This window comes from Nesterenkonia sp. K-15-9-6 (assembly GCF_052656005.1).
The window spans coordinates 1-57,206 of sequence record NZ_JBQYEY010000014.1 but is presented as its reverse complement, the minus strand read 5'-3'; the positions used below and the strand labels follow the sequence as shown (position 1 = coordinate 57,206).

Annotated in this window: 50 protein-coding genes and 1 pseudogene (1 of these 51 running past the window's edge); 24 read left to right on the top strand and 27 right to left on the bottom strand. The window is 69.6% G+C overall.

Annotated features, from left to right (window positions below; translation table 11 throughout):
- Nucleotides 1–257, bottom strand: partial view of a dicarboxylate/amino acid:cation symporter gene (locus SD455_RS10265; protein WP_311026031.1) — the start only. The gene continues 1,189 nt to the left of window position 1, outside the view; only the first 257 of its 1,446 coding nucleotides appear in the window; the start codon lies at nt 255–257; its stop codon lies beyond the left edge, outside the window.
- Nucleotides 258–459: 202 nt separating this feature from the next.
- Nucleotides 460–1,326: a methylenetetrahydrofolate reductase gene (locus tag SD455_RS10260; RefSeq protein WP_445508039.1), complete on the bottom strand. Its 867-nt coding sequence runs from the start codon at nt 1,324–1,326 to the stop codon at nt 460–462.
- Nucleotides 1,327–1,426: 100 nt separating this feature from the next.
- Here SD455_RS10260 and SD455_RS10255 point away from each other — a divergent pair, with 100 nt between their 5' ends.
- Complete coding sequence (locus SD455_RS10255) at nt 1,427–3,583, top strand: thioredoxin domain-containing protein (protein ID WP_445508038.1); 2,157 nt, start codon at nt 1,427–1,429, stop codon at nt 3,581–3,583.
- Here the strand turns inward: SD455_RS10255 and trhA are convergent.
- The 4 genes from trhA to SD455_RS10235 form a co-directional block, all read right to left on the bottom strand.
- On the bottom strand, nt 3,561–4,190 hold the full coding sequence (gene trhA, locus SD455_RS10250; protein WP_070161640.1) for a PAQR family membrane homeostasis protein TrhA: 630 nt from the start codon (nt 4,188–4,190) through the stop codon (nt 3,561–3,563). The two genes, SD455_RS10255 and trhA, sit on opposite strands and share 23 nt — an antisense overlap.
- A gap of 188 nt (nt 4,191–4,378) precedes the next feature.
- Nucleotides 4,379–5,305: a lysostaphin resistance A-like protein gene (locus SD455_RS10245; RefSeq protein ID WP_445508037.1), complete on the bottom strand. Its 927-nt coding sequence runs from the start codon at nt 5,303–5,305 to the stop codon at nt 4,379–4,381.
- A complete protein-coding gene (locus SD455_RS10240; protein WP_445508036.1) occupies nt 5,292–5,690 on the bottom strand; it encodes an SdpI family protein in 399 nt (132 codons plus the stop codon). Before SD455_RS10240 ends, SD455_RS10245 begins: the two co-directional genes overlap by 14 nt.
- Nucleotides 5,691–5,766: 76 nt before the next feature.
- Nucleotides 5,767–7,572, bottom strand: a complete 1,806-nt coding sequence (locus tag SD455_RS10235) for an OmpA family protein (RefSeq protein WP_445508035.1) — start codon at nt 7,570–7,572, stop codon at nt 5,767–5,769.
- Between the two features lie 202 nt (nt 7,573–7,774).
- Here SD455_RS10235 and uppS point away from each other — a divergent pair.
- Both uppS and SD455_RS10225 read left to right on the top strand, forming a co-directional pair.
- Nucleotides 7,775–8,611 (top strand): annotated as a pseudogene (gene uppS / locus SD455_RS10230) (polyprenyl diphosphate synthase); the annotation flags it as partial.
- A gap of 393 nt (nt 8,612–9,004) precedes the next feature.
- Entirely contained in the window at nt 9,005–10,306 is a 1,302-nt protein-coding gene (locus SD455_RS10225; RefSeq protein ID WP_445508063.1) for a PhoH family protein, read from the top strand.
- A 24-nt stretch (nt 10,307–10,330) separates the two neighbouring features.
- On the opposite strand, the gene SD455_RS10220 is transcribed toward SD455_RS10225, so the two are convergent.
- The 3 genes from SD455_RS10220 to SD455_RS10210 form a co-directional block, all read right to left on the bottom strand.
- Nucleotides 10,331–11,041 carry a rhomboid family intramembrane serine protease gene (locus tag SD455_RS10220; protein WP_083277691.1) on the bottom strand — a complete coding sequence of 237 codons (711 nt, stop codon included), beginning with the start codon at nt 11,039–11,041 and terminating at the stop codon, nt 10,331–10,333.
- A 92-nt stretch (nt 11,042–11,133) separates the two neighbouring features.
- Nucleotides 11,134–12,516: a hypothetical protein gene (locus SD455_RS10215; RefSeq protein WP_445508034.1), complete on the bottom strand. Its 1,383-nt coding sequence runs from the start codon at nt 12,514–12,516 to the stop codon at nt 11,134–11,136.
- A 92-nt stretch (nt 12,517–12,608) separates the two neighbouring features.
- On the bottom strand, nt 12,609–13,340 hold the full coding sequence (locus tag SD455_RS10210) for a GAF and ANTAR domain-containing protein (protein ID WP_445508033.1): 732 nt from the start codon (nt 13,338–13,340) through the stop codon (nt 12,609–12,611).
- A gap of 203 nt (nt 13,341–13,543) precedes the next feature.
- Here SD455_RS10210 and SD455_RS10205 point away from each other — a divergent pair, with 203 nt between their 5' ends.
- From SD455_RS10205 to SD455_RS10195, 3 genes are all read left to right on the top strand, one after another.
- Nucleotides 13,544–14,236 (top strand): hypothetical protein, encoded by a 693-nt coding sequence (locus SD455_RS10205; protein WP_445508032.1) that lies wholly within the window; start codon nt 13,544–13,546, stop codon nt 14,234–14,236.
- A 70-nt stretch (nt 14,237–14,306) separates the two neighbouring features.
- The gene (locus SD455_RS10200; protein WP_237090101.1) at nt 14,307–14,822 is read left to right on the top strand and encodes a prepilin peptidase; all 516 of its coding nucleotides are present in this window, start codon (nt 14,307–14,309) and stop codon (nt 14,820–14,822) included.
- Nucleotides 14,823–14,841: 19 nt separating this feature from the next.
- On the top strand, nt 14,842–15,345 hold the full coding sequence (locus tag SD455_RS10195) for an NUDIX hydrolase (protein WP_070161620.1): 504 nt from the start codon (nt 14,842–14,844) through the stop codon (nt 15,343–15,345).
- Here SD455_RS10195 and SD455_RS10190 read toward each other — a convergent pair.
- The 5 genes from SD455_RS10190 to SD455_RS10170 form a co-directional block, all read right to left on the bottom strand.
- Nucleotides 15,335–16,708, bottom strand: a complete 1,374-nt coding sequence (locus SD455_RS10190; RefSeq protein ID WP_445508031.1) for an FAD-binding oxidoreductase — start codon at nt 16,706–16,708, stop codon at nt 15,335–15,337. The genes SD455_RS10195 and SD455_RS10190 overlap by 11 nt on opposite strands.
- Nucleotides 16,709–16,753: 45 nt before the next feature.
- On the bottom strand, nt 16,754–18,178 hold the full coding sequence (locus tag SD455_RS10185; RefSeq protein ID WP_070161618.1) for a class II fumarate hydratase: 1,425 nt from the start codon (nt 18,176–18,178) through the stop codon (nt 16,754–16,756).
- 72 nt (nt 18,179–18,250) lie between these two features.
- Entirely contained in the window at nt 18,251–18,883 is a 633-nt protein-coding gene (locus tag SD455_RS10180) for a carbonic anhydrase (RefSeq protein ID WP_445508030.1), read from the bottom strand.
- A 64-nt stretch (nt 18,884–18,947) separates the two neighbouring features.
- Nucleotides 18,948–19,619 carry a DUF4245 domain-containing protein gene (locus SD455_RS10175; RefSeq protein ID WP_445508029.1) on the bottom strand — a complete coding sequence of 224 codons (672 nt, stop codon included), beginning with the start codon at nt 19,617–19,619 and terminating at the stop codon, nt 18,948–18,950.
- Nucleotides 19,620–19,665: 46 nt separating this feature from the next.
- The gene (locus SD455_RS10170; protein WP_085437655.1) at nt 19,666–20,271 is read right to left on the bottom strand and encodes a GNAT family N-acetyltransferase; all 606 of its coding nucleotides are present in this window, start codon (nt 20,269–20,271) and stop codon (nt 19,666–19,668) included.
- Between the two features lie 32 nt (nt 20,272–20,303).
- On the opposite strand from SD455_RS10170, the gene SD455_RS10165 reads away from it, so the two are divergent.
- Nucleotides 20,304–21,050: a TVP38/TMEM64 family protein gene (locus tag SD455_RS10165; protein WP_445508028.1), complete on the top strand. Its 747-nt coding sequence runs from the start codon at nt 20,304–20,306 to the stop codon at nt 21,048–21,050.
- On the opposite strand, the gene SD455_RS10160 is transcribed toward SD455_RS10165, so the two are convergent.
- From SD455_RS10160 to SD455_RS10140, 5 genes are read right to left on the bottom strand one after another with little or no spacing between them, the layout of a single operon-like run.
- Nucleotides 21,006–21,923 (bottom strand): HpcH/HpaI aldolase/citrate lyase family protein, encoded by a 918-nt coding sequence (locus tag SD455_RS10160; RefSeq protein ID WP_445508027.1) that lies wholly within the window; start codon nt 21,921–21,923, stop codon nt 21,006–21,008. The genes SD455_RS10165 and SD455_RS10160 overlap by 45 nt on opposite strands.
- Nucleotides 21,920–22,441: a MaoC family dehydratase gene (locus SD455_RS10155; protein WP_445508026.1), complete on the bottom strand. Its 522-nt coding sequence runs from the start codon at nt 22,439–22,441 to the stop codon at nt 21,920–21,922. The genes SD455_RS10160 and SD455_RS10155 overlap by 4 nt, the downstream gene beginning before the upstream one ends.
- A complete protein-coding gene (locus SD455_RS10150) occupies nt 22,438–23,604 on the bottom strand; it encodes an acyl-CoA dehydrogenase family protein (RefSeq protein WP_311026077.1) in 1,167 nt (388 codons plus the stop codon). Before SD455_RS10150 ends, SD455_RS10155 begins: the two co-directional genes overlap by 4 nt.
- A 15-nt stretch (nt 23,605–23,619) precedes the next feature.
- Nucleotides 23,620–25,629, bottom strand: a complete 2,010-nt coding sequence (locus SD455_RS10145; protein WP_445508025.1) for an ATP-binding protein — start codon at nt 25,627–25,629, stop codon at nt 23,620–23,622.
- 9 nt (nt 25,630–25,638) lie between these two features.
- Entirely contained in the window at nt 25,639–27,267 is a 1,629-nt protein-coding gene (locus SD455_RS10140) for a carboxyl transferase domain-containing protein (protein WP_445508024.1), read from the bottom strand.
- 168 nt (nt 27,268–27,435) lie between these two features.
- Here SD455_RS10140 and SD455_RS10135 point away from each other — a divergent pair, with 168 nt between their 5' ends.
- From SD455_RS10135 to SD455_RS10110, 6 genes are all read left to right on the top strand, one after another.
- Nucleotides 27,436–28,092: a TetR/AcrR family transcriptional regulator gene (locus SD455_RS10135; RefSeq protein WP_445508023.1), complete on the top strand. Its 657-nt coding sequence runs from the start codon at nt 27,436–27,438 to the stop codon at nt 28,090–28,092.
- A 91-nt stretch (nt 28,093–28,183) separates the two neighbouring features.
- Nucleotides 28,184–29,887 carry an AMP-binding protein gene (locus tag SD455_RS10130; protein WP_445508022.1) on the top strand — a complete coding sequence of 568 codons (1,704 nt, stop codon included), beginning with the start codon at nt 28,184–28,186 and terminating at the stop codon, nt 29,885–29,887.
- Nucleotides 29,888–30,446: 559 nt separating this feature from the next.
- Nucleotides 30,447–31,508, top strand: a complete 1,062-nt coding sequence (gene glpX / locus SD455_RS10125; protein WP_445508021.1) for a class II fructose-bisphosphatase — start codon at nt 30,447–30,449, stop codon at nt 31,506–31,508.
- A 289-nt stretch (nt 31,509–31,797) separates the two neighbouring features.
- Nucleotides 31,798–32,697 carry a trypsin-like serine peptidase gene (locus SD455_RS10120; protein ID WP_445508020.1) on the top strand — a complete coding sequence of 300 codons (900 nt, stop codon included), beginning with the start codon at nt 31,798–31,800 and terminating at the stop codon, nt 32,695–32,697.
- Nucleotides 32,698–32,930: 233 nt separating this feature from the next.
- A complete protein-coding gene (locus SD455_RS10115) occupies nt 32,931–33,902 on the top strand; it encodes a trypsin-like serine peptidase (protein ID WP_445508019.1) in 972 nt (323 codons plus the stop codon).
- Nucleotides 33,903–33,948: 46 nt separating this feature from the next.
- Complete coding sequence (locus tag SD455_RS10110; protein ID WP_311026053.1) at nt 33,949–34,206, top strand: hypothetical protein; 258 nt, start codon at nt 33,949–33,951, stop codon at nt 34,204–34,206.
- On the opposite strand, the gene manA is transcribed toward SD455_RS10110, so the two are convergent.
- The 4 genes from manA to SD455_RS10090 form a co-directional block, all read right to left on the bottom strand.
- Nucleotides 34,152–35,384, bottom strand: a complete 1,233-nt coding sequence (gene manA, locus SD455_RS10105; RefSeq protein ID WP_445508018.1) for a mannose-6-phosphate isomerase, class I — start codon at nt 35,382–35,384, stop codon at nt 34,152–34,154. The two genes, SD455_RS10110 and manA, sit on opposite strands and share 55 nt — an antisense overlap.
- A gap of 117 nt (nt 35,385–35,501) precedes the next feature.
- On the bottom strand, nt 35,502–37,175 hold the full coding sequence (locus tag SD455_RS10100; protein ID WP_445508017.1) for an LCP family protein: 1,674 nt from the start codon (nt 37,173–37,175) through the stop codon (nt 35,502–35,504).
- 3 nt (nt 37,176–37,178) lie between these two features.
- Complete coding sequence (purE, locus tag SD455_RS10095) at nt 37,179–37,733, bottom strand: 5-(carboxyamino)imidazole ribonucleotide mutase (RefSeq protein WP_445508016.1); 555 nt, start codon at nt 37,731–37,733, stop codon at nt 37,179–37,181.
- 49 nt (nt 37,734–37,782) lie between these two features.
- The gene (locus SD455_RS10090; protein WP_445508062.1) at nt 37,783–38,946 is read right to left on the bottom strand and encodes a 5-(carboxyamino)imidazole ribonucleotide synthase; all 1,164 of its coding nucleotides are present in this window, start codon (nt 38,944–38,946) and stop codon (nt 37,783–37,785) included.
- A gap of 353 nt (nt 38,947–39,299) precedes the next feature.
- Between SD455_RS10090 and SD455_RS10085 the strand changes: the two genes are divergently transcribed.
- Nucleotides 39,300–39,866: a GtrA family protein gene (locus SD455_RS10085; protein ID WP_070159172.1), complete on the top strand. Its 567-nt coding sequence runs from the start codon at nt 39,300–39,302 to the stop codon at nt 39,864–39,866.
- Here SD455_RS10085 and SD455_RS10080 read toward each other — a convergent pair.
- Nucleotides 39,844–40,605: a TIGR03089 family protein gene (locus SD455_RS10080; protein WP_445508015.1), complete on the bottom strand. Its 762-nt coding sequence runs from the start codon at nt 40,603–40,605 to the stop codon at nt 39,844–39,846. The two genes, SD455_RS10085 and SD455_RS10080, sit on opposite strands and share 23 nt — an antisense overlap.
- A 227-nt stretch (nt 40,606–40,832) precedes the next feature.
- Here SD455_RS10080 and SD455_RS10075 point away from each other — a divergent pair, with 227 nt between their 5' ends.
- The 4 genes from SD455_RS10075 (at nt 40,833) to SD455_RS10060 (ending at nt 47,011) form a co-directional block, all read left to right on the top strand.
- Nucleotides 40,833–41,405: a WhiB family transcriptional regulator gene (locus SD455_RS10075; RefSeq protein WP_311026057.1), complete on the top strand. Its 573-nt coding sequence runs from the start codon at nt 40,833–40,835 to the stop codon at nt 41,403–41,405.
- 131 nt (nt 41,406–41,536) lie between these two features.
- Nucleotides 41,537–44,875, top strand: a complete 3,339-nt coding sequence (locus SD455_RS10070) for a hypothetical protein (protein ID WP_445508014.1) — start codon at nt 41,537–41,539, stop codon at nt 44,873–44,875.
- A complete protein-coding gene (locus SD455_RS10065) occupies nt 44,872–46,506 on the top strand; it encodes a DUF5719 family protein (protein WP_445508013.1) in 1,635 nt (544 codons plus the stop codon). The genes SD455_RS10070 and SD455_RS10065 overlap by 4 nt, the downstream gene beginning before the upstream one ends.
- A 73-nt stretch (nt 46,507–46,579) precedes the next feature.
- Complete coding sequence (locus SD455_RS10060) at nt 46,580–47,011, top strand: DUF3499 domain-containing protein (RefSeq protein ID WP_445508012.1); 432 nt, start codon at nt 46,580–46,582, stop codon at nt 47,009–47,011.
- A 321-nt stretch (nt 47,012–47,332) separates the two neighbouring features.
- On the opposite strand, the gene ahcY is transcribed toward SD455_RS10060, so the two are convergent.
- The 3 genes from ahcY to SD455_RS10045 all read right to left on the bottom strand — a co-directional run bounded on the left by ahcY (nt 47,333) and on the right by SD455_RS10045 (nt 49,912).
- A complete protein-coding gene (ahcY, locus tag SD455_RS10055; protein WP_445508011.1) occupies nt 47,333–48,808 on the bottom strand; it encodes an adenosylhomocysteinase in 1,476 nt (491 codons plus the stop codon).
- Nucleotides 48,805–49,014: a Trm112 family protein gene (locus SD455_RS10050; protein WP_070158562.1), complete on the bottom strand. Its 210-nt coding sequence runs from the start codon at nt 49,012–49,014 to the stop codon at nt 48,805–48,807. The genes ahcY and SD455_RS10050 overlap by 4 nt, the downstream gene beginning before the upstream one ends.
- Nucleotides 49,015–49,093: 79 nt before the next feature.
- Entirely contained in the window at nt 49,094–49,912 is an 819-nt protein-coding gene (locus SD455_RS10045; RefSeq protein ID WP_445508010.1) for an RDD family protein, read from the bottom strand.
- A 70-nt stretch (nt 49,913–49,982) separates the two neighbouring features.
- On the opposite strand from SD455_RS10045, the gene SD455_RS10040 reads away from it, so the two are divergent.
- The 6 genes from SD455_RS10040 to SD455_RS10015 all read left to right on the top strand — a co-directional run.
- On the top strand, nt 49,983–50,972 hold the full coding sequence (locus tag SD455_RS10040) for a stage II sporulation protein M (RefSeq protein ID WP_445508009.1): 990 nt from the start codon (nt 49,983–49,985) through the stop codon (nt 50,970–50,972).
- A 110-nt stretch (nt 50,973–51,082) separates the two neighbouring features.
- On the top strand, nt 51,083–52,447 hold the full coding sequence (locus SD455_RS10035) for a TIGR01906 family membrane protein (RefSeq protein WP_445508008.1): 1,365 nt from the start codon (nt 51,083–51,085) through the stop codon (nt 52,445–52,447).
- A 144-nt stretch (nt 52,448–52,591) separates the two neighbouring features.
- Nucleotides 52,592–53,044 (top strand): aspartate 1-decarboxylase, encoded by a 453-nt coding sequence (gene panD / locus SD455_RS10030; protein ID WP_445508007.1) that lies wholly within the window; start codon nt 52,592–52,594, stop codon nt 53,042–53,044.
- 276 nt (nt 53,045–53,320) lie between these two features.
- Nucleotides 53,321–54,559, top strand: a complete 1,239-nt coding sequence (gene wecC / locus SD455_RS10025) for a UDP-N-acetyl-D-mannosamine dehydrogenase (protein WP_445508006.1) — start codon at nt 53,321–53,323, stop codon at nt 54,557–54,559.
- A gap of 76 nt (nt 54,560–54,635) precedes the next feature.
- Complete coding sequence (locus tag SD455_RS10020; RefSeq protein WP_445508005.1) at nt 54,636–56,516, top strand: glycosyltransferase; 1,881 nt, start codon at nt 54,636–54,638, stop codon at nt 56,514–56,516.
- A 355-nt stretch (nt 56,517–56,871) separates the two neighbouring features.
- The coding region (locus SD455_RS10015) for a helix-turn-helix domain-containing protein (protein ID WP_445508004.1) at nt 56,872–57,206 on the top strand (335 nt) is incomplete at its 3' end.

Below are 57,206 nucleotides of genomic sequence, written 5' to 3'. Positions count from 1 at the left end.
ACCACGGCGGTGAACACCAGCGGCACGACGGCGGCGGTCAGCAGGGACACGTAGATGCCGCCGACCTCGGTGACGGTGGCCGTCAGCCAGTTCGGGTCCTCCTCGGTGCCGCCCATGCCGCGGGCGAGGAACCCGACGGCCAGCCCCAGGATGAGGGCGGCCAGGATCTGGTTGCCGAAGGACGTCATCCAGGCGGGCAGCCGCCTGGCCGGTGGCGAGTCGGACGTCGTCTCTGCGGACTGCGCAGGTGCAGACATGGGGGTGCTCCGTTCCAAGGTCGTTCCGGACTCCGGGTCCGGGGTGGTCTCACGTCAGGCGGCAGGCGTCTGCCGCGGCACGGAGGGAGGAACGGGGCGCTTGTCCGCACTATTCCGCGTATGTCGCCAGGTTACGGAGGCGTGGTGGCGGTCACGGGGACCGCTGAGGACCTCGGGGCGGACCGACGACGGAGGCGGCGCCTCAGCCCAGGCCGGCCTCGGCGAGGAGCCGGCGTCGCCAGGCCTCGGTGGCGGCGATCTCGTTGAAGGTGAACAGGTGGAATCCGGCGATGTGCGCCCGGCTCTCCGGCAGGCCGCGCACCAGGCCCCGCACGAGGCCGTCGGGGCTGTAGCCGGCGGGGGAGAAGAACCTCCACAGCATGGTGCGCTGCTTCTTCAGGAAGTTCGCGGACTGTCCCAGGCCCAGGGAGGCGGAGATCCTCATGAGCTTCTGCCGACTGACGGGCCCGGGCATCCCGGCGTAGACCGGCAGCTCCACGCCGTCGGTCCGCAGCTGGGCGCCCCAGCGGAGGAAGGCGTCGGCGTCGAAGCAGATCTGGGTGAGGATCCTGTGGGCGTAGGGGGCTTTGTCCCGCATGGCCTGACGCACCTGCTCGTCGGACAGGCCGGCGTGCCCCTCGGGGTATCCGCCGATGCCGAGGTCCTCGAACAGGTGCGTGCGGTCCTGGAGGGCTCGCAGGACGTCCAGGGCTTCGGTGAACACGCCGGCGGGCTGTCCGGCGTCGCCGGCGATGACGAACAGCCTGTCCACCCCGCCGGCCTCGAGGCGGGTGAGGATCTGGTCGAGCTCCTCGGGGCCGGTGATGAGCCGGGCCGCCAGATGCGGGGCCACGGTGTAGCCGGCCTGCCGCAGGGCGATCGACGTGGCGATGGTGGGTTCCAAACCCTTGCCGCCGGTGGCGGTGACGGTCAGCGGCACCTCGGTGGGCACATGGGCGCGGACCGTTCCCACGGTGGAGGAGAAGGGCATCACCTCGTAGCTGATGCCGGTGGCGAGCCGGGCGAGCACGGCGCGTTCGTCGTCGTTCCGGGTGAGGGGTCGCGCCATCGTCATCTCCTCGTGCGGGTCGGGCCTGGGGACCAGTATGGGGCCCGCGCCAGGTGGGCCGCCATCGACGCGGCCGCAGGCGCTGCGGGAGACTGGCGTCATGGGACATCGTCTGGCTCAGAGCCCTTCTCTGTACCTGCGTCAGCATGCCGAGAATCCGGTGGACTGGCACCCGTGGGGGCCGGAGCCCTTCGAGGAGGCCCGGCGTCGGGATGTGCCGGTGTTCCTCTCCATCGGCTATGCCGCCTGCCACTGGTGCCACGTGATGGCGGGGGAGTCCTTCGCGGACGAGGAGACCGCGGCGGTGCTGAACTCCCGTTTCGTGGCGGTGAAGGTGGACCGGGAGGAGCATCCGGACGTCGATGACGCCTATATGGCCGCCACCCAGACGCTGACCGGCCAGGGCGGGTGGCCGATGAGCGTGTTCACCCTGCCCGACGGGCGGGTCTTCCACGCCGGCACCTACTTCCCGCCGCTGCGGCGCGGCCGTGTGCCGGCCTTCCGGGAGGTGCTCGACGCCGTCCACGCGGCGTGGACGCAGCGACGTCAGGAGGTGGAGGACTCGGCGGAGAAGATCGCCCAGGCGCTCGGTGCGCAGCGGCGACAGCAGTCGCAGATCGCGCTCAGCCCGGTCCTGGGCGACGAGGACGCCGACGGCGGCACCGCGGCGAGCCTTGAGAGCGCCTCCGACGAGTGGGTCGAGGATGCCCTGGCGACGCTGGCCGGTGAGGAGGACACCGTCCACGGCGGTTTCGGCGCCGCGCCGAAGTTCCCGCCCTCACCGCTGCTGGGGTTCCTGCTGGAGGAGTCCTTCTGGCGTTCTCGCCTCACGCACGAGCAGGACGAGATCGCCGGAGAGCTGGCGGTGCGCACCCTGGAGGCGATGGGTCGCTCCGCCCTGTTCGATCAGCTCGACGGCGGCTTCGCCCGGTATGCCACCGACCGTGCCTGGATGGTGCCGCACTTCGAGAAGATGCTGGCGGACAACGCCCAGCTGCTGGGGCATCTGGCACGGCTGAGCGTGCACCCGGCCGCCTCCGCGGCGCAGCGGCGCCGTGCCGAGCATCGGGCGCGGGCCACCATCGGGTGGCTGCGTCGCCGCATGGTCACTGCCGAAGGCCTGCTGGCATCCTCACTGGACGCGGACACGGTCGATGAGCAGGGCCGCCACGTCGAAGGCGGCACGTACTTGTTCAGCGATGCCGAGATCGTCGACGCCGCCCGTACCGCCGGGCTGGGCATGGACCAGGCTCGCCGGCTGGCCACGCTGAGCCGCGGCGCCCCGCCGGAGGGCGGCCACGTGGACGTCACCACCGGCCGCACCCTGCACTTCTCCGCCCCACTGAGCGCGGAGGACCAGCAGGACTGGGAGGCGGTGGCCGCCGAACTGCTGCGGCGCCGGGATTCCCGACCCCAGCCGAGTCGGGACGAGAAAGTGGTGGCCTCCTGGAACGCGACGGCTGTCCGCTCCCTGGCCGAGGCCGCGATGCTGTGGGGCGAGGAGGAGCCGCTGCACCTCGCCGAGGAGCTGGCCGAGTCGCTGTGGGGCCTGTATGTCCAGCACGGGGGCAGCGGCGTCTCCGGCGTCGCCCGGGTCTCCTACGGGGGTTGCACCGACGGCCGCCCGGGCACGGTGGCGGATCATGCCGAGGTGGCCTCAGCCTGCTTCGCCCTGAGCTCCGCCACGGGCCGGCGGTCTTGGCTGGACCGCGGCGTCGCGGTGCTGCGGGCTACCTTGGCCTCCTTCACCCGCCAGGGGGAGCAGGGCTGGGAGGTGCTGGAGAACCTCGACGACGACGGACTGCTCACCGCCGCCCAGGCGGGCCCCAGCCTGGCCGGACCGTTGGACGGCCCCGAGCCGAGTGCGGTGGCCTGCCTGGCGGGCGCGCTGCAGACCGCCGAGGCCCTGGAGGTGCCGCTGGAGCTGCGGGCCACGGACCTGCTGCACCATGTGCGGCTGGTGGCGGCGAAGGCGCCGACGGTGGCGGGGGCGAGCCTGGTGGTGGCGCGCCGGGCCGCGCGGCGCTCGCCGGCGCTGCGGATGCTGGCCGCCGACGTCGAGGACGCCCGGCAGGTGCGCCGGACGGCCGCGCTGGCGGGGATCCCGGTGGAGCCGGTGGAGCTGCCTGCGGATGCGCCTGCCGGAGGGCTTCAGCTCAGCGTGTGTCTCAATGCGCCCTCGGCGATGGTGTGTCTTCCGCCGGTGGGGACCGTGGAGGAGGCGTTGGAGGCGATCAGCCCAGCAGGGCGAACATGATGGCGATGTAGTGGCAGATGAACCCGATGAGCGTGCAGGCGTGGAAGAGCTCGTGGAAGCCGAACCACTGCACGGAGATGTTGGGGCGCTTCAGCGCGTAGAACACGGCCCCGGTGATGTAGGCGGCGCCGCCGGCGCAGATGAGGATCGCGGCTACGAGGTCGGCGGCGAAGAAGTCTCCCAGGAAGACGAGCGCGGCGAGCCCGAGGATCACGTAGACGGGGGTGTAGAGCCAGCGGGGCGCCGACGTCCAGAACAGTCGGAAGGCCACGCCGCCCAGTGCTCCGACCCACACGCCGATCAGCAGGATGAGGTCCTTCGGGGCAGGCAGCAGCGCCAGGGTCAGGGGCGTGTATGTCCCGGCGATGATGAGCATGATGTTGGTGTGGTCCAGGCGTTTGAGCAGCAGCTTCGTGCGCGGGGACCAGCGGCCCAGGTGGTAGGTGGCGCTGACGGCGAAGAGCAGCAGCCCGGTGATCGCGTAGACCACGGAGGCGGCGCGCAGCGTCCCGGTGGGGGCCAGGGCGATGAGCACGATTCCGGCGGCCAGGGCGAGCGGGACCATGCCGGCGTGGAGCCAGCCGCGCATCTTCGGCTTCAGCGGCATCTCGGAGTCGAACAGGCGATCGACCGGTGCGACTCCGCCGCTGGGCTGCGCGCTGCCGGAGCCGTGTGCGCCGGCGGGCCGGTGGTGGTCGTCGACGCGTGCCCGGCGGGCGTCGAGGTCAGACTGCGGTGCCATGGAACCAGTCTAGTGACCCCAAGTGACCAATGGGTAACTTTGTGTCGAAGTGCTCATCTCGGCGCGCGAGCGGCGAACCGTCCGGACAGCACGACCACCACCACGACGACGGCGGGCAGGATCCAGCCGGTCCATCCCGTGATGGTGGCGTGCAGGGGGTCGAAGGTCGCATCCGCGGCGATGAAGATCACGTAGGTGGAGGCGGCCGCGTTGAGGGCGCTGTGGGCCAGGGCTGCGGGCCAGACCGAGCTGCTGCGCAGGCGCAGCCAGCCGAAGACGCCGCCCATCACTGTGCACAGGCCCACCATCGCCGCCAGCGCCAACCAGCCTGGGGTCCCCGGATAGTTGTAGCCCAGCAGGATCAGCGGGGCATGCCACAGCCCCCAGATCACTCCGGAGATCCCGATGGCGCCCCAGGGCCCGAAGCGCATCAGGCGGGGCAGCATCCAACCGCGCCACCCGATCTCTTCGCCCAGGGCGGGCAGCAGATTGATGATCAGGGCGGCGATGAGCACATTGACCACCTGAAGGGCCGCGAGCGTCTCGATCGGCAGCGGGAGCTCCTCGACCCCTACTTGCGCCAGCTGCTCCTCGGTGATCTGCGCGAAGCCGCTGAGCCCGGTGAAGTCGGCGGGGAAGATGCCGGCGAGGTGGCCGATCGGCAGGGCGGCCAGGCACAGGAGAATCGGCACCGTCAGCCCCAGGGCCAGGTGACCCACGAGCCTGCCTGCCGGGCGCAGCGGCACCAGGCCCAGTGCCCGGGCCTTGTGCTGCGGCTTCTCCACCAGGAAGACCACCACCAGAGCCGCCACTGTCGGAGTGAACATCATGGCCACTGCGACCAGTGTGAACCACGGGGAGGACAGCCCGTCACCGAGCCACAGCGGCAGCGCGACCAGCCAGGCCAGCCCGTAGGCGGCGGCGAGGAACATCGGCATCGGCATCCTCGTCACGTCGCGCTGAGTCTCAGGGATCTGCATGTGACTCCTCGTCGAGGCCCTCATGCATCAGGATGTGCTTGGCCGCACGGTCGGCCCGGAGCACCAAGCCTGCCATGACCGCCCCGAAGGCGGCGATGCAGGCTCCGGTGTACCACCCCTCCACGCCCGCCGGGAGCGGGCGTCCTGTGCTGTACAGCATGACGCCCACGGTCAGCGAGGCGGCGCTCGTGCCCACCGTGGCCCAGCTCCAGGGGAGCGCCGCCGCATGGGCGGTCTCCCAGGCCTTCTCTGATGCGGTCGTGGCCCAGGTGCGGATCCCGATGAGGTCGTTGCGCGGCCCGGAGCGGCCGGTGAAGCAGACGACGACGATTAGCAGCGAGCAGTGGAGGAGAGCAGCGGGGGCGATGAGTGCTGTTCCGTCCATAGGGCGATGCTACCGGGTGGGCTCCTGCGGTGACCTGGGATGACGTGGGCGGATGGGCATCGGCCCCCCCCGCCGATCAGTGCTCCGCTTCCACGGGGACGTCCACCGCCCGCCACGGCTGGGACCACGGGCGTTCGGCATGCTCGCTGCGCCCGGGGACATCGACGACCACCTCATCCTGGCCGGTCGTCGGCCACAGCACGGTGGCCACCGCCCAGGCGCCGACCTCGGCGTCGGCATCGTGGCCGAATCCCCGATCGCCGGCGATCACCCGCCAGGGGTCGCCGTGCTCGATGATGAACCCGTCCCTGTCGGAGCCTTCGACGTGCTCCGTGCTGCCGAGCTCCAGCGGGAACTGCCGCTCGTCCCCGACAAGAAGCGTCAGCGCGTCCACCTGATGTCCTGGGCTGTAGGGGTTGTCGTGCCCCTCGTGCATGCCCAGGTCCCCGAAGCTCAGTGCCCTGGCCAGCGGGCCGGCGTGCTCCTCGCCGTCGAAGGGTTCGGTCACCTCCACCCGCACACGGCCGACCAGCAGGTCGCCGGCGGGGCGGACCTCTTCCACGGTGACCTCCACCGCACCCCCGTGGGGGCCGCTGACAGTGATCGGCTCATCCGCGGTGCCCACCGGTCCGTCGGTGGGCGGGAGTTCGGTGACGTCGTCGTCGCCGCTCGTGTCGCCGTCGTCGGACTCCTCGGACGGGGAGTCGGCCGCGAGGCCAGGGGTGTAGTGCAGCTCCACCCGCCGGTTGAGGGCCCGACCCTGATCCGAGTCGTTGCTGGCCACCGGTTCGTGGAAGGCTCGGCCGTCGGTGCTGACGGTGAAGTCCTCCAGGTCGGTCAGCTCGCCGAGCCGCTGGTGCACCGCCTCGGCCCGATCCTCGGAGAGCTGCTGATTGTGCTCCAAGGAGCGTACGTCGTCGGTGTGACCGATGATCTCGAGCTCCCCGCCGTCAGCACGCTCGAGCTCTTCGGCGGTGGCCTGCAGGGCGGCGTCCGTGTCGTCGGTGAGCGTGTGCTCGTCGATGTCGAAGAGGATGTCGGAGTCCAGAGTGATCGTGGCCTCGTGGTCGGACTCGCGGATCTGGACGTCGCCGTCGGCGCGCTCCCGGTGGACCTGCAGGTCCCAGGTGGTCTCGTGGACCTCCACCAGCTCGCTCAGCGCATCCTGCACCGGAAGGTAGTCGGAGGTGTCCACCTCCTCGGCGTCGACGATCCCGACGTCTTCGATCAGCCCCAGGTAGGGCAGCAGCACAGCCGTGGCGTCGGTGCCGGGGTCGCGGTGGACCCCTGCCCAGCGGACCGGCCCGTCTCCGGCCCGAGCGCTGGCCTGTTCGACGTCCGCCAGGTGTTCCTCGGAGGTGCCGTCGGTCGCGTAGGCGGGGAAGGACAGCGTCATCGCCTCGGTGTCGACCACGCGCACCTCGTGAGGGTGCACGCCGTAGCGCTCCAGGTGGTACTCGCCGTCGGGGGACGTCACCTCATAGGTGATGAGTCCGTTGAGCAGTCCGTCCTCGTCCTCGCCGGTGGGGACACGGACGAAGGGGTGGACCACGACCCGCAGATCGACCTCCTCCATGGCGTCGAAGTTCCACACGGTCTGCTCCACCACCACCGGCTCCGTGAGGTCCGGCTCCTCGTCCTCCTCGTCGGCGTCGTCGGCGTCGTCAGGATCCTCGGTCGGTTCCTCGGTCGGTTCCGCGGTCGGTTCCGCGGTCGGCTCCTCGGTCGGCTCCGCTGGCGGCGGGGTGCTCTCGGGGCCGCAGCCCAGGGCCAGCAGGACGACGCCGACGACGGCGGCATGCCGCAGCGATCCGCCGCGGGACCGGGCAGACCTGGGCAGCGGTTTCTCACGGTCACGGGGGTGGTCACTGCGCTGTGCCATGGGGATCAGCTGCTTCCGTCTGGTCGCCAGTCGTGAGTTCACTATCGCAAATACTCCACGGGGTGTCAACGGATCAGCCGTACTGAGCGGTACCGTGGTGGAGCACGAGACGGCGCTGACCGATGGAGGCCGCATGGGGCTGAGGAATCTGGCCTACAGCATGTACGAGTCACGGCTCAGCCGCGCCCTGCCCAGGGACAGGATGCCTCAGCACATCGGAGTGGTGGTGGACGGCAATCGCCGCTGGGCCAAGCTGGCCGGCACGCCGACCGCCGACGGGCATCTCGCCGGGGCCAACAAGATCGTGGAGTTCATCGACTGGTGCGCCGATCTGGGGATCCCGACGGTGACTCTGTACATGCTCTCCACCGACAACATGAACCGTTCCGCCGACGAGCTCGACCAGCTCATGGAGATCATCGGCGACACGCTGGACCGTCTCGCCGAGAGTCGCCCCGGCGGCCGTCCGGTCAGGGTCCACCCGGTGGGGGCTCTGGAGATGCTGCCCGAGCCGCTGGCCGCCCGGCTGCGTCAGCTGGGCGAGCGCAACGCCGCGGCAGCGGAGCCGGTGTCGGAGGCCTCCGGAGGCAGGGGCGACGACACCGATGCCGGCACCGGCGCTGAGGCCGAGACTGTCACGACCCGCACCGGCAGCATCCGACGCATCGTGCGGCGGAGCCGGGAGCAGGCCCCGGTGGTGCACGTCAACGTCGCCGTCGGGTACGGGGGCCGACAGGAGATCGTGGATGCGGTCAAGGACCTGCTGCGTGATGCCGAGGCCGCGGGGCGGGGGCTCTCCGAGGTGGCTGAGGATCTGACGCCCGGATCCATCTCTCAGTGGCTGTATACCCGCGGACAGCCTGATCCGGAGCTGATCATCCGCACCTCGGGGGAGCAGCGGCTCAGCGGCTTCCTGATGTGGCAGTCCGCCTATTCCGAGTTCTACTTCTGCGAGGCCCTGTGGCCGGACTTTCGCCGCGTGGACTTCGTCCGCGCCCTGCGTGACTACGCCCAGCGACAGCGCCGGTTCGGCAGCTGAGGGCCCGGCCGTGACGACGCCGTCGCACAGCGTTCACCGAATCGTCATGTGACACTCCGCACAGCTGACGCGCTCAGGCCCCACCCAGCCCCTAGTCTGGGGACTGTCAGGTATCTGACCGGGAAGGCCCACACATATGCCGAGTGGCAGCAGGGGTCGGTCCGGCCCCTGGTGGGGGTCGAACCGCAGCCAACGTCCGACCATCGATGCGGGAACACCTGAGGTTCCGTCGACGTGGACGTCCACGCTCCTGGTGAGCGCCGTGGACGACCGCACGGCGGGGCCTCTTCTCGTTTCCGGACTGGAGTAACCGTGGCCGTCACCACTGAAGTCCCAGCACCTGCCGAGCACTCGGCCGACTCTGTCGCCCAGGAGGTCGCCCAGAAGTCCTATGTGCTCGACACCTCGGTCCTGATCTCGGACCCGAAGGCGATCCTGCGGTTCGCCGAGCATGAGGTGATCATCCCCGTCGTCGTGATCTCCGAGCTGGAGAGCAAACGTCATGACTCCGATCTGGGCTACTACGCCCGGTCCGCGCTGCGGCTCCTGGACGACCTGCGTGTCGCCCACGGGGCGCTGAACCAGGCGATTCCGCTCAACGAGGAGGGCGGGCACCTGATCGTGGAGCTCAACCACATCTCCCTGGACGTCCTGCCCCACGGGTTCCGCGGCACGGACAACGACTCCCGCATCCTCGCGGTGGCGAAGAGCTTCGCCGATGAGGGCCGGGACGTCACCGTGGTCTCCAAGGACCTGCCGATGCGGGTCAAGGCCTCGGCCATGGGGCTCGAGGCCGATGAGTATCGGAACGAATGGGTGACCGACTCGGGATGGACCGGGCTGGCGGAGATCGCCGCCACCGAGCAGCAGGTCTCCGAGCTCTACGCCGGGGAGCGGATCGACCTCGAAGAGGCCTCCGACCTCCCGGCGAACACCGGGCTGATCATCTCCTCCGGCAGCGGCTCGGCGCTGGGCCGTGTCAAGGCCTCGGCCCGTGAGCCGTTGGCGGACGAGCCGCGGGCCACGCATGTGGAGGTCGTCCGCGGGGACCAGGAGGTCTTCGGCCTCCACGGCCGTTCCGCCGAGCAGCGGTTGGCCATCGACATGCTCATGGACCCGGAGGTCGGGATCGTCTCAATGGGGGGTCGCGCGGGGACGGGGAAGTCCGCGCTGGCCCTGTGCGCCGGATTGGAGGCGGTTCTGGAGCGCCGCGAGCACAGGAAGATCATCGTGTTCCGGCCGCTCTACGCCGTCGGCGGCCAGGAGCTGGGCTACCTGCCCGGCACCGAGGCGGAGAAGATGAACCCCTGGGGCCAGGCCGTCTACGACACCCTCGGAGCGCTGGTCAGTGAGAACGTCCTCGAGGAGGTGACCCACCGGGGCATGCTGGAGGTGCTGCCACTGACCCACATCCGGGGGCGATCACTCCATGATGCCTGGGTGATCGTGGACGAGGCCCAGTCGCTGGAGAAGAACGTGCTGCTCACCGTGATGAGCCGCATGGGCCAGAACTCCAAGATCGTGCTGACCCACGACGTCGCCCAGCGCGACAACCTGCGGGTGGGCCGGCACGACGGCGTCGCCGCCGTCGTCGAGCTGCTGAAGGGCAACCCGCTGTTCGGCCACGTCACCCTCACTCGGTCGGAGCGCTCACGGATCGCCGCGCTGGTCACCGAGGTGTTGGAGACTCCCTGAGAGGCGAACCCTCCCTCATCCGGATCAGGCCCGGGCCGCACGGTCGGCTCGGGCCTGCTTCGTGAAGAAGAACGCCACGACGACGCCGGCGACCGCCCCGGCCAGGTGTCCTTCCCAGGACACCCCCTGGCCTGAGGTGATCGGGAGCATGCCCAGTATCAGGGAGATGCCCTGGAAGAACAGCACGAACAGGGCGCAGACGACGGCGAGCACTCGGCGGGTCATCAGCCCATAGGCCACCAGGAACGCGGCGAACCCGTAGATGACCCCGGAGGCGCCCACCTGCAGCGGTGTGATGCAGGCGTCGAAGCCGTCGGGGTGGTTGCAGATCCAGTTGCTCGCCGGGCGTCCGATCAGCCAGAGCAGGGAGCCGGAGATCAGCCAGATGCTGGTCATCACCAGCAGGAAACGCCGCACCAGCAGGGCGATGAGGCCGCCCAGCAGCAGCCAGGACATCGTGTTGCCCATGACATGTCCGAAGCCGCTGTGCAGCAGGGGAGTGAAGAGGATGCCGGAGAGCCCGTCCAGGGTCCGGGGCCGCAGCCCGAAACTGCGATTGAACCAGTCGCCGGCCGCGATGCTGATCAGCCAGACCGCCCACATCGCCAGTACCGGGACCACCACGGGCGCGAACGTGCGCACCAGGTGCCGCCGGGCGTCCTGCCACAGGGTGCCCCAAGAGTCGCGGCCCTGCGGCTCGCCCGCCGGTCCCCTCGACGCGGAGATGTCCCTCATGCTGCCTCGCTCCCTGAGCTCGCTGCCGGTCCCGTCACCGTCCTGACCTGGTCTCCATTGTAGGGAGCGAGGGTGACGGAAAGTCTCCTCGCTCAGCCCTCGGGCGTCGGTGCCGGCAGTTCCTCAAGTTCTCCTGGGTTCTCTGTCGCTGCTGCGGCAAGTTCTTCAGATGAGTACACCTCGTCGCCGCGGGCCTCGTCGGGTCGGGATCGGTACTGGGGTGCAGGCGGGGTCCATGTCCGTTGCCGTTGGTGGATCATCGCGTAGAACTCGTCGAGTGCCACCATGACCGAGTTGATGAAGGAATCCTTGCCCTTCGTGGTCTTCTGCAGGCCCAGGTGGCTCATGCGAGAGACGGTGAAGCTCGTGATCTCAGGGAAGTCAGCAGGGAGCGCCTCCTTGGGATCGTGTCGAAACTCCTCCAGGGGTGCCGCATGACGTCGGCGAGCTCCATGGGCTTCCACGACGACGTCTGACAGGTCGTCATCGAGCGGGCGGAGGAGCCAGTTGATCCTGGTGACGTTCCTGGCGTGTCCCGACGCCGGGAATGTCGTCGAGATGTGAACCTGTCGGGCTCTCAGGTCGCAACGGATGTCCACGTCGCTGATAGTCCCAGGAATACGGATCGTGGCGGAGAAACTAGCCTCATTCTCAAGCTCTGATGCCAGTTGGGCTGCCCGGGCGTTCGGATCGTCGCGCAGTTTCCGAGGCAGTCGCGGAGCGACGTCGACTCCCAGGCGCTGTCCGAGCTTGAGGCAGCTGTAGCGGATGAGTCCGTCGAAACGTGTGGCGACATCAAGTACCTCGGAATCGTTGCGACGGATGAGTCCTGTCTTCACACACTCCGTCACGCCGGTCCAGGAGGGGCCCATATCGGTGAACTCGAGTGCTCCGGAGTTCTCATGTTCGAGGTAACGGATGAGCTCGCCGAGAATCCACTGCTGTTCATTGTCTTCGATTCCACGGACTTCCCGCTCCATGATGGCGATAGAGATGAGTCGGACCCAGGAGAAATGGAAGACAGGAACAGCCCTGAGCTTTCTACCGTCGAGAGACAGCGGGTGTGCTCCCTGGATGGGCGGGATCTCGTTGGAGATGGTGATGACGGCGTCGAACCCGTTCTCCTTGGCCACTTCCATATAGCTTTCGACCTGGCCCTTCTCGAGAGGGTTCGCCTGGGTCTTGACCTCGACGAGAGCAGTCCAGACCGTCGTCCCCCGTGTGACGCGGATCAGTCCGTCGGGTCGCGGTGTCCGTTTGGACTTCTTGTCCTCGAAAGCGACTTCGACGAAACACTCGACGTTGGCGCGCACCCGGCCCAGCGGTGCTCCGCACTGCTTCAGCACGGCATGGGAGAAGCTGGGAACGATGCTCAACACAGCGAGCAAGGCTGAGGTGGCTCTGACTTCTTGATCGGTTGATCCCTTGATTCCGGATGTGGGAATCAGTCGTGCTTCACGCCATGCTTCGCCCATGATGGACCCCTCAGACAATTCAGTTCGTCTCACGGAGATAGTGATTCAGGGTACAGGCTTGACGACGTGGTGGACAGGGGTACGGAGGGCGCTCACGCGTCGAATGCTGTCCTGGGTTCAGACTGTCCCACGGAGGCCACCAGTTCGGCGGCGAGGTCCCGCAGCTTGACGTTGCGGTTGTTGGAAGCTTTCTGCAGGATCGTGAACGCTTCTTCGTGGCTGCACCGGTTCTGGGCCATGATCACGCCCACCGCCACGTCGATGACGGTCCTGGACTCCATCGCCCGGCGTCGATCGGCGGCCTCCTCGGCCTCTCGGGCGATCCTGACCGCCACGGACAAAGCTCGAGAGGCCAGCGCGGCGTGGTCACGGGCGCGCTCGACGTCTGCGTCTCCGAATCCGGACGGCTCCGGCGTGTAGAAGTTCATGGCCGCGGCCCCGGCCCCCTGCAAGGTGAGCGGCACGGCGAGGATGCTGCGGAGGCCCGTCTGACACACAGCCTCCATGTAGGCGGGCCAGCGGGTCTCGTAGCGGACGTCCGGGACCCGGATGAGGGTCTCAGTACGCTGAGCGTCGAGGCAGGGCCCTTCGTCGAAACCCGCCTGGGTCTCATCGAGCGTCTTCGCGTGAGGGCTGCTCCACCCCACCACCACATTGCGACGATCCCGCTTCAACAGGACTCCGCATTCGGTGGCTCCCGGGACACCGACTTCGACGGCGGACAGGCGCGCCAGGTCGTGGAGGAAGCCGGACATATCGTCGTTCTCGGCCAGCAGGTCGTAGAGCCTCTCCGCCGGGGAGGCGGGGCGGTCGTCCGGTGTCATCGCAGGTCCTCTCGGCGTGGGGGTCCTTCCCGCGGGCGTCGGCGCAGATCCGCCCAATATAGGCCACGATGCGGCCAGCGGGAGCGTCTGACGGCCGGATACCCCTCGGCGGCCGACAGACCCTTCCAAAGAATGCATTCCCTATGATTCATTGGTAGTCGGGTCTAGCAGCAGGCCCGTCTTCTGCACCGTCCGAGGAGTGGATGATGCACAGCCCTCTTGACATCGATGTCGCTCCCGACAGCCTGCGCGGGGCCCTGAGGATCAGGGTCCGTGGAGCATTGACGGCGCGGACCGCGCCGCGGCTGATCACCTTCCTGGAGCGCCGTGCCCACCTGCCCGACAGTCCCGAGCTGGTCGTGAGCCTCTGCGGTCTCGACGAGGTCGACCCCGACGCCCGGAACCAGGTCATGGACCATGTGGCCGAGCACAACGCACGCGCTGACGTGCCCACGATCAGCCTGGACCTTCCGCTGCCCGACGACGCTCCCGCGCAGTGGGACGAGTCCTCGCCTGCGACGGAGTCGACCGGACGCCAGGGCACCACCGTGCGGGAGGTCATGGTGCCGATCGGTGCGACGATCTCCTGCACCCAGACGCTGCGGGAGGCCGCCGACCGGATGCCCGAGCAGGGATGCCTGGTGGTCCTGGGGCTTTCGCACCAGCCGCAGGGGGTCATCCCTCGCGACCACCTGCACCGGCTGAGGCAGTCCGACGATCCGCAGTGGCGGCACAAGCTCTGCGCCTCCGCGGAGGAGGCCTTCGTCGGGGAGGTCTCGGTGGACTCGGCCCCGCCTCCTGACGGCGTCGCCGGACCGCTGGTGGTGCTCGACGGGGACGAGCCCGTCGGCGTCGTGTACGTCGAGACGGCCCGGCGGAGCGGCCCACTGGTCTGACAGGACGGACCGTCCACAGGCCGGCGGTGACCGGTTCCACCGGCGAAGGGATCCTCCGTAGGCTGGAGAGGTGATCCTCTTCATCGGTGACCTCATGACCTCGGGGTCTGGTGCGGAATTCCTCGCCGGGGCGCTGCTGCTCCTGGGAGGTGCCATCTTCGCGGTGTGCGCGGTGGCGCTGAGCTTCATCGACCTGACCGAGCACCGCCTCCCGAACCGCATCCTCTACCCGTGGGCGGGGGTGACCACCGGGATCCTGATCTTGGTGGCCCTGCTGCTCGGTGATCTTCCCGGGCTGCTGCGCGGCGTGGCGGCAGGGCTGCTCTGGGGGTTCGTGTTCCTCCTGGTCCGACTCGTCCACCCGCCGTCCATCGGCATGGGGGATGTCAAGCTCGCAGTCGTGCTGGGCCTCTACACGGGCTTCCTCGGCTGGGTGACCGTCGCCGCCGCCGTCGTGCTCTCCTTCGTCCTGGCCGGGGTGGTGGCCATCATCCTGCTGATCACCCGCCAGGCCGATCGGCGGACCAGGATCGCCTTCGGCCCGTTCCTGATCATCGGCACGGCGCTGGCGCTGATCGGCAGCTGAGCGGCTACGCTGGCAGCCGATGGCACCCACACCTGACTTCATCCGTGACCTGCGTACCCACATCGGCACCGCTGATCTGTGGATCCCTGCCGTCAGGGGCGTGGTCGTGCGCCGGCACGACGGCGGCGCCCCGCTGCAGGAGCCGGAGGTGCTGCTGGTGAAGCGCAGCGACAACGGCGCGTGGACCGTCACCTCCGGGATCCTGGAGCCCGGCGAGCAGCCCGGCGAGGGCGCGGTCCGGGAGATCGAGGAGGAGACGGCGGTCGTCGCCCGTCCGGTGCGGGTGGCCGGGGTCTTCGCCACGCACCTGGTGCAGTACGGCAACGGCGACCGCTGCCGCTACCTGGACACCGTCCTGGAGATGGAGCCGGTCTCGGGCGATCCGCGGGTCAACGACGACGAGTCGGTGGAGGTCGGCTGGTACCCGGTCTCCGCCCTGCCGGAACCGCTGGCCGAGGATCAGCGGATGGTCATCGGGTGGGCGCTCGACGACGGCGCCCCGGCCCGGCTCCTCACCGGCTGAGCTCGGCGAAGACCTTCCCCGGATTCAGGATCCCGGCGGGGTCGAAGAGCTCCTTGATCTGCCGCTGCAGGGCGAACTGGTCGGCGCCGAGCTCGTCGACGAGCCACCGGCGCTTCAGCAGTCCCACACCATGCTCCCCGGTCAGCGTGCCGCCCATGGCCAGCGCCATCTCGAAGATCCGTCCGGCGGCCTCCCAGATCCGCTCCGGCACACGGTGGCCCTCGAAGGAGAACGTGGGGTGCAGGTTGCCGTCGCCGGCGTGGGCGGCGGTGGGGATGAGCACCCCGCAGTCCTGCTCGATGCGACGGATCTCGGCGAAGGCGTCCGCCATGCGGTCCAGCGGCACGGCCACGTCCTCGATCAGCGGAGTGCCGCGGGCCTCCAGCGCCGGGAACATCTGCCGGCGCAGCCCGAAGAGACGCTGCGCCTCCGCCTGGTCGCGCGCCACCTGGACACGGCCCCCATGGGACTGCAGGATCGTCGCGCAGGCCTGCAGCTCGGCCGCGGCGGACTCTCCGTCGCACTGCAGCAGCAGGAACGCCTGGCCGCCCTGCGAGGGGTCCTCACCGGTGAAGGAGGTCAGGGCGTCCAGGCAGGGCCGATCCAACAGCTCCATGGCGGCCGGGATGTGACCCGCGTGGACCAGTGCCGAGGAGGCGGCCGCGGCGTCGACGATGCTGCTGAAGGTCGCCGTCAGGGTCGGGGTCTCCCCGCTCACCGCCGGACGCAGCTTCAGCGTGGCCTCCACGATGATCCCCAGCGTCCCCTCCGATCCGATCATCAGGGCGGTGAGGTCGTAGCCCGTGACGCCTTTGACGGTGCGGCGGCCGACGTCGAGCCGGCGCCCGTCGGCCAGCACCACGGTCAGCCCCAGCACGGACTCCCGGGTCACGCCGTATTTGGCGCACAGGAGCCCACCGGCGTTCATCGCGATGTTGCCGCCCACCGTGGAGATGTCCTTGCTGGCCGGGTCCGGGGACCACCACAGGCCATGCTCGGCCAGCTGCGCGTCGAGCCGCCCGTTGATCACCCCGGCCTGCACGACCGCCAGCCGGTTCTGCGGAGAGACCTCCAGGACCCGGTCCATCCGCTCCAGGCTCAGCACGATCTCCCCGTCACCGGCGGTGGCGCCGCCGGCCAGCCCGGTGCCCGCCCCGCGGGCGACCACGGGCGTGCCGTGGGCGCTCGCGGTGCGGCACACGTGCTGCACGTCCTCGACGCTCTCCGCGAGGACCGCCGCCACCGGAAGACCCTCGCCCACATGACCGGACCGATCCGCGGACAGGGCCCGCAGGGCCGCCGGATCGGTGGTGACCCGTCCGGGCAGTGCGGCCTCGAGCTCGGCGACGACGACTGCGGACATGACAGGGCCTCCTGGAGGGGCGAGTGGGGATCGGCGCGGTGGGGATCAGCCCGGCTGGGTCATGGACTTCACGTCGAGGGCCTCGTCCAGCTGCGCCTCGGTGAGCTCGCCGCGCTCCAGGTAGCCCAGCTCCACCACGGCCTCCCGGACCGTCACCTTGTTCTTGACCGCATGCTTGGCGATCTCGGCGGCGGCCTCGTAGCCGATGTGCTTGTTCAGCGGGGTGACCACCGAGGGGGAGGCGCCGGCGAGGAAGGCACAGCGCTCCTCGTTGGCGGTGAGCCCGGAGATCATCTTGTCCGCCATCACGTAGGAGGTGTTCTTCAGCAGCCGGACCGACTCCAGCAGGTTCGCCGCCATCACCGGGATGCCGACGTTGAGCTCGAAGGCCCCGTTGGTGGAGGACAGCGCCACCGTGGTGTCGTTGCCGATCACCTGGGCGCACACCTGGATGGCGGACTCACAGATGACCGGGTTCACCTTGCCCGGCATGATGGAGGATCCCGGCTGCAGGTCCGGGATGGCGATCTCGCCGAGCCCGGTGTTGGGGCCCGAACCCATCCAGCGCAGGTCGTTGTTGATCTTGATCAGCGAGTAGGCGATGTTGCGCAGCTGACCGGAGGCCTCCACGAGCCCGTCCCGGTTGGCCTGCGCCTCGAAGTGGTCGCGAGCCTCGGTCAGGGGCAGGCCGGTGTCCTCGGCCAGGTGGGCGATGGCCTTCTCCGCGAAGCCCAGGGGGGTGTTGATGCCGGTGCCCACGGCGGTGCCGCCCAGCGGGACCTCGGCCACGCGCGGCAGGGAGGAGTCGATGCGCTCGATGCCGTAGCGGACCTGCGCCGCGTAGCCGGCGAACTCCTGGCCCAGCGTGACCGGGGTGGCATCCATCAGGTGGGTGCGGCCGGACTTCACGACGTCGGCGAACTCGGCGGCTTTGGCCTCCAGGGCCTCGGCCAGGTAGGCCAGGGCGGGCTTGAGGTCGTTGATCAGCGCACCGGTGGCGGCCACGTGCACCGAGGTGGGGAAGACGTCGTTGGAGGACTGCGAGGCGTTGACGTGGTCGTTGGGGTGGACCTCCTTGTCCGAGCCCTTCTCCTGCAGCGCCTGGTTGGCCAGGGTGGCCAGCACCTCGTTGGTGTTCATGTTGGAGGAGGTGCCGGAGCCGGTCTGGAACACGTCCACCGGGAAGTGCTCGTCCAGCTCACCGGAGGCCACCTTCTCGGCGGCGCCGGCGATGGCCTCGGCGAGCTCGCCGTCGAGCACGCCCAGCTCCTGGTTGGCCAGGGCGGCGGCCTTCTTCACCCGGGCCAGCGCCTCGATGTGGGCGCGCTCCAGGGTGCGTCCGGAGATGGGGAAGTTCTCCACGGCGCGCTGGGTCTGGGCCCGGTACAGCGCGTGGGCGGGCACCTTCACCTCACCCATGGTGTCGCGCTCGATGCGGTATTCGGTCTCAGCAGCAGAGTTCTGGGTCATGGGCCCATTCTATGGACGCCGGTGAGGCTCCGCGTCGAGCCGTCGCACTGTGAAGCGCGTCGCGTGATGCGCTCAGACCACGCCGGTGGTGCTGACCAGGTCCGCGCGTCCCTCAGCCAGCCGGTAGGTCACACCGATCACCGCGGTGCGGCCGTCCTGGACGGCCTCGTAGATGGCGCGGGAGTGCTCGGTGATCCGTGAGACCGTCTGCTTCACGTGCTCCTCCACGGTCTCGTTGACCGTGGTCAGTCCCTGGCGCTGGGCGGCCAGCACGGAGGGCGTGATGCGCTCCACCAGGCTGCGCACGAATCCGGTGGGGGTGGTGGCCGAGGCTGCGGACTCCATGGCGGCGGTGACGGCGCCGCAGGAGTCATGGCCGAGCACCACGATCAGCGGCACCTCCAGCACGTCCACGCTGTACTCCAGGGACCCCAGGACGGCGTCGTCGATCACCTGGCCGGCGGTGCGGACCACGAACACGTCGCCCAGTCCGACGTCGAAGATGATCTCTGCAGCCAGCCGGGAGTCCGAGCAGCCGAAGATCACGGCCATCGGGTGCTGCCCGTCGGTCAGCGAGCTGCGGCGGGCAGCATTCTGGTTGGGGTGGGCGACCTCCCCGGAGACGAACCGGGCGTTGCCGGCCTGCAGGCGCTCCCAGACCTCAGCGGGGCTGGGGGCGGGGGAAGGACTGATGGCGTCGGTCATCGTACTCCTCGGAGGTGGTGGAGATGCTGGGCGGGCAGGTGCTCTCAGACTAGGGCAGGGCGGATCACGGGGCTGTGTCGGAGTCCTCATCGGTGTCGGCGCCGGGGCTGGGATCGGCGTCGTCCCGCGGGTCTTCGCCCAGGGACGCCACCACGGCCTCCAGGGCGAGGTCGAACTCCTCCTCGGAGGCGTCTCCGCCGATGACCACGGTGGTGCCGTCGACGTCGTTCTCCTCCTCGGTGAGGACATAGTAGGTGCGGTCACGGTCGCCGTCACGGACCTCGAACTCCAGGCCGTCCACCGTGTGCGTGCCGGCGGGGGAGGCCTGCCGGGTCTCTTCGGCGATCCAGGTGGGGTTGCCCTGGGCGGTCTGGGCGAAGCCGATGAAGTCGACCGCGTCGGTGGTGTAGCCGACCTCCCAGACGGGCACACCGTGCTCCGGCCTGGTCTCCCAGCGGGCGTAGTTCGCGGACCATCCCTCCGGCACCTCGGGGGCCAGGGGTGCGAAGGTGGCGACGTCGGCCACGTAGGCGGCCTCCTGGTGGACGTCCTCGTCCCGCTGGTAGGGCTCCACGTCCGGCTCAGGGTTCATCATGTAGAACGCGGCGACCGCTCCGACCGTCACAGCCATGGTGATGATCATCGCGATCATCGGCTGCGAGATCCGCTTCGACTGGGCGGGGGTCAGCTGGGGCTTGGGCGGGGTCGGGGCCTGGTCCTGTTCGCGTTCTGTCACCCGCCCATTGTCCCAAAGTTCTGCCGGTGCTCCGTCCACCTGACCGTCAATGACGGGCGGGAAGCTCCTCGGCCAGCACGGCATAGCCGACGCCGTCCTGCCAGCCGAGGTCCCGGTGCAGCGACTCCCGGACCGTGGAGGTCTCCCGGCGCATGCCCAGGGCCTCCATGAGCCGCCAGGAGCCGGTGTTCTCGGCGAAGCACCCGGCATGCATCCTGCGGACACCCAGGTCAGCGGCCAGCTCCAGGAGAGCCCGTACCGCCTCCCGGGCGTATCCGTGCGCCCGGTGCTGCGGAGCGAGGGTCCAGTCCAGCTCGACCTGCGTGCCCCTGGCCTGAGCGGCCGCCTCCTGCTGGGCCCAGCCGTCCTGCAGCCGCGCCCCCACATCGCCTACGAGCCCACCGTCGCTGCGGCGTCGCACGGTGAACTTGGAGCCCTGGGGCAGCCACCGGTCGCAGAGCTGCTCCGGGGCCTCGTACCGGCGGGACATCCAGTGGGTGGTCTCCGGCAGGCGCCAGTACTCCCAGACCTCGTCGAGGTCGGCGGCCGTGAACGGGCTCAGGGTCAGCCGCTCGGTGAGCACAGGGAACGCCGTGCCTCGGGCCGCGCAGAGCTCGTGGAAGGTGCGCTGAGAGGTCGTGTCCGCGGTCATAGGTGTCAGCCTAGCGCCGTACAGTGGTGCTGATGAGTCAGGATCAGCCCGACGACGCAGCACCCGACGACGCAGCACCCGCACCTGTGGGCAGGACCGGCCTGCAGTGGGGCACCTATCTGCGCAACACGCTGCTCGTCCTGGTGCTGCTGCTGATGCTCTGGCTGGCCTTCAACGTGCGGCTGCCGTCCGTGGACGAGCTGCGTGCGGACATGGAGAGCCTCGGCTGGGCGGCCTGGATCGTGTTCGTGCTGCTGTACGCGATCGTGGCCATGACTCCCATCCCGGTGACGATCATGGCGGTCACCGGAGGGCTGCTGTTCGGCATCGTGGAGGGCAGCGCCCTCTCGGTCATCGGCGTGTTCATCGGCTGCTGGGGCGCCTACTGGCTGGCCCGGGCGCTCGGACGCGCCACCGTGGTGAAGATGCTGGGCACCCACGCCGACACCGTGGAGCGGCATCTGGCCGACGCCGGGTTCCAAGCGGTGGCCACGCTGCGGCTCATGCCCGGCCTGCCGTACTGGCCGGTCAACTACGGCTCCGGCGCGTTCGGAGTCTCTCAGCGGGACTTCCTGGTGGCGGGGCTGATCTCCACCGTCCCGGGGCAGGTGTCCCTGGTCGCCGTCGGCTCGTTCATCTCCGAGCCGGGCGTGGTCCCGGCTGCGGTGGCGCTGTGCGCCTGGGCGGTGGTGGTCACCATGACCATCTGGGCGCTGCGCGCCTGGAAGGGCACCTCATCGCGCCCGCTGCCGGGTGACCGGTTCCGTCGACGCAGCTGAGGCCGCCTTTGCCCGGCGCACGACCTGCTCGGCGTGGCGGATCAGCGGCAGGTCCACCATCGCCCCGCGGAACCGGAAGGCACCGCCGTGGTGGGGCACCTGCGCCAGGAGGGCGCGGGCGTGCTCCAGCTCCTCGGCCGTGGGCGCGTAGGCCTTCCGGATCAGCGGCACCTGGGACGGGTGGATGCAGGCCTTGGCCGCCCAGCCGCTGGCCACCGCGTCGGCGGCCTCCTCCGCCAGGCCCGTGACGTCGTCGATGTCCGCATAGATCGCGTCGATCCCGGCGGCGCCGTGGGTGGCGGCGGCGAGCAGCACCTGGGCGCGGGCATGCCGGGCCACGTCCCGGTAGCGGCCGTCGGCGCGGCGGGAGGAGCTGCCTCCGAGGGAGGCGATGAGGTCTTCGGCGCCCCACATCACCGCCACCACCTGCGGGTGGGAGGCGATCTGCTCGGCCCGGGTGGCGCCTGCGGCGGTCTCGCACAGCGGGATCAGTCCGACCCCGGGCAGCGCCTCAGCGGCTGCGGCCACGTCCTGCGCGGACTCGGTCTTGGCGAGCATCACCAGCTCCACCGGGCTGCCGGCCAGCAGGGCGACGTCGGCGTGGAAGTCTTCGGTGCCGGCAGGGCTGATCCGCACCACCGTCCGGGCCCGCAGGTCCGCGCCCTCCGGGCCGGCCAGCGTATCCAGGTGCGCACGCAGGTGATCTCGAGCCGCGGGCTTGTCCGGCTCGGCGACGGCGTCCTCCAGGTCGAGGATCACCGCATCGGCCCGCTCGGCGGCCTTGGCGTAGCGTTCGGGACGATCGGCCGGGCAGAACAGCAGGGTGGGCCCGGCGGTGAACGCCCGACCGCTGACCTCACGACGGTGGCTCATGCGGATCCTCCTGAGGCGCCTTCTGCTGTGCCGGACCGGTGGGCCTCCTCGGAGACCCAGAGCATCACGGAGCGGACGCATTCGGCCACCACGGTGCCCTCCTGGTTGCGGCCTCGATGCCGGATCCGGGCGATGCCCTGCCCGGGACGGGAGCCGGAGGGGCGCGTGTCCAGGATCTCCGACTCCGAGTACAGGGTGTCGCCGTGGAACAGCGGATGCGGGAACGAGACGGCCTCGAAGCCGAGGTTCGCCACGATGGTGCCCTGCGTCAGCTGCGCCACGGACGCGCCGACCAGCGTGGAGAGGGTGAACATCGAGTTCACCAGGGGCCGGCCGAAGGGCTGCTGGGCGGCCCAGTGGGCGTCCAGGTGCAGGGACTGGGTGTTCATGGTCAGGGTGGTGAACCCGACGTTGTCCGCTTCCGTGACGGTGCGTCCCGGTGCGTGCCGGTACACCGCCCCGACCTCGATCTCGTCCAGGTAGAGCCCTCGCTGCTGGATGATCCGCTGCTCGCTCATGCGTCCAGCCCCAGGCTCCGGGCGATCAGCATCAGCTGCACCTCGGTGGTGCCCTCCCCGATCTCCAGGATCTTGGAGTCCCGGTAGTGCCGGGCGACGACGGACTCGTTGATGAACCCGTAGCCGCCGAACACCTGGGTGGCGTCGCGGGCGTTGTCCATGGCGGCCTCCCCGGCGATGAGCTTGGCGATGGCGGCCTCGGTCTTGAAGGGACGGCCCTCCAGCATGCGGGCCGCGGCGTCGTAGTAGGCCAGCCGGGCCGAGTGCGCCCGGGCCTGCATGCGGGCGATCTTGAAGGAGATCGCCTGGTTGGTGCCGATCGCGGCGCCGAAGGTCTCCCGTTCCTTGGCGTAGCGCGCCGCCTCGTCCACACAGCCCTGGGCCGCGCCGGTGGCCAGGGCGGCGATCGCGATCCGGCCCTCGTCCAGGATCCCCAGGAAGTTCGCGTAGCCGCGGCCGCGCTCGCCGAGCAGGTTCTCCTGCGGCACGCGGACCCCGGACAGGGTCAGCGGATGCGTGTCCGAGGCGTTCCAACCGACCTTGTCATAGGCGGGCTCTGCGGTGAACCCGGGAGTGTCGGTGGGCACCAGGATCGTGGAGATCTCCTTCTTGGTCCGGCCGTCGGGCAGCTGCTGCTCCCCGGTGACGGCGGTGACGGTGACCAGGGAGGTGATCGTGGTGCCGGAGTTGGTGATGAACTCCTTGGTGCCGTCGATGACCCACTCGTCGCCGTCGAGGACCGCCCGGGTGCGGGTGCCTCCGGCGTCGGAGCCCGCCTCGGACTCGGTGAGCCCGAACCCGGCCAGCCGTCGCCCGCTGGTCAGTTCCGGCAGCCAGCGCTGCTTCTGCGCCTCGGTGCCGAACCGGTGGATGGGCATGGCCCCCAGAGAGACGCCGGCCTCCAGGGTGATTGCCACCGACTGGTCCACCTTCGCCAGCTCCTCCAGTGCGAGGCACAGCGCGAAGTAGTCGCCGCCCTGACCGCCGTGCTCCTCGGGGAACGGCAGTCCGAACAGCCCCATCTCACCCATCTGGGCGATCACCTCGTAGGGGAAGGAATGGTCGGCGTCGTGCGCCGCAGAGACGGGGGCGACCACCTCCTGGGTGAAGTCGCGGACGGCCTCCTTCAGGGCCTGATGCTCCTCGCTGAGCACGTGGTCCATACGTAGATCCACTTCTCACTCCTCCTTCGTCACGGTCGCCAGCACCTGGCCGAGCGACACCTGCTCCCCGGCGGCGACGGCGAGGTTCGCCGTCCCGTCGAACGGGGCGAGCAGCCGATGCTCCATCTTCATGGCCTCGATCGTCACCAGCGGGTCCCCGGCGCGGACCGTGTCGCCGCTGGTCACGGCGACGGCGATCACGGTGCCGGGCAGCGGGGCGGCCACCTCGGGGGCGGCCTCGGTGAGCTCCGCCTCCCGCCGGGCGAGTGCGGTCAGGGTCTGGGTGGTCCGGTCGGCCACGGTCAGCCGTGCCGTGACCCCGTCGGCCCAGGCCCAGACGACGACCCCGGCGTCGGAGCGGTCTCCGCGGGCCAGGGCGACCGGCCTGCTGCGCCCGTGCCGGGTGAGCAGGTGGGTGCCCGGTCCGCCGTCGGGCGTGGCGGGGCCGTCCAGGGAAGCTGTGCCGTCGAGGGGGACGGTGGTGGTCAGGGTGTGGCCGTCGGCACCGGCGTGGGTGACCAGCACCGAGGGCACGGCCTGCACGGCGGCGCGCCAGCCGTCGCAGGCCCATCCTTCGCCAGGAACCGGCCGGGGCTGGGCGACCAGCAGGGCGGCGGCGGTGAGCAGATCGTCGTCCGGTCGGGGGAGCGCAAGGTCCGGCAGTCGCCGCGCGATCAGGGTGGTGTCCAGGCGTCCGGCCCGGACGTCGTCATCGTCGAGCAGGCCCCGCAGGTAGGCCAGGTTGGTCTCCACTCCGAGGATGAGCGTCTGTCCGAGCGCCCGGTGCAGACGGGACAGGGCCTGGGCCCGGTCCGGGGCGTGGGCGATGACCTTGGCCAGCATGGGGTCGTAGTCGATGCCGATGGCCTGTCCGGCCCGCAGTCCGGTGTCCACACGGACCCCCTCGCCGGAGGGCTCGTGGAGTCGCAGCAGCGTCCCGGTGGCCGGGAGGAACCCGGCCTCGGGCTGCTCGGCGTACACCCGGGCCTCGACGGCGTGCCCGGTCAGCCTCACGTCCTCCTGGGTCAGCGCCAGGGGCTGACCGGCGGCGATCCGGATCTGCTGCTCCACCAGGTCCACCCCGGTGATCTCCTCGGTGACGGGGTGCTCCACCTGCAGCCGGGTGTTCATCTCCATGAAGAAGAACGTCCCGGGGTCCTCGTCGGAGACGAGGAACTCGACCGTGCCGGCCCCGCGGTAGTCAACGCTCCGGGCGGCCTGGCACGCCGCCTCGCCCAGCCGGGCCCGGATCTGCTCACCGTCCTCGGTGTCCAGCAGCAGGGGGGAGGGTGCCTCTTCGATCACCTTCTGATGACGGCGCTGCAGGGAGCATTCGCGTTCGCCCAGGTGGATGACGTCGCCGTGGGAGTCGGCGAGGACCTGGACCTCGATGTGCCGGGGGCTGCGGATCAGCTGCTCGATCATCAGCGAGTCGTCGCCGAAGGCCGCCTGGGCCACGCGGCGGGCCGCCGGCAGGGCCTCGGCCAGCTCCTCGGGGCGCTCCACGACCTGCATGCCTTTGCCGCCGCCGCCCGCCGAGGGCTTGATCAGCACCGGGTAGGTCATCCCGGCGGCGGCCTCGACCAGGGCGTCGTCGTCGAGGCCCGGGGCGGACACGCCGTCGACCAGCGGCACCCCGGCCGCGGCCACATGCTCCTTGGCCCGGATCTTGTCCCCCATGATCTCCAGCGCCTGCGCCCCGGGGCCGATGAAGACGACTCCGGCGGCCTCGCAGGCCCGCGCGAAGGCGGCGTTCTCGGAGAGGAAGCCGTAGCCGGGGTGGATGGCCTCGGCCCCGGTGGTGCGGGCGGCCTCGATCACGGCGTCGACGTCCAGATAAGAGGCGGAGGCCGCGGCGGGGCCGAGGCAGACCGAACGGTCAGCCATCCGCACGTGGGCGGCGTCGACGTCGGCCTCGGAATGCACGGCCACCGCGGTGATGCCCAGGCGATGCAGGGTGGAGATCACCCGGCAGGCGATCTCTCCGCGGTTGGCCACCAGGACGGTGGTGAAGAGCTGGTCCATGCTGGCCTCCTACATCCTGAACAGGCCGAAGCCCGACGCCGGCAGCGGGGTCCGCGAGCAGACCTCCAGCGCCATGGAGAGCACCCGGCGGGTGTCGGCGGGGTCGATGATGCCGTCGTCCCAGAGCCGGGCGGTGGAATAGTACGGCTGTCCCTGGTCCTCGTAGGTCTGACGGATCGGCGCCTTGAACGCGTCCTCCTCCTCGGGGCTCCAGGTCTCGCCTGCGGCCTCGAGCTGGTCGCGCTTCACGGTGGCCAGCACGGAAGCGGCCTGCTCGCCGCCCATCACGGAGATCCGCGCATTGGGCCACATGAACAGGAACCGGGGCGAGTAGGCGCGCCCGCACATGGAGTAGTTCCCGGCCCCGAACGAGCCCCCGATGACCACCGTGATCTTCGGGACCCGGGTGGTGGCCACGGCGGTGACCATCTTGGCGCCGTGCTTCGCGATTCCTCCGGCCTCGTAGTCACGGCCGACCATGAACCCGGAGATGTTCTGCAGGAACAGCAGAGGAATGCCCCGCTGGTCGCACAGCTCGATGAAGTGCGCGCCCTTCAGGGAGGACTCGGAGAACAGGATCCCGTTGTTCGCCACGATGCCGACGGGGTGCCCGTCCACGTGGGCGAATCCGGTGACCAAGGTGGTGCCGTAGTCGCGTTTGAACTCGTGGAAGGCGCCGTCGTCGACGATCCGGGCGATCACCTCGTGGACGTCGTAGGGCTGATTGACGTCCTGAGGAATGATGCCGTCCAGGTCACCCACGTCCAGCCGCGGGGGGCGGACCTCGGAGGCAGGCTCCCAGGCCCGCGGCGCGGGAGCGGGGAGGGTGGCGACGATGTCGCGGAGGATCTGGAGAGCGTGGTCGTCGTCCTCGGCGATGTGGTCCGCCACGCCGGACTCGGCGGTGTGGACCTTCGCGCCCCCGAGCTCCTCGGGCGTGACGACCTCTCCGGTGGCCGCCTTCACCAGCGGAGGCCCGCCCAGAAAGATGGTGCCCTGGTTCCGCACGATCACTGACTCGTCGCTCATGGCGGGCACATAGGCCCCGCCGGCGGTGCAGGAGCCCATGACCGCGGCGATCTGCGGGATGCCCTGCGCGGAGAGCTGGGCCTGGTGGTAGAAGATGCGGCCGAAGTGGTCCTCATCCGGGAACACCTCGTCCTGCAGCGGCAGGTACGCCCCGCCCGAGTCCACCAGGTAGAGGCACGGCAGCCGGTTCTCCTGGGCGATCCGCTGAGCCCGCAGGTGCTTCTTCACCGTGACGGGGAAGTAGGTGCCGCCTTTGACGGTGGAGTCGTTGCACACCACCATCACGGGCCGACCGTGGACCAGCCCGATGCCGGTGATGATTCCGGCGCCGGGGGAGGCGTCGTCGTACATGCCGTGGGCGGCCAGTGCGCCGATCTCCAGGAACGGGCTGCCGGCGTCGAGCAGCCGGTCCACGCGCTCGCGGGGGAGCAGTTTGCCGCGCTGCTGATGCCGACGTCGTGACGCCTCGGAGCCGCCGAGGGCGGTGCGGCGCAGGGTCTGGTGCAGCTGGTCGCGCAGTTCGCGGTTCCGGCGGGCGTTGGCCGCGAAGGTCTTGTCCCGGGGGTCCACGGCGGTGGAGAGGGTGTGCGAGATGCCCCGTGGCTCCACGTCTTCCTCCTGGTGTCCTGCAGTTGGGTGTCCAGCAGATCCGGTGCCGGTCAGATCCGGTGCCGGTCAGATCCGGTGCCGGTCAGATCCGGTGCCGGTCAGGTCCGACGTCCGGTAGATTTGAGTGAACGATGGTTCACTGAAAGCAACTCTAGTGGCGGTGATCACATGATGTCCATCCTCGACGGCGGGTCGGGCGAGTCGTCGGGTCCGCCGCGGACCCGGCGCCAGCAGGAGAAGGACCGCCGGCGGCGCGACCTGCTCGAGGCGGCGGGCCGGCTGTTCGGCACCCGAGGCTTCGCCTCAGTGGCGCTGGACGACATCGGCAGCGAGGCGGGCGTCACCGGGCAGGCCATCTATCGGCACTTCAAGGGCAAACGGGACATGCTGGGCCAGCTGCTGCTCGAGGTGAGCCAGGAGCTGCTGGACGGAGGGAGGGCACTGGGTGCGGGCGCAGAAATCCCTGAGGAGCGGCTCCGGCGGCTCATCGCCTTTCAGGTCCGCTTCGCGCTGCGCAATCCCGAGGTCATCCGCGTCCAGGAGCAGGAGCTGGGGCGGCTGGCCGAGCCCGACCGTCGGCGGATCCGTCGCATGCAGCGCGAGTACATGGACATCTGGGTGGACGCCGTCCGCGCCCTGCATCCCGCGGCCGGATCGGAGGAGCTGAGCCTTCGCGTCCATGGGCTCTTCGGGCTGATCAACTCCACGGCGCATTCGCTGAAGCACGTCCACGGCCGGGCGCCCTCGGCCGAGACCATGGAGGTCGGCGCGCGTGCGCTCGAGGTCATGGCGCAGGCCGCCGCAGAGGTGGAGATGTCGCGCTGAGCGTCGGCGTCAGAGGTGTTGTGACGTGCAACACTGTCCTGCTAGCTTCGGGTTTGTCGGCATTCACTGAAATCCACGATGCGGAGTGCAGATGAGCCTGAGCCATGACACCCCCGAGGATCTCCACGACGGCGCGGCCCAGCAGGCCGGCCGGCTGAGAGTCGCCCACGACGTCGGCCCCTGCGAGCCTCCGCTGCTGGAGTCCACGATCGGCGCGAACCTCCGCGACACGACGCTACGATTCGGCGAGCGGGAGGCGTTGGTGGATCTGCACGCCGACAGGCGCTGGACCTACGCCGAGTTCCGGCGCGACGTGCGACGGCTGGCCACAGGACTGCATCGGGCAGGCGTCCGGACGGGGCAACGGGTCGGCGTCTGGGGCCCCAACCGCTGGGAATGGACGCTGACCCAGTACGCCACCGCCGAGCTGGGTGCGATCTTGGTGACCATCAACCCGTCCTACCGTCAGCATGAGCTGACCTATGTCCTGCAGCAGGCCGGCATCACCGCCGTCGTCGCCTCCGATGAGTTCCGGGGTCAGGACTATCCGAGCATGCTGGCCCGCGCGGACGATGAGCTCGGAGCCTTGGAGCTCAGCGTCATCATGGGGTCCCCGGAATGGGAGCAGCTGCTCCCGGCGGAACCGGATGAGGTCCTCCTCGACGCCGTCGCGGAGGACCTGACGCCCGAAGACCCGATCAACATCCAGTACACCTCCGGCACCACCGGGTTCCCCAAGGGTGCCACGCTGAGCCACCGCAACATCCTCAACAACGGCTTCTTCGTGGGGGAGGTCTGCCGATACACCGAGCAGGACCGAATCTGCATCCCCGTGCCCTTCTACCACTGCTTCGGCATGGTCATGGGCAACCTGGGCGCCACCACCCACGGCGCGACGATGGTCATTCCCGCCCCGGCGTTCGATGCCCGAAGGACGTTGCAGGCGGTGCAGGATGAACGGTGCACGAGCCTCTATGGGGTGCCGACCATGTTCATCGCCGAGCTCGGCCTGGAGGATCTGGGCGACGTCGACCTGAGCAGCCTGCGCACCGGCATCATGGCCGGCTCACCGTGCCCGGAGGAGATCATGCGTCAGGTCATCGAGGTGATGCACATGGAGGAGGTCACCATCTGCTACGGGATGACCGAGACCTCCCCGGTGTCTCTGCAGACCCGGACGGACGACGAGCTGGACCGGCGCGTAGGGACCGTGGGTCGGGTGGTGCCCCACGCCGAGGTCAAAGTGGCGGATCCGGTCACCGGGGAGACCCTCCCCGTGGACAGCGACGGCGAACTCTGCACCCGCGGGTACCTTGTGATGCAGGGCTACTGGGAGCAGCCGGAGAAGACCGCCGAAGCCGTTGACCCCCACGGATGGATGCGCACCGGAGACATGGCACGTATGGACGCCGAGGGCTACGTGCAGATCACCGGGCGGATGAAGGACATGGTGATCCGCGGTGGGGAGAACATCTACCCGCGCGAGATCGAGGAGTTCCTCTATACCCACCCCGACATCGTGGACGCCCAGGTCATCGGAGTGCCGGACGAGAAGTACGGAGAGGAGCTCATGGCCTGGGTGCGGCTGCGCGTCGGGGCCGAGCGGCTCACTGCGACGGCGCTGCGCGAGTTCTGCGAAGGACGCCTGGCGCGCTACAAGATTCCTCGGTACGTGACGGTGGTGGACGAATTCCCCACCACCGTGACCGGGAAGGTGCGGAAGGTGCAGATGCGGGAAGAAGCCCTCGACCTGCTCGCCACCCCTGGAGCGGTCGACGACGCGCGCGCCGGCTGAGGGCGGCACCTGGGTGGGTGCCGTCCTCAGCTGGTGATCCGTGCCGGTGTGGTGTGGGTGGTGGCGCGGTGTGTCAGTGAACCGCCCTGGGTTCTGTTCCGGTCTTTATGCGGGTGCCCGGGCGGGCTCGTGTGATTGATAGTAGGCGGCCTCGGCCTCTGCTGGGGTGCTCGTCTCTGCCGCCCCTGCCGGGACGCTCTACCCGGCTGCCCTCTCGCGGGGGTCCTTCCCCGGCTCCTCCTGGTGTTGCTCAGTCTTCCTGCACCCTCTGACACATCCCGGAGGAGCGGGACCAGCCGGCCAAAACGCACGGTCAGGTCCGACTCCCGGCGCCGGCCCGCCACTGAGCCCGGCCAGGCATCCGAACCCCGCCCGGACGACGCGTCTCACATGCGCACCAGAGTCTCGTCAGCAGATCCTTACACGTCATACGCGTGGGAACCCGCTGGTAACCGCGGTCCCGGTCACACCCCCGCGATATCATCGAGGCACCGACAGCAACGGGCGGCGATGAGGCCGTCCACGGCGAGACGAACAGGTGGCTGACGACGTGTCCAACGTGTCCGAGACTGAAACGACGACCCCCGCACCGAGCGCCGGGAGCCAGCAGAGCTACTCGCACCTCTCGCCGCGGCTGGCGGTGGGGGACTCTGAGCCGGATCGCAACCTCGCCCTCGAACTCGTCCGCGTGACCGAGGCGGCCGCCATCGCGGGCGGCGCCTGGGTCGGCCGAGGTGACAAGAACGGTGCCGACGGTGCCGCTGTCGACGCCATGCGCTCCCTGCTCGACACCGTGAACCTCAACGGAGTGGTGGTCATCGGAGAGGGAGAGAAGGACGAAGCCCCGATGCTCTTCAACGGTGAGCGGGTCGGCAACGGCGCCGGTCCCGAAGCCGACGTCGCCGTGGACCCCATCGACGGCACCCGTCTGACGGCACTGGGCTACAACAACGCGCTGGCCGTTCTGGCGGTCGCGGAGCGCGGCTCCATGTTCGACCCCTCCGCGGTGTTCTACATGGACAAGCTCGTCACGGGCCCCGAGGCGGCCGACATGGTGGACCTCCGCCTGCCCGTGAAGCAGAACCTGCACCTCATCGCCAAGGCCAAGGGCAAGAGGATCAACCAGCTCAACGTGTGCGTGCTGGATCGGCCCCGCCACGCGAAGCTCGTGGAGGAGATCCGGGACGCCGGCGCCCGCACCCGCTTCATCATGGACGGCGACGTCGCCGGCGGCATCGCCGCAGCCCGAGAAGGCTCGGGTGTGGATGCGCTCATGGGGATCGGCGGCACGCCGGAGGGCATCGTGACCGCCTGCGCGATCCGCGCGATCGGCGGCGTGATCCAGGGGCGCCTGGCTCCGACCGACGAAGCCGAGCGGGAGGCCGCCGCCGCGGCCGGCCACGACGTCGACGACATCCTCACCACTGATCAGCTCGTCACCTCGGACAACTGCTACTTCGCCGCCACGGGGATCACCGACGGCGATCTGCTCCGGGGGGTCCGCTACGAGGGGGATCGGGTCACCACCCAGTCCATCGTCATGCGCGCCAAGTCCGGGACGGTTCGCACCGTGGAGGCGGAGCACCAGGCTCGGAAATGGGAGTCTTACACCCGCGCGTGATGACGGCGCCCCTCGCGGTCCTCCACGCCCCTGGTCAGCCAGCCCTTCCGGCTCCGTCCGTCATGTACTAGCGTGACCCGCGTCATGAAGCGCCGACGGACTCCGTGAGTGGTCACCGCCGGCGCCCTGGGGTTCTTTGAGGCGCCTGGAGACGGGCGGAGAGGGGCGAACTGTGGTCGGACGTCGGAGGTTCGGAGCGGGAGCAGCACTCGGGCTGGGAGCGTTGCTCCTGACCACGGCGGGGTCCGGCGTCGCGTCGGCCCAGGGGTCGCCGCCCGTGGATGACGTGATGGGCAACGCCCACGAACGGGCCCGGAGTGTGGTGGAGGCACTTGAGGTTCCGGCAGCGGACAGGATTGCGGCCACCGAGTACTGGACGCCTCGGCGCATGGCGCAGGCGCGTCCGCCCGTGCCGCATGTGGCGGAGAACGCTCAGGCCCGGATCCGCGATGTCTTCTCCGGCGCGCACTCCGGGACCCCGCGGACGGTCTCGTCGGCTGCGCCGTCGCCGCTGGTGGTGGCGGCAGGATCGCAGAGCAGCCTCGGTGACCCCTCGTCCGTTCCACACGTGGGCAAGGTCTTCTTCTCGACGCCGTCTGGGGACAAGGTCTGCTCGGCCAACCTGGTGGCATCCGAGAACCGCTCCACCGTGGCGACCGCCGGGCACTGCCTGCACGACGGCGCCGGGGGAGGCTTCGCGGAGAGGTTCGTGTTCGCCCCGGCCTATGACGAGGGTGAGTCGGAGCATGGAGTCTGGGCGGCGACCGAGCTGGTGGCCTCCAAGCAGTGGGTGCAGAGCAGCGACCTGGAGCACGACTATGCCTTCGCCGTGGTCGAGGAGAAGAACGGCAGGACCGTCCAGGACGAGGTCGGCGCGTCCTCTCCCATCACGTTCAACGAGTCCCGTGGGCTCGACTACATCGCTTACGGGTATCCCGCTGCGGCGCCGTATGACGGGCAGACGCTGCGCCGGTGCGAGGGAACGGCCAGCGATGACCCCGCCGGCCGCAGCACCCAAGGCATCGACTGCGACATGACCGGCGGGGCCTCCGGCGGTCCATGGTTCCTCTCAGGGGGCGAGCAGAACTCTGTGAACTCGTATAAGTACGACGCCGACCCCGACTCCATGTATGGACCGTACTTCGGTGACGGGGCTGAGCAGCTCTACGACCACGCCTCGTCGAAGTGACGGCGGCTCCCACCTCCTGCCGGGGCGCTCGATGCATTCTGCAGGGCTCTGACCTGGAGTGATGATTCCTGACGCCGCATCCGCGGTGTCAGAGCCCAGCTCATGTGACTGTGGAGTTACTTTCTTCCCGCAACCTCTTCACAGATGTGAATCGCGTTGCTACCGTGTCGTAGGTCACGGCCAGAGATCCGGCCGTGATGATTCCATGACACTCCTGAAAGGGGAGAACAAGCATGAGCATCAGGCGAATCATGAGCCTGGGCGGTGTCCTCGGACTGAGCGCTGCCGCACTGGTGACGGCGACCCCCGTCGCGGCAGACTCCACGACATACCCGGGGCAGGGGGCGGGCCCGGACCAGGCAGAGGTCGAGGCCGTGCCGGACGCAGACCAGGAGGCCGCCGAGGAGTACTGGACTCCTGAGCGGATGGCCGAGGCCGAGCCGGTGGAGACGGAGCTCATCGACGAGATCGACGGGGCCAGCCTGCAAGACGTCTTCAGTGACATCGAAGCGGCGAACCCGCGCACGGTGTCCCCGCACCGCAGCCAGTTGCAGAACCCGGCCGACAGCCCGCATATCGGCAAGGTCTTCTTCTCCACCAACCAGGGCGACTTCGTCTGCTCCGCCAACATCGTGGCCTCGGCGAACCAGTCCACGGTGGCCACCGCGGGGCACTGCCTGCACGACGGAAACGGCGGCCAGTTCGCGCGCAACTTCGTCTTCGCCCCTGCCTACGACTACGGCGAGTCCGAGCACGGCGTGTGGGCCGCAGAAGAGCTGGTGACCTCCGCCGAGTGGGCGAACCGCGGCGACTTCGAGCATGACTACGCCTTCGCGGTCCTCGAGACCAAGGGCGGCACCACCGTGCAGCAGCAGGTGGGGGCGGCGTCGCCGATCGCCTTCAACCAGCCGCGCGGCCAGTACTACAGCGCCTACGGCTATCCGGCCGCCGCGCCCTTCAACGGCCAGGAGCTCCACAGCTGCCACGGCACCGCCACGAGCGACCCGATGGGCAGCAGCACTCAGGGCATCCCGTGCAACATGACCGGCGGCTCCTCCGGCGGCCCCTGGTTCCTCGGTCAGGGGACCGGCGGGGCCCAGAACTCTGTGAACTCCTACGGGTACACCTTCCTGCCGGACGTGATGTTCGGGCCGTACTTCGGCTCCGGGGCAGAGCAGCTCTATGACTACGCCTCCACGCGCTGAGGACGGCGTATCATCGGGGCTCAGGCCCTGAGGAGAGGATGACACGATGACGACCGTCGAGGGACACCTCAGCTCATCACCCGGCGACGACGCCGAGGAGGAGGCGCCCTCGGCGGTCGTCTCACATCGCCCGGAGCAGGACCCGGAGCAGGTCCGCGCCTACTGGACCGAGAAGCGACGCCGGGCCGCCCGCCCCCGACCGATGACGCTCCAGGGTGACAGGAAGAAGGACGACGGGGAGTCCACGGATCAGAGCGCCGACGACGGCACTGCACCGGGTGAGGCGACGAACACCTCCGACTGACCCTCGGAGGTCAGCACAGCTCGCTCGCCAGCGGTCAGGAGGACGGACTCGCCGGCGCCCACTGCGATCTCTGAAGCGTCGCTCCGAAGCAGGACCTCGCCGCGGAGGCACAGCACGACGGCGGGACCGTCCTGGGGAGCCCAGGTCGCGGTGTCGCCGTCGTCCAGCTCCAGACGGTCCAGTCGGAACTCCTCGCACGGCGGGGCGTAGCGGTGCCACCGCTCCGAGACCGGTTCGGGCGTGCACCACGGAAGCGGCAGCACGGCAGGGGTCGTGACCGCCAGCAGCTCATCGACGTCCACCGGCTTGGCGGTGAGCCCGCCGCGCAGCACGTTGTCGGAGCTGGCCATGATCTCCACCGCCACTCCGTGCAGGTAGGCGTGCAGGTTTCCGGCGGGCAGGTACAGGGCCTCACCGGGGGAGAGGTCCACCCGGTTCAGCAGCAGGGTGACGATCACCCCGGGGTCGCCCGGGAAGGCGCCGCCGGCGCGCCGGAGCGTGTCCGCCGCCCCGTCGCAGAGCGCAGAGCCAGGGCGCACGGACTCCAGGGCGGGCACCACGAGGTCTGCGGCCTGCGCGAAGCCGCCGTGCGCGTCCCGCAGGATCAGCTCCAGGGCCTCTGCCAGGCGCTCGGCCTCCAACAGAGTCCGCAGCTGATTCAGCGCCTCGTCCACTCGTGCGGTGTCCGCCGGGCCCTCCGATCCCGTGCCCGCGGTGCGGAGCAGGTCCGCCACGGCGGCGACGTCGGCGGCGGCCTCGGGGCCGGGCCGGAATCCGCACAGGGCCGAGAAGTGCTCGACCGCCACCACCAGCTCAGGCTTGTGGTGGGCGTCCACATAGCGGCGCCTTGGGGAGTCCAGCGGAACCCCGGCGGCCTCCTCCGCCGCGTAGCCGGCCCGGGCCCGTTCGGCGGTGGGGTGGGTCTGGATGGACAGGGGCTGTTCTGCCGCCAGCACCTTGAACAGGAAGGGGAGCTCGGGGAGGTCACCGAGCATCTCCGGACGGTGTGCCGGGAGATGGTCGAGGCTGATCCGGGCGCCGTCGAGGAGCACCTCGGACGGCGCGGCCGGGTGGGCGCCCATCCACAGTTCGGCCTGCGGCCCGTCGGCGGGCATGCCGAAGAGCCGCGGGAAGGCGGTGGCGGAGCCCCAGGCGTAGTGCCGCACGGGGTTGGTCATCCTGAGCATCGCGAGAACATTACCAGCGGGGAGGCCATGATCCGTCCGATTCCGGGCCTCGTCCAGGGAACTGTGGTCAACCTCCCAGGAAGCCGCCCGGCGCGGCCGCCCCTGTCCTCAGCGCAGCGGCGTGCACTCGTAGTTGCTGGACGCCGCCTGCTCCAGGACTCCCGTCTGTCCGGCGTCCTGCAGGTCGCGCAGGTACTCCGCCGTCAGCGGGGAGCCGTCCGGTTGGGTCGGCATCTCGACCTCGTTGTCCTCGATGGACGGTTCGTCGTCCTCCGCGGCGTCGCGGGTCTCCACCGACGCCGGCACCGTGCCTGAGGCGGAGGCGCCGCCGCTCGGAGATCCGGTCCCGGGGGAGAACGTCACCGTGCCCACGGTGGTGCCGACGGCTCCGAGGGAGCCGAACCAGCCGCCGTCGTCCTCTTCGTTCTCGATCAGTTCGTCCACCCGCTGGTGGATCTGGTCGAAGTCAGGGTAGGTGGAGAACTGCTCCCCGGCGGTGCCGAAGTCGGGGGCGCCCAGCACCAGGCGCTGCGGCTCGCGCTCCTTGGCGTCCACCGCGAGGTCGAGGAAGGAGCCGAGCTGGTGCTGCGGCAGGTTGGTCTCCACCACCTGCTCGCCGGCGTCCATGATCTCGGTGAACCGGGTCAGCAGGGTCTGCGGATTGAACTGGGCGATCATCGCCTGTTGGATGCACTGCTGGCGCTGGATGCGGTTGTAGTCCGAGGAGAAGGTCCGGGACCGGGCGTAGGCCAGGGCGTCCTTGCCGCTGAACGTGTATTCGCCCGGACCCCACCAGTTGTCGCCCCAGGTGCCGTCCGGACGCGGGCCCCGGTAGGGGACCCAGCCGCCGGAGTCGACGGTGACCCCACCCATCGCGTCGATGAGCTGGGCGAAACCGTCCATGTCCACCATCACGTAGCCCTTGACCTCGAGGTCCAGGATGCCCGAGGCGGCGTCCATCATGGCCTCGGCGCCCGGGTCCTCGGCGTCGGGGTAGAGGTCCTGGTGCTGGTTCATCACATCCGTATACAGGAAGTTGATGATGCATTCGTTGCCGCAGCTGTACCCGTCCGGATACACATCCCACAGCGGGGAGTCCTCGCTGAACTGCGCGTTCTGGAAGTTCCGCGGGATCGAGATGAGGATGGACTCGCCGGTGCGTTCGTTGACGCTGACCACGTGGATGGAGTCCGGGCGCAGGCCCTGGCGCCCCTCCCCGGCGTCGGCGCCGAGGAGCAGGAAGTTGTAGCGGCCGTCGACGGCGTCGATGGCCGGGCCGGAGCCGAAGATCCCGGAGAACGACTCGCGCGACTGGTTCACCAGATGCGCCCCGTAGCCCAGCGAGCCGGAGGTCACCACCATCAGCACCACCGTGGCCACGGTGACGATCGGTTTCAGACCGGGAGCCAGGGTGGACAGGCGCAGCAGCCGGAAGGTGTCGATCCACAGCACGGCCCACCCGACGGCCAGCGCGACCAGCAGCACGGCGACCAGCCACATCACGAAGGGCCGCGTCATCAGGCCCAGCAGCAGTCCGCGCAGGGTGAAGAACATCACGACGCCGACCAGCACCACCGCCCACACGCTCACCGTGACGGCCAGCGCCTTGCGCCCGAAGCCGCGGTGCCCGGCTGCGATCTGCGCCGCGCCCGGGACGACCAGCGTCAGCGCGAGCAGCAGCACCGCCCGACGGGTGCGGTCGGTGACGGAACCGTTCTCCGGCCGCCGGACGACGTCCGGCTCGGTGGAGAAGCGGTGATAGGTGACGGTGGGGTCGCTCATCGCTCAGGAATGGGTGTGACGACGGCGGTACGTGGGCAGCTCGGCGGCCTCGTCGCGCAGGGCGGCGCCCTTCGCGTGGGCCTGTGCGGCGAGGTCGGCGGCGAACTCGACCAGCTGCTCCCGAAGTCGGACGGCCAGTTCACCGTCCCCGGCGGCCAGGGTGCGCGCCGCCAGCAGACCCGCGTTGCGGGCGCCTCCCACGGAGACTGTGGCGACCGGGACGCCGGCGGGCATCTGGACGATCGACAGCAGCGAATCCATGCCGTCGAGATGCTTCAGCGGTACGGGGACCCCGATGACAGGAAGCGGGGTGACGGAGGCGAGCATGCCGGGCAGGTGCGCCGCACCCCCCGCTCCGGCGATGATCACCCGCAGGCCGCGCTGGTGGGCGGTGCGGCCGTAGTCGATCATCTCCTCGGCCATCCGGTGGGCGGAGACGACGTCGGCCTCGAATGGGATGCCGAACTCGTCGAGCGCCTCGGCGGCGGCCTTCATGGTGGGCCAGTCGGAGTTCGAACCCATCACGAGTCCGACCAGGGCGGTGGTGTCCTCGGCCATCGGTGTCGGTCCCTTCGTCAGGTGGTTCAGCGGTGGTCAGCGGTGGTCGTCAGTCGTCAGTGGTCGTCCCGGTGATGAGCGCGGCGGCGTGCAGCGCCCGGCTCCGCGCCCGGTCGAGCTCCGCGGCGGCGACGGCGACCTCCCCGGGCTCGGGGGCGAGCACCACATTGACGTGCCCGACCTTGCGGCCGGGGCGCGGCTCCTTGCCGTAGAGGTGGATCTTGGCCTCGGGGGCGTGCCGACCAGCCTCGGGGACCCCGGCGTGCAGGTCTGAGGCGGAGGCGCCGAAGAGATTCTTCATCACGGTGCGGCCGCCCGGGCCGCCGATCGGGGCGGTGGAGCCCAGCGGCAGGCCGAGCACGGCCCGCAGGTGCTGCTCGAACTGACCGGTGACGGCGCCGTCCATGGACCAGTGCCCGGAGTTGTGGGGGCGCATGGCCAGCTCGTTGACGTAGACGCCGGCCCGCTCGCCGTCGGCGATCTCGAAGAGCTCGACGGCCAACATCCCGGTCACGCCGAGCTTCTCCGCGATGAGTCGGGCGATGCTGGCCGCGTCCTCCATGTGGGTGGGGTGGGAGCGCGGGGCCGGGGCGACGACGATGTCACAGACGCCGTCGGTCTGGGTGGACTCCACCACCGGGTAGGCGCGGATCTCTCCGACGGCTGAGCGCGCCACCTGGGCGGAGAGCTCTCGGGTGAAAGGGATCTTCTCCTCGGCGAGCAGCCCGGTGCCCTGCTCCGCGGCGCGGTCGAACCAGTCCTGGGCGGCGGACGCTGAGGCGGAGGAGTCGATGATGCGCACACCCTTGCCGTCGTAGCCGCCGCGGGGGGTCTTCAGCACCACCGGCCAGCCGGTGTCGTCGCCGAAGTCGCGCAGCTCTGCGACAGTGTGCACCGCGGCCCAGCGCGGATTGGGCAGGCCGAGCTGCTCGACGGCGCGGCGCATGGCCAGTTTGTCCTGGGCGTAGAGCAGCGCCTCGGGTCCCGGATGCAGCGGGGTGCCCTGGGCGGTGAGGGCGTCGAGCACCTCGGCGGGCACATGTTCGTGGTCGAACGTGACGACGTCGACGTCGGCGGCGAAGGCCGTCACGTCCTCCACGCTGCGATAGTCGCCCAGTGTGGTGCGGGGGATGACCTGGGCGGCGGAGGCCTCGGCACTGCCCGCCAGCAGGCGCAGCTCGACGCCGAGCTCGACGGCGGCCGGCGCCATCATGCGGGCCAGCTGCCCGTCGCCGAGGACGCCGACGCGGGGTGCGTCGCCGCGGGCCGCGGCGGACAGGTGGGGCGCGGTGTCAGGGGTGGGGGCTTCGGCTGCAGTCACAGTCCCTCATTATGGAGCATCGGGGGCGCGGCGTCGGTGATGGGACACGCACGCAAGGATCGCGGGGCCGCCGAGCAGGGGCCCGCTCGGCGTCGTGATTCTGCTCATACCGGGGGCATCCGCCAGGAAGCTCGCAGGGGACGTCCAGACGAGTCCGTACACTGGACGTCGGCAGGACGCCGCGGCCTCAGGGTCTGCCGGCCTGCCGTGTTCCCCCGTTTCCGCTGATGGAGTCTCCCCGGTCCATGATCTCCCGTCTCTATGTCCGCATCCGTGACCTGTTCCTCGCCGTGTGGCGGGAGGTCGCGAAGTTCGGCGTCGTCGGCGGTGTGGCCTTCGTGATCGACTCCGCTGTGTTCCTGTGGCTGCTCAGCGGCCCACTCGATGACTCGCAGCTCAAGGCGAAGGTCGTCGCCGGGGCTGTGGCCACCCTGTTCTCCTGGGTGGCCAACCGGTACTGGACCTTCCGGCACAGCCGCACCCGGGGCAAGATGCGGGAGCTGGTGATGTTCCTGCTGATGAACGCGATCGGGCTGGGCATCCAGACCGGCTGCGTGGGGGTGAGCAAGTATCTCCTCGGGATGGACTCCGTCACTCAGGTGTTCATCGCCGGGAACGTCATCGGGCTGGTGCTGGCCACAGCATTCCGTTTCTTCGCCTATAAGTTCTGGGTGTTCACCGGGGAGCCGGCGGAGCGTGAGGCCGGTCCGCACATGATCTCCGACCGGGAGCTGCTCACCGGCGAGATCCCGGTGGTCACCGGCTCGCACCGCACCACCGGCGAGGGCCTCAGCCGACCCCCTCGTTCCTGAGGATCGTCTCCCACTGCTGCGCGGGGATGCCCTCGGGGCCCGGCTGCACCAGCACGGCGGTGCGTCCCTGCGCCCACGCGCCGAGCAGCGCCGTCTCCGCGTCGTCGTCCCAGCGCACCGGGGTCCAGGTGCTCCAGCCCGCCGCGGCGTCGGCGACGTCGTGCAGCCCCTCCGCCGTGGAGCACAGCAGGTCCCGGGGCTCGCTCGGCACAGGCGGCAGCGCCACCTCCGGGAGTGCGCTCAGGAGCTGGTCCGGATGCTGGCGCACCTCAGCGGAGACGTCGAGCACCCACCCTGGCAGTGACGTGCCGACGGCGTCGGCGTAGGAGTCGTCCAGCAGGCCGGGGGACAGGGCGGCCAGCTCGGCGTCCCCCAGCGCCTCGGTGTCCGTCCAGTCCTCGGGGCGATCGGTGATGACCAACGCCGGTTCGCCGCCCGGGGAGCCCAGCGTCACCCGACAGCCGAGGGCGCCGGCGGCGAGGACGGCGGCGCAGGCCTTCCAGTGGGGCGCGCAGTGGATCAGCACGTCGGCGCCGTCGTCGAGCTCGACCTCCTCGCGCAGCAGACCGACGAGCTTGACCGCCCAGTTCTGCAGCACCCGTCCAGAGAGCTCCACCCGGTCCCCGTCGGGGCCGTACCAGACGACAGAGGGTCGCGGGCGGGCCCCCAGAAGCTCGAACAGCGCTGGGAAGTCCCTGGGCGCTTCGTGTGAAAAGGTGCTCAAGCTGAGCGGAGCCATGGAGTCCTCCTGTTCCGCCACACCGATCCCACAGTGGTCTTTGTGCGGCGTGTCGGGCGTCATGACGCGGATCGAGGCCTGTGGAGAGCGGCCTCACACCACTTGACGGATGGTTACTTACGCCAGTGTAATTAGGGGGTGACGGCGGCCCCGCCGCATGGTCGTCACAGACACCGTCACATGATTGTCCCGCACACCACTGACACGGATCACAGGGGAGGCCCTCCATGGGGAACGCACAGCGGCTGAGCGACGAGCAGCACGAGCAGTCTCGCGCCGCCCAGCGACCCGCTCTGGACGTCCCCGCCGACTGGTTCGTGGATCCGGCCGATCCGCAGGCCGCGGAGCGTCTGGAGCACGGCAAGGCCCTCGAGGATCAGGCCACGGCTTTCCTCGCCGCCCATGAGGAGGCGGAGAAGCAGTCCGAGGACGAGTCCCGCTCGGCACGGACCGTCGAGGCCCCGGTGGCGCTCAGTGAGGCTCCTTCCCGCCGCACTGACCGCGAGCCGGAGGTCGAGGCGCCGCGCACCGAGACCTGGATCGGCCTGCCCTCCCTCATCCCCGCCGAGCAGATCGAAGGCGAGCTGGCCTGGCAGGTGGACGCCCTCTGCGCCCAGACGGACCCGGAGGCGTTCTTCCCGGAGAAGGGCGGCTCCACCCGGGATGCGAAGAAGGTCTGCGCCGCCTGCCACGTCAAGCAGGAGTGCCTGGACTACGCCCTGGCCAATGACGAGCGCTTCGGCATCTGGGGAGGTCTCTCCGAGCGCGAACGCCGCAAGCTGCGGAAGCGAGCGATCTGATCGCCGCCACCCTGAGCCCGCGCATCGCCGCTGTCGTCCTGCACGGCGGCGGCGATTCCTCGTCTGAGGCCGGAGAGTCCCCGCAGGCACTGCAGGAGGCCATTGAGTCCCAGACGCGCGCGCCCGACCACGTGGTGGAGCTCTCCGCCGCAGGCTTCCGAGGACCTCAGGACCTCTCCCGATCCCTGCGCTCCCACCTGATCCGTGACCGGGCCACGGCGGCCCGCACCACCGGCCCCGGACCCGGCGGAAGCCGGGTGACCTCTCTGTGGCGGCAGCTGGAGCGTCGGCTGCCCGAGGGATTCTCCGACGCGGCCGACTGGCTGTGGATCCTCCCCGAGGACGCCGCCCCGGAGCCTGGAACTCTCGCGGCGCTCGAGGAGCGGCTGTTCACGGTCACCGACGAGGAGACCCACCCGGACATCCAGGTCGTCGGCGCCAAGCAGCTGGATCCGGGTGATCGCCTGGTGGACGTGGGGCTGTGGTCCGCCCGCTCCGGGGAGGTCATCCCGCTCAACGAGCCGAAGGAGCTCGACCAGGGCCAGTACGACGGCCGCGACGCCGTGCCCGCGGTGGCCGCCCACGGCATGCTGGTGCGCGCCTCGCTCTTCGGCGCCCTCGGCGGCTTCGACCCGACGCTCCCGGCCGACTACGCGGCGGCCCAGTTCTGCCGCCGCGCCCGCGAGACCGGGGCGCATGTCGTCGTCGCTCCGGACGCCCGGATCAGGCGGCTGGATCCTCCGCCGCGGACGGAGGTCCACCGTCTGGGCGGCATGCTGCATCTGCCGAGTCCTGCGCGGCGGGCCCAGGTCCGCCGACGGCTCGCCGAGGCGCCGGCGGCCGCCGTGCCGCTGCTGTGGCTGGGCCAGTGGCTGGCCGCCGTGCTGCGCGCCGTCGTCCTCACCGCGGTGAAGGCGCCGGACGCAGCCGTCGCCCAGCTGGCCGCCACGGTGGTCGCTCTGCTCGACCCCGCCACGATCCTCCATTCCCGGCGGTTCATCCGCCAGGGGCGCCGGGCCGCAGGAGCGCCCCCGGCGTCGCAGCGGCGTCGGGTCGAGCGTGCCGCACGCCTGGATGCGGCCGCGCTGCGCGCCCATCGGCGGCGGCTGCCCACCGCGGAGACCGTCGCCCCGCAGCATGCCGGCTACGGCTTGGCGGGGGCACGGACCGCCGATGAGGACGACCATGACGCGCTGCTCGGCCAGGACTCCGCCCACGGCGAGTTCGATCAGATGCCGACCCGACGCTCCGGCGACCGCCTGGGCCTGTTCCTCATGCTGCTGGGCCTGACCGGGATCTCCCTGCTGGTCTTCCGTGATCTGCTCACCGCCGAGGCGCTGACCGGTGGCGCGGCGTTGCCGGTGACGCCGTCCACGGCCGAGATCGCCGCGTCCACGGTCAGCCTCATCGCCCCGGAGGGTCTGGGCGCCCTGGCCGGCGCGGATCCTTTCGCTCTGGTCCTGCTGATCCTGTCTCTGCTCACCGGCGGCCACGCCTCCCTGGTGCTGGTGTGGCTGACGGTGCTGGCCCTGCCGCTGGCCGGGCTGACCGCCTGGCTGGCTTCACGGCTGGTCACCGATCGGGCCACCGTACGGGTGGTCGCGGCGCTGCTCTGGGTGGGGGTGCCGAGCCTGCACATCGCGCTCGGTGAGGGCCGGGTGGGTGTCGTGCTGGTCCACGTGCTGCTGCCGCTGGTGCTGCTCGCAGCCGTCCGGGCTCTGGACCTGGACCCTTCCGGCCGCGGCTCCGGGCTGTACGCCGCCTCCTGGGAGCACGCGGCGGCAGCCGCGCTGCTGCTGGCCGTGGTCACCGCCGCGGCGCCGATCCTGCTGGTGCTGGCGGTGCTGGTCTGCGTGGTGGGCGCGCTGGTGCTGCGCCGTCGGGGCCGGGTGCTGTGGCTGATGCCGCTGCCTTCGCTGGCTCTGGCCGCGCCGATGCTCGGCTCGGCCCTGCTGACCCGCCAGAACGTCGTGGCGGTGCTGCTCTCCGATCCGACCCGCCCGATCAGCGCCGCGGATGCGCCCCTGTGGCAGCAGCTGCTCGGCCACTCTCGACCCTTCGATCCGCTCGCCGGCCTGCAGGGGAGCGCCATCCCGGAGCTGTTCACCGGGGACCTGTGGAGCCTGCGGCTGGCGCTGATCGTCGGCGCTCCGCTGCTGCTGGTCGCCCTGCTGGGAATCGCCACCGCCACCGCGCGGAGCACCCATGCCCTCGTCGCGGGCGCGGTGCTTCTGGGCGCCCTGGGGCTCTCCGCGGCGGCGTCGCGCCTGGCCGTTGCGGACGACGGCGTGGCCCTGATCTCCGCCGACGTCGGACCGCTGGTCACGGTGATGGCCTTCTGTCTGCTGATCGCCGCCGTCGGGTCCCTGGACCGGCTGCCGCGTGCGTTGCCCCGCTGGGGCGCCACGGCGGCGCCGGTGGCCGCCACGCTGCTGGTCCTGGCGGTGGTGGCGTCCTTGGGCTCCTGGGCGGTGCCGCGGGCCCTTCCGTCGGCGCATCTGACAGGCGAGGCGCTGACCCCGGTGAGCCAGGACCTCGTGCAGATCGCCCCAGGGCAGGTGCGGCAGGTGCCCGCCACCGCGGCCGACCAGGGCACCGGGCCGGCGCAGCAGCGCACCTTGGTGCTCGACGCCGGCAGCGAGGGCGTGGTCGGCGAGCTCGTCTCCGGCCAGGGACGCATGCTGGACGCGCAACGCGCCGTGGTGACCGCCGGGGGTGTGCCGGACCGACAGCTCAGCGCCGGGGACCGTCGGCTGGGGCAGCTGGTCGCCTCGCTGGTGACCCCCGGCTCCGGGGAAGTGGGTCCCCTGATGGAGGAGCTCGGGGTCGGGCATGTGCTGATCCGTTCCGTCGAGGACTCACCGTTGGTGGACGCCGTGGACACCGCCTCCGGCCTGATCGCAGTCGGCCCCACCGACCGTGGGCTGCTCTGGCGGGCCGAAGTGCCGGAGGACCGGGAGGTCCTCACCACGGAGGTGGTGGAGGGTGCCTCCACCTCCTGGGCCCGACTGGTGGACCAGTACGGGCAGACGGTCGCCCTGCTGCCTTCCCAGGACGGACAGGTGGAGGTGGACCTCGAGGGACTCCGCGACGCCGAGGGTCAGCCCCTGGCGGGGGAGGAGGATCTGATGCTGCGGATGGCCACGGCGCAGGCCTCGGGCTGGACCGCACAGCTCAACGGGAAGGACTTGGAGCCGGCACCGGGCGGCACGTGGGCGCAGAGCTTCCACCTGCCCGTCGGAGAGGCCTCCGGTGTGCTGACCGCCTCGCATTCGAGCCCGTACCGGTGGCCGATGCTCGGCCTGGTGGGAGGGTTCCTGCTGCTGGTGGTGCTGATCGCAGTGCCGCTGCCCCGCGGGGCCCGACTGCTCCCGGTGGCCGGCGATGAGGAACTCGCACGGATGGCCGGACGGCACACGGCCGGGCGATCCGCAGATGGACAACCTGACGGACGAGGGGAGCGGCCATGAACGCGCGGACGGTCCGTCGCCACCTCCGTCAGGCGAAGAGACAACGCCGCCGCGAGGAGGCAGAGCAGCGTCGCCAGGCCACCGGGCGCAGCACCCGACCTCCCGGGTCGGGAGTGCGGGTGCTCGCGGTCGCCGTCGCGCTGGGCGTGGCGGGCGTCGCCGTGGGATCGGCGGTGCAGGACCCGCGCGGGGAGACGTGGGAGCCGGCGCCGGTGGATGCGGCTGCGTTCCCGGCTGCGGGATCGGGCACGGCCCACGTCTGCCCGCCGATGCCGGGGCTGGCGGACTCCCTGACCACCGACGGACTGCTGGAGTACCGGGAACGGGATGACTCCGCGCGAGGACGCTTCCAGGCCCTGGTGCTCGCCGCTGACGACGCCGGCACCTTCCCCGCGACGGCCTGGGCGCAGTTGGGCGAGCGGTATCGGGTGAACACCACCGAGCTGACCGAGGCAGAGGAGACGGTCACCGGCGACGTGGTCTATGAGGTCCTCGGCGCGATGACCCGTACCCCGTTCCTGGAGATCGAGGCGCTGCCCGAGGGAGCCTCCGGCGCCGCCGCCGCCCGGTACACCTACGCCGCCGACACCGGACCAGTGACCGGTCTGGCCACCCGGGACTGCACGGTCCCGCAGCGCTCCCACTGGTTCTTCGGCCCTGAGCTCGGCGCTGGGGCCACCGCCCTGCTGACCTTGGCCAATCCGTACGACCGGCCCGCCACCGTCGAGGTGGTCGGCTATGACACCGACGGGCACCGGGGCTCCTCGGGGACCCGGACTCTGGTGGTGCCGGGGGAGACGGTGCGCACCGTGAACCTCGCCGCCCTGGCGGGCACGGACGCCGAGCTGGGGATCTCCGTGGAGTCCTCCGGAGCCCCCGTGACCGCCCAGGTGCAGTCCTCGCGGGCGGTGGGCCTGACCGGTCAAGGGGTGGACTTCCTGCCGGGGATCTCCGCACCGGACACCGAGCACGTGATGCCGGGGGTCCCGGTGCCCGAGTCCACCGAGGAGGACCCCGCCGCTCGGCCCGCGGAGCTGTGGATCCACTCCGCCGGACAGTCCCGGACCACCCTGGAGCTGCAGGTCTACGGCGACGACGGCGTGGAGCTGCTGGACAACCCGGCCGTGTTCACCGTGGAGCCCGGCGAGGTGGACGCGGTCCCGCTGCAGGGGCTGGAGGCCGGGGTCTACGACGTCGTCCTCCGATCCGATGAGCCCACGTATGCGGCGGTGTCCAGCCACGGCGTGGCCGGAGGAGATAGCGACTCCGCGACGGACTTCTCCTGGCAGGCCTCCGCGGTGCCGCTGACTGAAGGCTCCGGGACGCTCATCCCGGATGTGGGTGAGTCCTCGCTGCGGCTCACCAGCCTGCAGGCGGAGGGCCAGGTGACCTATCGGCTGGTGGAGGCGGACGGCACATTCTCCGCGGCGGAAGAGGTGACCGTGCCTGCGGAGGGGGCATTGACCCTCGAGCCGGACGACCTCGGCGTCGCCGTCGCCGTCGTCGTGGAGGAGACTGCTCCGGGGCTGTATGCGGCGCTGACCACCCAGGATGAGGGAGGGCTCGCGCTGAGCACCGTAGACCTGCTGCGGGACCCGGACCGGACCGTGCCGGTGCGGCTGCGGCACTGACCCGGTCTGCGGACCCGAGTCCGCCGGTGCGCCTCCCGGTCCTTGTCCGTGACGTCGGCTAGGGTGGTGCACCGTGGATTCCTCGCGACGATGCACTCGAAGCGGCTGTGGGCGACCGGCGGTCGCCACGCTGACCTACAGCTATCAAGACTCCACGATCGTGGTGGGGCCGATGAGCGTGTACTCCGAGCCCCACACCTATGACCTGTGCAGCCACCACGCAGACACGGTGAACCCGCCGCGCGGCTGGGAAGTGGTGCGCTTGGACTACCCGTCGACTCCTGCGGAGCCGCAGGACGACCTCCTCGCCCTGGCGGACGCCGTCCGCCACCGTGACGACGACGCCGGCGCCGGGGCGCGTCCGGCCGGCCGGGCCACCTCCGGCGAGGACACCGGGCCCCACGCCCCGGGCACGCTGCCGCGGCGGGAGTCCCGCAGCCGGCTGGAGCCGCCCACCCCGGAGGCGGCGCTCACCCGCGGTCATCTGCGCCTGCTCAGGGACTGAGGCCTCACCCGCGCGCCGGTGCTGAGGGGGGTGTGCCGCTGCGTCTGGTGCGATTCCCGCCGCGCGCTCCCATCGAGTGGTCAGAATTCCATACATCTCCGCGTGGGTGACGCGCGTCAGCCGCACAAGATGTACGGGGAATTGACCTCTCGACGCTGAGGGCGGGCGTGCGCCTGCTCCAGCCCGCCCACGCCTGCTCCAGCCCGCCCAGGCCTGCCCCAGACTCCCGCGCATGACGCACCGCGGCCCCCGTCCGGATCTCTCCGGGCGGGGGCCGCGTCGTGGTGCTGGGTGCTCTGACTCGCGGCTGCGGGGCAGGGGTCAGTACCGGTAGTGCTCCGGCTTGTAGGGGCCGGCGACGTCGAGGCCGAGGTAGTCGGCCTGGTCCTTGGTCAGCTCGGTGAGCGTCGCACCCAGCGCGGGAAGGTGCAGACGTGCGACCTTCTCGTCGAGGATCTTCGGCAGGGTGTAGACCTCGTTCTGGTAGCTGCCGTCGCCGGGGCGGACCTTGTGGGACTTCGCGAAGATCTCGATCTGGGCGATGACCTGGTTGGCGAAGCTGGCGCTCATCACGAAGCTGGGGTGGCCGGTGGCGTTGCCCAGGTTCAGCAGGCGGCCCTCGGAGAGCACGATGATGGAGCGGCCGTCGGTCTCCGGGAAGACCCACTCGTGGACCTGCGGCTTGATCTCCACCTTCTTGATGCCGGGGATCGCGGCCAGTCCGGCCATGTCGATCTCGTTGTCGAAGTGGCCGACGTTGCCGACGATGGCCTTGTCCTTCATCTGCTGCATCGCCTCGGCGGAGATGATGTCCTTGCCGCCGGTGGTGGTGATGAAGATGTCGCCGATGCTGACGATGTCCTCCAGGGTGGACACCTGGTAGCCGTCCATGGCGGCCTGCAGCGCGGTGATGGGGTCGATCTCGGTGACGATGACCCGGGCGCCCTGTCCGCGCAGCGCCTCGGCCGCGCCCTTGCCGACGTCGCCGTAGCCGCACACCACGGCGACCTTGCCGCCGATGAGCACGTCGGTGGCGCGCATGATGCCGTCCGGCAGGGAGTGGCGGATCCCGTACTTGTTGTCGAACTTGGACTTGGTGACCGAGTCGTTGACGTTGATCGCCGGGAACAGCAGCTGGCCGTCGCGGGCCAGCTGGTAGAGACGGTTCACTCCGGTGGTGGTCTCCTCGGTGACACCCAGCAGGGTGCTGGCCACACCCGTCCACCGAGAGGGGTTCTCCGCGAGGGAGGACCGCAGGGTCTCCAGGATGATCCGGTACTCCTCCGGGTCCTCCTCGGTGGCCGAGGGGACGGCGCCGGCGGCCTCGAACTCGACGCCCTTGTGCACCAGCAGGGTGGCGTCACCGCCGTCGTCGAGGATGATGTTGGCACCCTTGGCGGGGTCCTCATCCACACCGGGCCAGGCGAAGATCTGGCTGGCGGTCCACCAGTACTCCTCCAGCGTCTCGTTCTTCCAGGCGAAGACCGGCACGCCCTGGGGGTCCTCAGGGGTGCCGTCACCGACGACGACGGCGGCGGCGGCCTCGTCCTGGGTGGAGAAGATGTTGCAGGAGGCCCAGCGGACCTCGGCGCCCAGGGCGGTGAGGGTCTCGATCAGCACGGCGGTCTGCACGGTCATGTGCAGCGAGCCGGCGATGCGGGCCCCGGCCAGCGGCTGGGACTCGCCGTACTCCTCGCGCAGGGCCATCAGGCCCGGCATCTCATGTTCGGCCAGGCGGATCTGGTGCCGGCCGGCCTCATGCAGGGAGATGTCGGCGATCTTGTAGTCGAAGCTCATGGGGTAGGGGTCTCCTCGTCGGTGGTGCTGGAGGCGGCGTCGGCCAGGAGTCGGGGCACGCCGTGCTCGATGGGGTAGCGGATGGTGTCATCGCTGACGGAGACCAGGTGGTCGCCGTCCTGACGCAGCGGTGCTGCGGTCACGGGACAGCGCAGGATCTCGAGGACGTCGGGGGAGATGACGGTCGTCTGGGGTGCACTGGGCATGGATCCCAGCCTATCGCGGGGGTGTGGCGCCGACCGGTGAGGACGTCACCTGCGGACACCTGAGGACGCGGTCGCCAGGTCAGGAGTACGGGAGCGTGTGCAGCCGTCGGCTGAGCTCTCCGGTGCGGTCCTGCTGCCGACGCAGCCGGCGGTACTCCCGGTTGCGCCTCTCGGCCATGACGGCGATGAGGAAGTCCATGGACGACGACGGCGGCGGGGGAGGGGAGATGTGCGGGCGCAGCTGATCGGCGAGCTGGTCGGCGGTGCGATGCAGCACGCCGAGGTTGTCCCCACGGCCGGTGGTCTCCATGCGGCGCAGCAGCCGCGAGATGCGCAGCGCGAGCGGGTCCGGGATGCGGCCCAGGTCCGCGATCTGGGTCCAGGACGTCAGGTGCTGGGGCACCGGCAGCATCATGGGCTTGACCTTGGGCTGGCGGACCAGGATGCCGTAGGTGCCGGCGGCCATGTCGCCCAGGCGCTTGCCTCGGGCGTTGATCATGCCGCAGAACAGCGGCAGCACCCCGAAGGTCATGAAGATCTCTGGGAAGCCGATCAGCCCGCGGATCACTGCGTGGCGCAGCCGGAGGGTGCCGCCGTCGTCACGCACGATCCGCACTCCCATGATGAGCCGGCCCACCGAGCGCCCTCGGGAGAGCGTCTCGATGGTGATCGGCAGGATCACGAAGCACAGCACCACGGTGCTCAGCGAGAACGCGGCGTACATGGCGGGGTCCATGGTCTGGAAGACCTGTCCGGAGTAGTACCCGAAGAGCAGCTGGATGCCGATGTAGACCACCATGTAGAGGGCCAGATCGATCAGCAGCGAGGTGCCGCGCACCGCCACGGAGGCCGGCGGCAGCTCGAGTCTGACGGCCTCGCCGGTGATCACGGTGCGCATGGCACCCACTCTACTGGGGCAGACGTCGCACGTCAGCGTGTTGAGCCGCCCCTGGGTTAGGCTCGATGCCGTGGACATCGATGCGTTCGTCGCCGTGCATCAGTCGGAATGGGACCGTCTGGCGGTCCTCTCCGACCAGCGCCGCCTGACCGCGGCGGAGGCCGATGAGCTCCTGCGGCTCTACGAGCGCACCTCCACGCATCTGTCCATGGTGCAGGCCGTGGAGCCGGGAGGCTCCCTGGCCGCGGGCCTCTCCGCCCGGCTGGGGCGGGCCCGCACCCAGCTGACCGGCTCGGGCGGCAACGTCTTCGAGGGCATCGCCTACTTCTTCGCCCAGTCGCTGCCGGCCGCGTTCTACCGGATCCGCTGGCTGACTCTTATCCTGGGGGCGGCCTTCATCGCCGTGGCCGTGGGCTACGGCATCTGGACCTACCACCATCCGCAGCTCGACCTGCTCATGCCGGAGGCCGAGCGGGAGGCCTACGCCGGCTCCCAGTTCGAGGACTACTACTCTGAGCATCCCAACTCGTCCTTCGCCGCCCAGGTGTGGACCAACAACGCGTGGATCGCCGCCCAGGAGGTGGCCTTCGGAGTGACCGGGGTATGGGTGCCGTTCATCCTGTTCATCAACGCTCAGGGTGTGGGCATCGCCGGCGGGATCATGGCGGAGCAGGGCGCGGCCGACGTCTTCTGGCTGAACATCCTGCCGCATGGGCTGATGGAGATCACCGCGATCTTCATCGCCGGTGCCGCGGGTCTGCGGATCTTCTGGGCCTGGGTGGCGCCGGGGCAGCAGCGGCGCCTGACCTCACTGGCCTATGAGGGGCGGCGGCTGATCACCGTGGCCGTGGGGCTGGTGATCGTGCTGCTGGTCTCCGGGATCGTGGAGGGATTCGTCACCCCCAGCGCCCTGCCGTCCTGGCTGAAGATCGGCATCGGTGCGCTCGTGCTGGCCGCCTACTGGGTGTACACGCTGGTGCTGGGCGGCCGGGCGCACCGGGCCGGTGTCACGGGCGACCTGGGCCGCTACGACGCCGGCTCGCATGAGCTGACGGCCTGAAGCCTGGCGGAACCGCTTGGCGGTTCCGACACTCTGCGGCAGGTCTCCACGGAAATGCCGTGTCAGGACCGTACGCTCGAGAGTGGAAAGCACTGCGTGGAGAGGCGATCATGAGCGCGAATTCGAAGCGGCCTGAGAACGAGGAGACCGCCGGGAGCGACAGCGACTTCGAGTCCGGTCTCGACTACGGCGCCTTCGCCGAGGACGCCCCGGACTTCCCGGAGGATCGGCTCGAGGGCACGGACCAGGACGGACCTGCGCAGCAGGCATCTGGCGATGCTGCCGCGCCCTCGCCGGGCGAGGGCGACACCACGGCGGTGTCGCGTCCCGGTCAGGACGCGACCCGCCCGCTGGACGACGTCGCGGCGGCAGAGCCGGCCCCCGAGCCAGTCCCCGAGCCTGCGGACTCGGACACCTCCGCGACGGCCGCGCTGCCGCGGACCGGAACGCCGGAGGGGACCGGCTCTCCGCAGTCGGCGTCCTCCCCGGAGTCGATCTCTGCGGCGGCCGAGGCCCCGGCCGCCGTGCCCGCACCCGGGACGGCGTCGCCGGCCACCTCGCCGGCCGCAGGATCTCCCGCGCCGGCCGGCTCAACGGAGCCGTACCGCCCCTATGAGGCCACCGCGACGACGGCGGTGCCGCGCCACGAGTCCGGCGAGGCCATCACCGATGCCGACCTGGACGAGGAGGTCGCCCGGGACAAGCGCGGCGTCTCCCGGTTCTTCCAGGTGCTGGTGGCGATCTTCGTACCGCTGATGATCACGGTCGCCGCCATTCGGTTCGTGGCCTCCCCGGTGTTCCTGTGGATCGCGTACAACCGCCCCGGGTTCCCCGAGGACACCGGCGCGTTCGACGTCACCGACCGGCTGCTCTACGGCTCCTACGGCATGGACTACCTGTTCAACGCCGCCAACTCCCGGTATCTGGCGGAGCTCGCCCCGGGCGGGGAGCCCCTGTTCACCGAGTCCGAGGTCAGCCACATGACCGATGTGAAGCTGGTCATGGTCTCCGCCATGGGCGGCGGACTCGTCCTGCTGCTGCTCACCCTGATCTTCGCGATGCTGCTGCGCCGCTGGCGTCCGGGCGGAGTGGCGCGCGGATTCTTCGCAGGCGCCTGGGCGACCCTGGGGCTGATCGCCGCGGCCGCCGTCGTCGCGATCCTGAGCTGGCAGCAGTTCTTCGACACGTTCCACCGGATCTTCTTCGCCGACGGGACCTGGACCTTCAGCCCGGACTCCACGCTGATCCGCCTCTACCCGGAGCAGTTCTGGATGGACGCCGGCATCGCCGTGGTCGGTCTGGTGGCGCTCATCGCCCTCATCACGCTGATCATCACCTGGCCCACCAAGCGGCGTCGCGCCCGCCGCCAGGCCCGCCTGGAGGAGGTCTACGCGATCCGCCGCGAGAAGCTGGTGGCCGAGCTGACCAAGGACGCCGAGTACTCCAACGCGCCGAAGGCCGGACGCCGCGGCTGACCGGATCCCTGCACCACGCGAACGCCTCGGACCCCTCCGGAACAACCGGAGGGGTCCGAGGCGTTCTAGTACCCTGTTGGGGGCGTTCCGCGCGCCCGCACAGCACCTGTTCACGAGCGGACCGAAGTCGAAAGCGAGGACCGCATGCTGAGAACCGTCATGGGCGGCAAGATCCACCGTGCCACGGTCACCCAGGCTGATCTCCACTACGTGGGGTCGATCACGGTCGACGAGGACCTGCTCGACGCCGCCGGAATCCTCGAGGGCGAGCAGGTGCACGTCGTCGACATCACCAACGGCGCACGCCTGGAGACATACACGATCGCCGGGGAGCGGGGTTCCGGGGTGATCGGCATCAACGGCGCCGCCGCCCACCTGGTGAGCACCGGCGACCTGGTCATCATCATCTCCTACCAGATGGGGACCGACGCCGAGATCGCCGAGCACACCCCCAAGGTGGTCCACGTCGACGGCGAGAACCGCATCGTCAAGCTGGGCGACGACGCCGCCGAGGCCGTCCCCGGGGCGGCGGACCAGGTCTCGGCGCGCGAGCCTCAGCAGGGGCCCGGTGCTCGCCTCCAGCCGATTGGTCCATAGCCGGGCTGGCAGGTTGAAGTCCCATAGCGCCGTACCCCGGGCCACTCTTCATTTCTGCCAGGGCACAGGAGGGATCGTGGTCAAACCAGGTAATAGCGGCACGTTTTTGTGAACCGTATTAGAGGCCAGTTACTCCTCATGGGGGGCGGACAGTATAGTGTGGCCGATACCGTCGCCCAAAAGTCGTTTCCGCATCGAAGCGCGGGCATGGGACGGCAAACGGCCGGACAGTGTCGCGTCCGGCCAGTTTCGTGTTCTTCGAGGAAAAGAGTTCTTGTGGTTTCGAGGGAGTTCTCGACTGTCGGTGTGATCGGCCTGGGCTACATCGGTCTGCCCACCGCGGCGATCCTGGCCGACAGCGGTGTCCGGGTGATCGGGATGGACGTCTCACCGGTCAACGTGGAGGCTGTCAACAACGGTCAGGTGCCGTTCGTGGAGCCGGGTCTGCGTGAGGTCGTGGAGCGCGCGGTGGCCGCCGGGAACCTGTCGGCCTCCACCGAGACGCCGGCGGCGGACGCCTACATCGTGGCGGTGCCGACTCCCTTCACCGACGCGCATTCGGCGGACCTGTCCTTCATCGAGGCGGCCGCCGACGGGATCGCTCCGAAGCTGACCGGCGGTGAGCTGGTGATTCTGGAGTCCACCTCCCCTCCCGGGGCGACCGAACACATGGCCGAGCGGATCCTGAAGTCCCGTCCGGATCTGACCGCCGGGGACCTGCTGGTCGCCCACTGCCCGGAGCGTGTGCTGCCCGGGCGGATCATGGTCGAGATGGCCACCAATGACCGGATCGTCGGGGGTCTGAGCCCTCAGGCGGCCGAGGCGGCGAAGACCCTCTACCAGACCTTCTGCACCGGTGAGGTGCTGCTGACCGACGCGAAGACCGCGGAGATGGCGAAGCTGACCGAGAACAGCTTCCGCGATGTGAACATCGCGTTCGCCAACGAGCTCTCGGTGATCTGCGACCAGCTCGGCATCGATGTCTGGGAGCTGATCGAGCTGGCGAACCACCACCCGCGGGTGAACATCCTCCAGCCCGGTCCCGGTGTGGGCGGGCACTGCATCGCGGTGGACCCGTGGTTCATCGTCGATGCCGCCCCGGAGGCCTCGCGGCTGATCCGCACGGCCCGGGAGACCAACGACGCCAAGCCTGAGTGGGTGCTGGGCCGGATCGAGCAGGCTCTGGAGCACCATGGTCGGGAGGCCACGGTGGCGCTGATGGGTCTGGCGTTCAAGGCCAACATCGACGATCTGCGGGAGTCCCCGTCGCTGTCGATCGCGCAGCGGCTGGTCGAGCGGGCGCCGGAGGCTCAGATCCTGGCGGTGGAGCCGCATATCGAGGAGCTGCCCGCCGGGCTGAGCGGGTCGGGCAACGTCTCGCTGGCCGGCATCGAGGAGGCGTTGGACAGCGCCCAGGTGCTGGTGCTGCTGGTCGACCATGACCAGTTCAAGGCCATCGACTCCGCCCGGCTCCAGGGCCGCACCGTGATCGATTCCCGCGGCATCTGGCGCTGACGTTGCGTAGTGCATGCAGTGACGTCCGGGTAGTGGCTAATATTGCATGGACTCGAGACCAGGGAGAAGGGGCGCCGTGAACAGAGCGGATCAGCATGATAACCCGGCGGCACGTTCAGAAGTATCGCAGAACGACCTCGCCGATCACGGCGCTCCGGTGCCGAGCTTTCCCCTTCCGGGGAGCACTTCAGAATCGCTAGCTTCAACGTCAAGCCAGGAGTCTGCACCCCGGAAGGTGTCTAACAAGCGTGGCTCTACGAAGAAAAAGTCCGGGAAGAAGGCGACTGAGCGTCAGGTCGTCCGCGACCTCGCGCTGCTTATGCCGCTGCGTAGGAATTTGTATGACGGCGTGCCCCTCAGTTCGATATTCTCGCGCAAACAGGCGATCGGGCTGTCGCATTACCTGATTGAGTCCGGGTACCTCCTTGAGGTGAAGCCCATCATTGAACAGTTTGACATCGAGCCCGCCCTCAAAACTTCAGAACTGCGTGCGTTGTACCGGCATGCCCGAGGAACAGGGTATATTGAACACGCGTTGCGTCTCCTCAAGACGATCGCAGCGCGTACGGGAAATGAATCCGACCTCGGAGCGCTGGAGCGGCTCGATGCGGAGCACAAGGTCTTCGAGAACCCGTGGGGAGGCCTCCCGGCACTCCCCGTCACAGAGGCGCGCCATCCGTCAGGCCCTGTCCTGCACATGGTCGGCAAGAGTCTTCCGGACACCCAGACCGGTTACACCCTGCGGACGCAGTACACCGTGCAGGCTTTGCAACGACAGGGTATCGAGTCGATAGTCGCCGTGCAGTCGGGTGGTAACAGCCAAGAGGCAGTGAGCGTGCAAAGTGAGCGGCAGGTGGACGGTGTCAGAATCGTTCAACTGGCTGGACCAGCGCGCCAGGACCTTGGCCTTTTGCAGTGGCTGATCGATAATGTCGAGGAGCTCTATGGCCTCGTCGTTCGCGAACGTCCCAGTGTAATTCACGCCCATTCTGACTTCTTCAACGGAGTTATCGCGACCCAGGTTGGAGAGGCGACGGGCGTCCCAGTCGTCTATGAATCCAGGGGATTCTGGGAAGAGTCCTGGCTGTCGCGTGTGGCCCGCGCGCAGGGCTGGGATGACACTGAGATGATCTTTCGCTTGTACGGGTCGCCCGAAGCGTATGAGTACCGTCGGCGCAACGAGCGCTTGGTGCGCGAGCGCGTAGGTCATGTAGTCACGCTAGCCAGGGTGATGAAAGACCATATCCGCCAGGAGAGTGCCGGGGCGGCTCTTGAGGAGTCGAAAATTTCCTTGGCGCCTAATGCCGTCGATACTGACGAGTTCCCGGTGATGACGCCTTCACCTCGTATCAGGGAGCGACTGAATCTCTCGAAGGACACGAAGATAATTGGCTACATTTCTTCGATCGTCGAGTACGAGGGTATCGAGACACTTGTCAAGGCATTTGAGCGAATCGACAAAAAGTACGAATCTCGTAAGGATAAAGTGAGACTCGTTATCGTTGGAGACGGGAATTACTTGAGTCAGGTAAAGAAGTCCGTGAAGCAGAAGGGGATCAAGTACGTAAAGTTCCCTGGGCGCGTTCCTCACGATGAAATTATTGATTACTATAGCATTATAGATATCTTTGTTGTTCCTCGTAGGTCAACGCGAGTCACGCAGTTGGTGACTCCCTTGAAGCCTTTTGAAGCGTTCTCGACTGGGCGCACGGTGGTCATGTCGGATGTGAAGGCTCTTGCGGAGATTCGAGAGGATGCGGGCGACGCATGTGAGTCGTTCCCTGCGGGTGACGCGGCAGCGCTCGCTGATGTCTTGGAAGACCTGCTGGAGGATGATGCCAAACGAGAGGCGATGGCTGCGGCTGGTGCCAGATGGGTCAGGGAGTCGCGGACTTGGGATTCGAATGTTCCGCACTACCTGTCTGCATACCGTAGGCTCGGATCTGTGTTTGCCTGACGGGGTGAAGGTGCCTGACGTTGGTATGCATCTCGCTGATCGCCGCATGGCTTGGCCGAAGCCATCAACGGCAGGCTCGAGCATCCACGTGGCACTGTCCTGGAGCTCCGTATTCCCAATGGCATCATCCGGGTTCTGTCGGACGCCGGCGGACCTCGTCCTCTATGCACCCTCATCGCCTATGAGTCGGCAAACTGTCATGACCATGAGTCGGACCAGGCAACACCATTGATCCTGCTAGATGTTGTGGGGCATGAGGTTGTCGGAGCCGGCGGGGCGATGAGAAAACGAACGGACTCCCGCCCGCAGGATGGTAATCGCCAAAGAACCACCTGCTGCGCGAAGGAGCCCGTTCATGCCCCACGCTACCGCGGTGCACCCGAACTCCACACTGACTCCGACCGGCCGACTTCAGATGGTCGACCGCCACATCGACGACGGGCTGCCCATCGCCCATGTAGCCCGCGAGTTCCGCGTCAGCTGGGACACAGTGAGCAAATGGGTCACTCGCTACCGCGACCACGGTGAAGCCGGGCTCGTCGATCACCCCAGCACTCCGCGCCACTCGCCGACTGCGACCCGGGAATCGGTGGTCGAGCGCATCGAGGCGCTGCGCCGGCAGCTGAAGTGGTCGGCTCGTCGGATCCATCTGCACCTGATCACCGGCGGGATCGACCCGCTGCCCCAGCA

Bases quoted from the DNA above. Each gene is read 5' to 3' on its own strand.
- SD455_RS10260 (WP_445508039.1), bottom strand. From the start codon at position 1,326: ATGGCGCGACCCCTCACCCGGAACGACGACGAACGCGCCGTGCTCGCC.
- SD455_RS10255 (WP_445508038.1), top strand. From the start codon at position 1,427: ATGGGACATCGTCTGGCTCAGAGCCCTTCTCTGTACCTGCGTCAGCAT.
- trhA (WP_070161640.1), bottom strand. From the start codon at position 4,190: ATGCCGCTGAAGCCGAAGATGCGCGGCTGGCTCCACGCCGGCATGGTC.
- SD455_RS10245 (WP_445508037.1), bottom strand. From the start codon at position 5,305: ATGCAGATCCCTGAGACTCAGCGCGACGTGACGAGGATGCCGATGCCG.
- SD455_RS10240 (WP_445508036.1), bottom strand. From the start codon at position 5,690: ATGGACGGAACAGCACTCATCGCCCCCGCTGCTCTCCTCCACTGCTCG.
- SD455_RS10235 (WP_445508035.1), bottom strand. From the start codon at position 7,572: ATGGCACAGCGCAGTGACCACCCCCGTGACCGTGAGAAACCGCTGCCC.
- SD455_RS10220 (WP_083277691.1), bottom strand. From the start codon at position 11,041: ATGAGGGACATCTCCGCGTCGAGGGGACCGGCGGGCGAGCCGCAGGGC.
- SD455_RS10215 (WP_445508034.1), bottom strand. From the start codon at position 12,516: ATGGGCGAAGCATGGCGTGAAGCACGACTGATTCCCACATCCGGAATC.
- SD455_RS10210 (WP_445508033.1), bottom strand. From the start codon at position 13,340: ATGACACCGGACGACCGCCCCGCCTCCCCGGCGGAGAGGCTCTACGAC.
- SD455_RS10205 (WP_445508032.1), top strand. From the start codon at position 13,544: ATGATGCACAGCCCTCTTGACATCGATGTCGCTCCCGACAGCCTGCGC.
- SD455_RS10195 (WP_070161620.1), top strand. From the start codon at position 14,842: ATGGCACCCACACCTGACTTCATCCGTGACCTGCGTACCCACATCGGC.
- SD455_RS10190 (WP_445508031.1), bottom strand. From the start codon at position 16,708: ATGTCCGCAGTCGTCGTCGCCGAGCTCGAGGCCGCACTGCCCGGACGG.
- SD455_RS10185 (WP_070161618.1), bottom strand. From the start codon at position 18,178: ATGACCCAGAACTCTGCTGCTGAGACCGAATACCGCATCGAGCGCGAC.
- SD455_RS10180 (WP_445508030.1), bottom strand. From the start codon at position 18,883: ATGACCGACGCCATCAGTCCTTCCCCCGCCCCCAGCCCCGCTGAGGTC.
- SD455_RS10170 (WP_085437655.1), bottom strand. From the start codon at position 20,271: ATGACCGCGGACACGACCTCTCAGCGCACCTTCCACGAGCTCTGCGCG.
- SD455_RS10165 (WP_445508028.1), top strand. From the start codon at position 20,304: ATGAGTCAGGATCAGCCCGACGACGCAGCACCCGACGACGCAGCACCC.
- SD455_RS10160 (WP_445508027.1), bottom strand. From the start codon at position 21,923: ATGAGCCACCGTCGTGAGGTCAGCGGTCGGGCGTTCACCGCCGGGCCC.
- SD455_RS10155 (WP_445508026.1), bottom strand. From the start codon at position 22,441: ATGAGCGAGCAGCGGATCATCCAGCAGCGAGGGCTCTACCTGGACGAG.
- SD455_RS10150 (WP_311026077.1), bottom strand. From the start codon at position 23,604: ATGGACCACGTGCTCAGCGAGGAGCATCAGGCCCTGAAGGAGGCCGTC.
- SD455_RS10145 (WP_445508025.1), bottom strand. From the start codon at position 25,629: ATGGACCAGCTCTTCACCACCGTCCTGGTGGCCAACCGCGGAGAGATC.
- SD455_RS10135 (WP_445508023.1), top strand. From the start codon at position 27,436: ATGATGTCCATCCTCGACGGCGGGTCGGGCGAGTCGTCGGGTCCGCCG.
- SD455_RS10130 (WP_445508022.1), top strand. From the start codon at position 28,184: ATGAGCCTGAGCCATGACACCCCCGAGGATCTCCACGACGGCGCGGCC.
- SD455_RS10120 (WP_445508020.1), top strand. From the start codon at position 31,798: ATGGGCAACGCCCACGAACGGGCCCGGAGTGTGGTGGAGGCACTTGAG.
- SD455_RS10115 (WP_445508019.1), top strand. From the start codon at position 32,931: ATGAGCATCAGGCGAATCATGAGCCTGGGCGGTGTCCTCGGACTGAGC.
- SD455_RS10110 (WP_311026053.1), top strand. From the start codon at position 33,949: ATGACGACCGTCGAGGGACACCTCAGCTCATCACCCGGCGACGACGCC.
- manA (WP_445508018.1), bottom strand. From the start codon at position 35,384: ATGACCAACCCCGTGCGGCACTACGCCTGGGGCTCCGCCACCGCCTTC.
- SD455_RS10100 (WP_445508017.1), bottom strand. From the start codon at position 37,175: ATGAGCGACCCCACCGTCACCTATCACCGCTTCTCCACCGAGCCGGAC.
- purE (WP_445508016.1), bottom strand. From the start codon at position 37,733: ATGGCCGAGGACACCACCGCCCTGGTCGGACTCGTGATGGGTTCGAAC.
- SD455_RS10090 (WP_445508062.1), bottom strand. From the start codon at position 38,946: ATGATGGCGCCGGCCGCCGTCGAGCTCGGCGTCGAGCTGCGCCTGCTG.
- SD455_RS10085 (WP_070159172.1), top strand. From the start codon at position 39,300: ATGATCTCCCGTCTCTATGTCCGCATCCGTGACCTGTTCCTCGCCGTG.
- SD455_RS10080 (WP_445508015.1), bottom strand. From the start codon at position 40,605: ATGGCTCCGCTCAGCTTGAGCACCTTTTCACACGAAGCGCCCAGGGAC.
- SD455_RS10075 (WP_311026057.1), top strand. From the start codon at position 40,833: ATGGGGAACGCACAGCGGCTGAGCGACGAGCAGCACGAGCAGTCTCGC.
- SD455_RS10065 (WP_445508013.1), top strand. From the start codon at position 44,872: ATGAACGCGCGGACGGTCCGTCGCCACCTCCGTCAGGCGAAGAGACAA.
- ahcY (WP_445508011.1), bottom strand. From the start codon at position 48,808: ATGAGCTTCGACTACAAGATCGCCGACATCTCCCTGCATGAGGCCGGC.
- SD455_RS10050 (WP_070158562.1), bottom strand. From the start codon at position 49,014: ATGCCCAGTGCACCCCAGACGACCGTCATCTCCCCCGACGTCCTCGAG.
- SD455_RS10045 (WP_445508010.1), bottom strand. From the start codon at position 49,912: ATGCGCACCGTGATCACCGGCGAGGCCGTCAGACTCGAGCTGCCGCCG.
- SD455_RS10035 (WP_445508008.1), top strand. From the start codon at position 51,083: ATGAGCGCGAATTCGAAGCGGCCTGAGAACGAGGAGACCGCCGGGAGC.
- panD (WP_445508007.1), top strand. From the start codon at position 52,592: ATGCTGAGAACCGTCATGGGCGGCAAGATCCACCGTGCCACGGTCACC.